This is a genomic window from Streptomyces sp. NPDC021093, from assembly GCF_044333135.1.
In the GTDB taxonomy this organism is placed as follows: domain Bacteria; phylum Actinomycetota; class Actinomycetes; order Streptomycetales; family Streptomycetaceae; genus Streptomyces.
Window position 1 is genome coordinate 284,681 of the sequence record NZ_JBIRQJ010000005.1, and the last position, 57,671, is coordinate 342,351.

Consider the following 57,671-nt stretch of genomic DNA (forward strand, 5'->3'; position numbering starts at 1 on the left):
ACGAGTGCCGTGAAGAGTGCTGCCCGCAGGATGCGAAGCGGAGTCCTGGATATGCCCATCGTCAGTGAGTGTGCCACGGCTCCGGATAAGGGCCCTCTAAGGGTGCGGAAAGGGCTACAGACCTGTGATGCGACCGTTGCGGAACAGGTCCACGAAGATCTGGTGGTCCTGCCGGGCCCGCGCGCCGTAGCTGTGCGCGAAGTCGACGAGCAGGTCGGCGAAGCTCTCCTCGTCGCCCGCGATCGCCGCGTCGATGGCCCGCTCCGTGGAGAACGGCACCAGGGAGTGGCCGCTCTCGTCGTCGGCCGCCGCGTGCATGGTGGCCGTGGCCCGGCCCAGGTCGGCGACGACGCCGGCGATCTCGTCGGGCTCGTCGATGTCCGACCAGTCGATGTCGACCGCGTAGGGCGACACCTCGGCGACGAGCTGCCCCTGGCCGTCCAGCTCGGTCCAGCCGAGCCACGGGTCGGCGTTCACCTGGAGGGCGCGCTGCGAGATGACCGTGCGGTGGCCCTCGTGCTGGAAGTAGTCGCGGACGGCGGCGTCGGTGATGTGCCGGGAGACCGCGGGGGTCTGGCCCTGCTTCATGTAGATGATCACGTCGTTCTCCAGGGCGTCGCTGTTGCCCTCAAGAAGGATGTTGTACGAGGGCAGGCCCGCCGAGCCGATGCCGATGCCGCGGCGCCCGACGACGTCCTTCACGCGGTACGAGTCGGGGCGGGTCAGGGACGACTCGGGCAGTGTCTCCAGGTAGCCGTCGAAGGCCGCGAGGACCTTGTACCGGGTGGCGGCGTCGAGGTCGATGGAGCCGCCGCCGGAGGCGAAGCGCCGCTCGAAGTCGCGGATCTCGGTCATCGAGTCGAGCAGTCCGAACCGGGTCAGGGCGCGGGCGTCGCGCAGCGCGTCGAGGAGGGGGCCCTGCGCGGTGTCCAGCGTGAAGGGCGGCACCTCGTCGTTCTTGGCGCCGGTGGCGAGCTGGTGGATGCGCTCGCGGTAGGCGGCCGCGTACACCCGCACCAGGTCGCCGATCTGCTCGTCGCCGAGCGCCTTCTGGTAGCCGATGAGGGCGATCGAGGCGGCGAAGCGCTTGAGGTCCCAGGTGAAGGGGCCGACGTACGCCTCGTCGAAGTCGTTGACGTTGAAGATCAGGCGGCCTTCGGCGTCCATGTACGTGCCGAAGTTCTCCGCGTGCAGGTCGCCGTGGATCCACACCCGGGAGGTCCGCTCGTCCAGGTACGGGCCGGTGTTCTGCTCGCGCTCCTGGTCGGCGTAGAAGAGGCAGGCGGTGCCCCGGTAGAAGGCGAACGCGGAGGCGGCCATCTTCCGGAACTTGACCCGGAAGGCGGCCGGGTCGGCGGCCAGGAGCTGGCCGAAGGCGCCTTCGAACACGGCGAGAATCTGCTCGCCGCGCTGGGCGGCATCTGTCTGCGGAACCGACATCGCCGGGGCCTCCTGGTGCATGACGTACGTGCGTGTACGGGGGAATGGGGAGATTTGCGGGACAGGTCTGCTGACCGGTCCAACGCACGACCGTACTCCTGAGTGCCCCGGGGTCCCGCCGTCTCGTGGGACCCGGGTTTGTCAGTGCCGAGAAGTAGACTTCCTGCCTGCCCGGCACCCTGCCCGACGCCCTGTCCGGCACCCTGCCCGACGCCCTGTGCGACGCCCTTGTCCCGACCCGCAACCGGAGGCCCCGACCGTGACCAAGCCGCCCTTTACGCACCTCCATGTACACACCCAGTACTCGCTGCTGGACGGTGCCGCGCGGCTGAAGGACATGTTCGACGCGGCCAACCAGATGGGGATGTCGCACATCGCGATGTCCGACCACGGCAATCTGCACGGGGCGTACGACTTCTTCCACTCGGCGCAGAAGGCCGGCGTCACGCCGATCATCGGCATCGAGGCGTACGTCGCCCCGGAGTCCCGGCGCAACAAGCGGAAGATCAAGTGGGGCCAGCCGCACCAGAAGCGCGACGACGTCTCGGGTTCGGGCGGATACACGCACAAGACGATCTGGGCGGCGAACAGCACGGGCCTGCACAACCTCTTCCGGCTGTCCTCGGACGCGTACGCCGAGGGCTGGCTGACGAAGTGGCCGCGGATGGACAAGGAGACCATCGCCAAGTGGTCCGACGGCCTGATCGCCTCCACCGGGTGCCCGTCCGGCGAGGTGCAGACCCGGCTGCGGCTCGGCCAGTTCGACGAGGCCGTGCAGGCGGCCTCCGACTACAAGGACATCTTCGGCGAGGGCAAGTACTTCCTGGAGCTGATGGACCACGGCATCGAGATCGAGCGCCGGGTCCGCGACGGGCTGCTCGAGATCGGCAAGAAGCTGGGCATCCCGCCGCTGGTCACCAACGACTCGCACTACACCTATGCGCACGAGGCCACGGCGCACGACGCCCTGCTCTGCATCCAGACCGGCAAGAACCTCTCCGACCCGGACCGCTTCCGCTTCGACGGCACCGGCTACTACCTCAAGTCGACCGACGAGATGTACGCGATCGACTCCTCGGACGCCTGGCAGGAGGGCTGCGCCAACACCTTCCTGGTCGCGCAGCAGATCGACACCACCGGGATGTTCGAGAAGCGCGACCTGATGCCGAAGTTCGACATCCCGGACGGCTTCACCGAGGTCACCTGGTTCCGGGAGGAGGTCAGGACCGGCATGGAGCGCCGCTACCCGGGCGGCGTCCCCGAGGACCGGCAGAAACAGGCCGAGTACGAGATGGACATCATCATCTCGATGGGCTTCCCGGGGTACTTCCTGGTCGTCGCCGACTTCATCATGTGGGCGAAGAACCAGGGCATCGCGGTGGGCCCGGGGCGTGGTTCGGCGGCCGGTTCGATCGTCGCGTACGCGATGGGCATCACCGACCTCGACCCGATCACGCACGGCCTGATCTTCGAGCGGTTCCTCAACCCCGAGCGCGTCTCGATGCCCGACGTCGACATCGACTTCGACGAGCGCAGGCGCGTCGAGGTGATCCGGTACGTGACGGAGAAGTACGGCGCCGACAAGGTCGCCATGATCGGCACATACGGAAAGATCAAGGCGAAGAACGCCATCAAGGACTCCGCCCGGGTCCTCGGCTACCCGTACGCGATGGGCGACCGCCTCACCAAGGCGATGCCCGCGGACGTCCTCGGCAAGGGCATCGACCTCTCCGGCATCACCGATCCCAAGCACCCGCGCTACAGCGAGGCGGGCGAGATCCGCGGGATGTACGAGAACGAACCGGACGTACGGAAGGTCATCGACACCGCGAAGGGCGTCGAGGGCCTGGTCCGGCAGATGGGTGTGCACGCGGCCGGCGTGATCATGTCCAGCGAGCCGATCGTCGACCACGCGCCGATCTGGGTGCGGCACACCGACGGCGTCACCATCACGCAGTGGGACTACCCGCAGTGCGAGTCGCTCGGCCTGCTGAAGATGGACTTCCTGGGCCTTCGGAACCTGACCATCATGGACGACGCCGTCAAGATGGTGCGGGCCAACAAGGGCATCGACCTGGAGATGCTCTCCCTCGAACTGGACGACCCGAAGACCTTCGAACTGCTCTGCCGCGGTGACACGCTCGGCGTCTTCCAGTTCGACGGCGGCCCGATGCGCTCGCTGCTCCGCCAGATGCAGCCCGACAACTTCGAGGACATTTCCGCCGTCTCGGCCCTGTACCGGCCGGGCCCGATGGGCATGAACTCGCACACCAACTACGCGGAGCGCAAGAACAACCGCCAGGAGATCACGCCGATCCACCCGGAGCTCGAAGAGCCCCTGAAGGAGACGCTCGGCCTGACCTACGGCCTCATCGTGTACCAGGAGCAGGTGCAGAAGGCCGCCCAGATCATCGCCGGGTACTCCCTCGGCGAGGCCGACATCCTGCGCCGCGTGATGGGCAAGAAGAAGCCCGAGGAGCTGGCGAAGAACTTCGTCCTCTTCCAGGAGGGCGCGAAGAAGAACGGCTACAGCGACCAGGCCATCCAGGCGCTGTGGGACGTGCTGGTGCCGTTCGCCGGATACGCCTTCAACAAGGCGCACTCCTCCGCGTACGGCCTGGTCACGTACTGGACGGCCTACCTCAAGGCGAACTACCCCGCCGAGTACATGGCGGCCCTGCTGACCTCGGTGAAGGACGACAAGGACAAGTCGGCCGTCTACCTCAACGAGTGCCGCCGCATGGGCATCAAGGTGCTGCCGCCCAACGTCAACGAGTCGGAGTCGAACTTCGCCGCCCAGGGCGACGACGTGATCCTCTTCGGCCTCACCGCCGTCCGCAACGTCGGGCAGAACGTCGTCGACTCGATCATCCGGATGCGCAAGGCGAAGGGGAAGTACTCCTCCTTCCCCGACTTCCTCGACAAGGTCGAGGCCGTCGTCTGCAACAAGCGGACGGTCGAGTCACTGATCAAGGCGGGTGCGTTCGACGAGCTGGGGCACACCCGCAAGGGCCTCGTCGCGCACCACGAGCCGATGATCGACAACGTGGTGCAGGTCAAGCGCAAGGAGGCCGAGGGACAGTTCGACCTCTTCGGCGGCGGCGAGGAGGACAGCGACGAGCCCGGCTTCGGGCTCGACGTGGAGTTCTCCGACATCGAGTGGGAGAAGTCGTACCTGCTCGCGCAGGAGCGCGAGATGCTCGGGCTGTACGTCTCCGACCACCCGCTCTTCGGCCTGGAGCACGTCCTGTCCGACAAGGCGGACGCGGCCATCGCCCAGCTCACCGGCGGTGAACACTCGGACGGCGCGGTCGTCACGGTCGGCGGCATCATCTCCGGCCTCCAGCGGAAGATGACCAAGCAGGGCAACGCGTGGGCGATCGCGACGGTCGAGGACCTGGCGGGCTCCATCGAGTGCATGTTCTTCCCCGCCACGTACCAGCTGGTGTCGACACAGCTCGTCGAGGACACGGTCGTCTTCGTCAAGGGCCGCCTCGACAAGCGCGAGGACGTGCCGCGGCTGGTCGCCATGGAGCTCCAGGTCCCGGACCTGTCGAACGCGGGGACCAACGCGCCCGTCGTCCTGACCATCCCCACCGTCAAGGTCACCCCGCCGATGATCAGCAAGCTGGGCGACATCCTGTCCCACCACCGGGGCAACACCGAGGTCCGGATCAAGCTCCAGGGGCCGCGCAAGACGACGGTGCTGCGGCTGGACCGGCACCGGGTGACCGCCGATCCGGCGCTCTTCGGCGACCTGAAGGTGCTGCTCGGACCGAGCTGCCTGGCGGGCTGACGCCTCGTACGCGGAAGAAAGAAAGGCGCGCCCCCTGTGCACGGGGGGGCGCGCCTCACTTATGTGGAACCAGTGAAACCAGTGGAACCGGTCGTGCTCAGTTGTGGCCGAAGCGGCGCTGGTGCTTACGGGCCACGTCGGCCGGGCTGCCCTGCGCGGGGGGCTGGGCCGGAGCCTCGAAGGAACTGCTCTTCTCGGATTGCTGCGAAGCCTTGTCCTGCGGAGTGGGCTGCTTGCGGCTGTTCTTGTTCTTGGCCATGGAATGCCTCCTGAAAGGTCTAGGTGCCAGGGCCGCGACCAGACTCACACAGCGGGACAGAACGCGCATTTTGGATCATTGCTGTACGTAACCAGGCGCCGTGCGGAGTAATCGGCCACAACTTCCGCGCTAACTTCACCCTTCGCCACGCCGATGATCGAGTTCCGGCCGTTAAGCCCCGTGAGGTCGGGCAGACTCGATAGAAACCCGTATGCCTCTCGACCCTTGCCCTTTGTTTTCGAGTTCTTCCGCGTTTTCGAAGAACTCAATTTCGAACAATTTCCGAGGTTCCTGAAAGAGGGTGGAACGCGTGGACCGTTGCGTCGTCCTGGTGGACGCCGGCTATCTGCTGGGCGCCGCCGCGAGTCTGCTGGCCGGGGAGCCGGCCCGCTCGCGCATCACCGTCGACCATGCCGCCCTCATCCAGGGCCTGCGGGAACGGGCCGAGGCCGATACGCAGCAGCCGCTGCTGCGCATCTACTGGTTCGACGGCGCCCCCGACCGCGTACCGCAGCCGGAACACCGGCGGCTGCGCGTCATGCCCCGGGTGACCGTACGACTGGGGGCCCTGACCCGCAGCGACGGCCGCTGGGCGCAGAAGGGTGTGGATGCGGCCATGCATGCGGAACTCACCGAGCTGGCCAGAAATCGCGCCTGCTCCGACATTGTTCTGGTCACCGGTGACGGTGATCTGCTACCCGGACTGATGTCCGCCAAGGAGCACGGCGTCGCGGTCCACCTGTGGGCGGTGCAGGCCGCCGACGGCGATTACAACCAGTCCGAGGACCTGGTCGCGGAGGCCGACGAGCGCCGCGTCCTGGACCGGGCGTGGATCACCCGGGCGGTACGGGCCAAGGAGTACGGCGGTGTGTGCGCCCCGCCGCCGGTGCCGCGCCCCGAGATCGCCGCCATCCTGTCCGCGCCGCTGCCCGAGTCCGCGCTCGCCGCCCAGGCGGAGGCGCAGGCCCGGGTCGAGGCACAGGCCCGCGTCGAGGCACAGGCGCGGGTCGAGGCACAGCGCTCGGAAGCCGCCCGCAACGGCACCGGCACCCCCCAGGCCCCCGCCCCGAACGGCGCGGAGGCGCCCGCCGCCGCGGCGGCCAAGGGCGTTCCCACCCCGAAGGACCTGGCCGGGCTGCGCGGCCCCGGCATCCAGCCCGCCCAGCACCCGCAGCACGCCCCGCACCCCCCGGCCGGCAGTGCCACCCTGCGCTGGTCGTCCGACAAGGGCTGGGTGGAGCGGCCGGGCAGCGGAACGCTGGGTGAACCCCCGGAGACCGCGTCGCTGCCCACCCTCGCCCAGCTCACCAGCGCCGAGCAGCGCTGGGCGGACCGCGAGGAGGACATCACCACGGTCGGCGGCGACCCCTTCGAGGTGGGCCAGGTCTTCGCCCGCCGCTGGATGGAACGCCTCCCGGAGCCCGTCCACACCCAGAAGCTGTCCACGATGTACCCGCGCATCCCGCACCGCATCGACGGCGAGCTGCTGCGGTACGCGGCCAGGTTCGGTCTCCTCGCGCACAAGGACGACCAGATCGACGAGCACGACCGGTACGCGATCCGGGCGGGCTTCTGGCGCGAGATCGACGTACGGGCGGCCGCCGAGCACGCGACGGTGGCGGAGTAGGAGCGGTCCTGGCGGGGCGCGCGCAAGGCCCGGCACAGCGTCCGCACAGGGCCTGACGTGGGGCTTGACCCGGGGGCCGACGCGGGGCCCGGCGCGGCGCCGCGGACGTGGACCCCGGCGGCTTTCGACGGGCCGGGGACCACGTAGGCTCGTGGCTCGTGAGTACGGGCACAGCGGACACCACGGACACGGGTCGGGAACCGCACGACAGGGCTGTCGTGTGCGCGGTCGACGGGCTGGTCAAGGTGTACCCCGCGGCCCGCGCCCGGCGCGGTGCGCCCGCCGTGCCGGAGGTCAGGGCCAGCGACGGCATCTCGCTCACCGTGCGGCGCGGCGAGATCTTCGGCCTCCTCGGCCCCAACGGCGCGGGCAAGACCACCCTCGTACGACAGCTGACCGGTCTGATGCGGCCCGACGAGGGCACCGTCGACGTCCTCGGTCACGACCTCGTGCGCCACCCGGAGCGGGCCTCCCGCCTGCTGGCCTACCTCGGGCAGGAGAGCAGTGCTCTCGACGAGCTGACCGTGTCGCTGGCCGTGGAGACGACCGGCCGGCTGCGCGGACTGCCGCTGAAGCAGGCGCGGGCCGAGCGGGACGACGTACTCGAAGAACTCGGACTGACCCCGATCGCAGGGAAGCCCCTGAAGAAGCTGTCCGGCGGGCAGCGGCGGCTGGCCTGCTTCGCGACCGTACTGGCCGGGGAGCGGCCGGTACTGGTCCTCGACGAGCCCACCACCGGCATGGACCCGGTCGCCAGGCGCGCGGTCTGGTCGGCGGTCGACCGGCGGCGGGCCGAACGCGGCGCGACCGTCCTGCTGGTCACCCACAACGTCATCGAGGCGGAGACCGTCCTCGACCGGGTCGCCGTGCTGGAGCGCGGGCGCGTCATCGCCTGCGACACCCCGGCCGGGCTCAAGGCACAGGTCGCCGACGAGGTGCGCCTCGAACTGGTGTGGCGGGAACGGGCGCCGCTCGACGTGCCCGAGGTGGCGGCGCTGCGGGAACTCGGCGGCGCGCCCGGGGGCGGACCCGGGGACCGGGTGCAGGTGTCCGGGCGCCGGTGGGTGCTCAGGCTGGCGCCGGACGAGGCACGGGCCGCGGTCGCCGCGGTCACGGGAGGCGCGGCCTTCGCCGCCCTCGACGACTTCACGCTGGCCACCCCGAGCCTGGAGGACGTGTACCTCGCGCTCGGCGGCGGGCGTACGGAAGGGCTGGTCAAGGCGTGAGTGCTGGGTCGATCGAGGCAGTGGGGGCCGCAGTGCCGACCGCGCCCGCCCGTACGGCGGTGGCGGCGGGTGCGGCGGAGCTCGCGCCCGCCGCGCGGTTCCTTCCCTCGCTCGCCGCCGTGTACCGGGCGCAGCTCTCGCGGGCCAGGGTGGCGCGCATTCCGCTGCTCTTCGTCGCGACCTTCCAGTCCGTCGGGATCATGATCCTGATGCGCGGCGTCGTGGACGGCGGCGGCGAGGCACGGGCCGTGGTCGCCGGGTCGAGCGTGCTGGTCGTGGCGTTCGTCGCGCTGAACCTGCTGGCCCAGTACTTCGGGCAGCTGCGGGCGAGCGGCGGGCTCGACCACTACGCGACGCTGCCGGTGCCGCCCGCGTCGGTGGTGCTGGGCGCCGCCGCCGCGTACGCGTCCTTCACCGTGCCGGGGACGCTCGTCACGGCGGGCATCGGGTGTGTGCTCTTCGGGCTGCCGATGGGGCACCTGTGGGTGCTGGTGGCGGTGATCCCGCTGGCGGGCGCGGCCCTGGCCGGACTCGGGGCGGCGCTCGGGCTGCTCGCCCCGCGTCCCGAACTCGCCACGCTGCTCGGCCAGTTGGGCATGTCGGCGGCGCTGCTGCTCGGGGTGCTGCCGGCCGAGCGGATGCCGGCGGTCATCTCGTACGCGAGGGACCTGCTGCCGTCGACGTACGGGGTGGAGGCCTTCGCCAGGACCTTCGATGCGCATCCGGACTGGGCGGCGGTCGGTCTTGACCTGGGGGTGTGCGCGGGGGTGGGTGTCGTCTCGCTCGCCGTGGCCACGTGGGCGTACCGGCGGGCGGCGGTGCGCTGAGGGCTGGTGAGGCGGGGTTCGGCGGGGCCTGGCACGATGTCGGAGTGACTGCTCCTCTGACACCGCCTCACCAGCCCTCTCCCCACGACCCCTGGCAGACGCCCGTGGCGTACGGCGACGGGTCCGGCTCCTTCGCCCACTCCGCAGGACCGGACGAACCCGATCTCGCGACGGACATCCGGCGGGCCGTGGTCGTGCTGGTGGTGACAGCGGTGGCCGGGCTGCTGCTGGGGCTGCTGTGGGTGTGGCTGGCGCCGAAGGTTCCGCTCGTCTCGACCGACAAGGCGGTCTTCCTCAAGGACACCGAGGGCGAGGAGGCGGCGGGCGCAGACGGAACGTTTGTCCTGCTGTCCGTCGGCTTCGGGTTCGTCAGCGCGGCACTGGCCTTCTGGTTCTACCGGCGCGGCGGGATTCCGCTGGTGATCGGGCTGGCGGTGGGGTCCCTGATGGGGGCGTTGCTGGGCTGGCTGGCCGGTGGCTGGTTCGGGCCGACGGCGGACGTGGTGGCCCACGCGAAGGCGGTGGGGGCGGGTGTGGTCTTCGACGCCCCGCTGAAGCTGGAGGCGAAGGGGGCGCTGCTGGCGTGGCCGTTCGTGGCGGTGCTGGTGCACTTGGGGATCACGGCGGTCTGGGGGGTGCGGGATCCGGAGCCGGAGTTCGAGTGGGGGGCTTATTACGGGGTGCCGGCGGGGTCGGCACCGGCCGGGGGACCGGAGGACGCTCCCGGCCCGGGGCCTGGCCCTGATCCCGGTCCCCGGCAGGGTTAGGCAGGGGCTGCGGGGGTTGCGCCAGGTGCGGGTGGGTGGGCCGCTTCGCGGATTCGGCCCCTCCCCACCCCTTCCCGAAACCGCTCGCCGCGGGGCCGGTGGTCATCGTGCGGGTGCGTCGTGGCTGGTCGCGCAGTTCCCCGCGCCCCTGAAGGGGCGGACCCCGCTCAGGTCGACACGTAGGGCCTCAGGCCGGGCGTTTGCCGTGGTTGGCTTTGTTCTTCTTGACGCGCCACTTCCGTTTGCGGGTCTTCTTGGACATTGCGTCACACCCCTCGCCTCACGGTCGGACCGTGGAAACTAGCGGAGGGGACGGGACCCGTCGAGACCCTACGTGCGCCCGATCGGGGCGAGCGTCGCGGAGGTGAGCGCCGCCAGGTCCGCGGGGGACAGCTCGACCTCCAGGCCCCGGCGCCCCGCCGAGATGCAGATGGTGGGGTGGGACGAGGCGGAGGAGTCCAGGACGGTACGGAGCTTCTTGCGCTGGCCGAGGGGGGAGATGCCGCCCCTGACGTACCCCGTCGTGCGTTCCGCCGCCGCCGGGTCCGCCATGGTGGCGCGCTTGCCGCCGACCGCCGAGGCGAGGGCCTTCAGGTCGAGGGAGCCCGCCACCGGGACCACCGCCACCGTGAGCGTGCCGTCGACGTCGGCGACGAGGGTCTTGAAGACCCGGTCCGGGGTGACGCCGAGCGCCTCCGCCGCCTCCTCGCCGTACGACGGTGCCGCCGGGTCGTGCGCGTACGCGTGCAGCGTGTAGGCCGTGCCCGCCGCTGTCAGCGCCACCGTCGCAGGGGTGCCGCCCGACTGCGCGGACTGCTTCTTCTTCGCCAACGTAACTGTTCCTGTGGTCAGTTGGGGCAGGTGGGTGCGCGGGTGAGGGCTTCCGCCGGGATGGAGGGGAGATGGCGGACGATGGCCGTCTCCGTGCGGAGGATGGTCAGTTCCTCGCGGAGGCGGGCGGCCGTGTCCGGGGCCTGCAGCAGGCGCTGGCGGGTCGGAGTGTCGAGCATCGTCGCCGCCGCCACCAGGTAGGACACGACGGAGGGCTCGTCGGGGAGGTCGGCCGCCGTGGTGAGGGTCGCCTCGCGGGCGCCCGCGAGGCGCTTCTGGTACGTGCGGAAGGCGCGCAGGACACCTTCGGCGAGGGCGCCCGCCTCGTCGCCCGGCTCCTCGTCGAGTTCTTCGAGCTCGGCCACCAGGTAGGGGCCGCTCGCGTCCACGGAGAGGAGCCGCACCCGCTTCGTACCGGTGGCGAGGACCTCGAAGCTGCCGTCCTCGCGCTCTCGGATCGTCGCCGCGTCCGCGACGCAGCCCACCGGGTGGAACGCCTGGAGGGGGTCCGCGCCGAAGCCCGCCGCGGGTCCCTGCTCGGTCACCGCCGTCGGGTCGTCGGGCATGCCCGTCGCGGTACGGGCCACCTCGTGGCCGTCGCGGATCGCGACGACGGCGAACCGGCGCGGATCGTCGTCGTCGGAGTCGTCGTCGGCGCCGCCGTCCCCGGCGGCCGACTTGAGCAGGTCGCGCATCATGGCGCGATATCGCTCCTCGAACACGTTCAACGGCAGCACGAGGCCCGGGAACAGTACCGAGTTCAGCGGAAAGAGCGGCAGGCGAACGGTGGTCACAACGGTCAAGCGTAATGGCCGTCGGACCTGCTCCGGCCTGGAGTCCACCGACGGACCCCCACCGGCTTCGTACGGCCCGCCTCGGGCGCCGCCCCGGAGGCCGCCCGGGACTGGGCCGCGTACCGCAGTTCGAGGAACCGGCCGAGCGGGTCGTCGGTCGGTGCGCCCGAGGCGGGCGACGCCCACGGGAAGGACGTCGCGTACGGGCCGATCAGCCGGAACTGCTCCAGTGCCTCGGTCCACCGCTCCCTGCTGACCAGCACGTACGCGAGGAGGTTGCGCACCTCCGCCGCCCACGGGTCGCCCGCCTCGTACTCGGCGGACAGGGCGATCGCCAGGTCGGCGGCCTTGTCGATCCGGGCGGTCAGCTGCGCGGCCGACGACGAAGGGGAGGAAGGGGAGGGAGGGGCGGAGGAGGGGGAGGAAGGAGAGAGGGCGGAGAGCGGCGTCGTGGCCGGCAGCAGGGCGAAGGCCGCGCGGACCGGCAGCGCCTGAATCAGCGAGCCCGGCAGGGCGTCCTCCGCGGCCTGCTCCGCGAAGTCGAAGCACTCGCGGTGCGTCGAACCCTGCGCGGCCAGGTACTTCAGGGCCGCCACATGGCAGCCGTAGTGGTGCGAGGAGCGCATGACGGCCTGCCCCCACAGCGCCTCGAACGTGTCGTGCGCGGCCAGCGCCCCCCGGGCGTGGTCCAGCGCGATCCGCCACGGCACCGGGTCGCACGGGGAGCCCGCGGCGGCCGCGTCGATCAGCGGCCCGGCCGGGCGCAGCCGGTCGGCGGGGGACGGCGACTCCAGCGCCCTGCGCACCTCCAGCTCCGCCTTGACCAGCAGGGCGTCCGGGTCGCCAGGGGCGGCCAGCAGCCAGTCGGTGAGCCAGTCCTGGCGGTGGTGCGCGAACGCGGCCAGCCGGAGCGTGTACCGGTCGCGGTTCTCCCACTCGGCCCGCTCCCGGGTCGCGGCGAGCAGCGCGGAGGCGGGTGCGTACGTGCCCTGGGCGGCGGCGACGAGCGCCGGAGCGATCCGCTCGTCGGGGGCGTCGAGCAGCAGATCATCGTCCGTCGGCAGTCCGGAACCGGGCTCGGGCGAGCGTCGGGCCGGGCGGGCGGAGCTCAGCAGCGCACGAAGGAATGACATGGTCCAACCATTGAAATCCGCAGGTGAGCGGGGTGCCAGTGGCGGGCTGTGAAGCTTTGGTAGCGGCAGGAAGGTTGTACTGACCCCGGTCAAGGGACGGTAAAGAAAGCGGGTGGAGGAGGGGCGGAGAGGGAGGGGGTGTGGGGTTGGTGGGCGGGGGCGGTGAATGTCCGCAACCCGTCCCACGGCCCCGTCCCGCGGCCCCGCTTCCCGGCCGCCCCGCCCCTCACCCCCGCCGCAGCAGCCGCGAGGCCCCCGCAGCCACCGTCGTGGCGAGGATCCAGCCCAGCAGGATCAGACAGGCGGACGCCCACTGCCAGCCGTCCTCCAGCCGCCAGTAGCCGTCCTGGCCGAGGTTGATCACCGGGACCAGGAGGTCGAGGGCGAACAGCGGGGCGCTCCACTGCGGGTGTTCGTCCGCCTTGATGGGGGCGGGGTCGTAGCGGGAGAAGGCGAGCGTGCCCGCGGCCCACAGCACCGCCATCCACAGGGCCGCCCGCCCCGGCCGGTAGCCGTACGCCACCGTCCAGTCCTGGACGACGCCCCACACCTTCCCGGCCAGCGGCAGCGTCTCCCGCCTGCGCCGCTGCTTGGCGAGCAGCACCTCGCGGGCCTCGGAGTCCTCGCCGCTGTTGCGTTTGACGGCGGCCAGGCGCTCGTACGGCTCAGGGGCGTACTCGGGCGTGGCGGCCGTCACCCACTCCAGCCGTCGGGCGAGCGGGAAGTGGCCGAGCGGGACCAGGTTCTCGTACACGAACCCGCCCATCGAGAGGCCGCCGGGACCGGGCCAGCTCGTCGACTTGTCGACCAGCGTGACGATCTTCGCGCCGGACAGGACCACCTTCCCGCGGTCCGGGCGGTCGCCGAGGAACCGCAGCTCGGGGGTCTGGATGCGGCGCAGCGACAGCTCCTGGTCGTTCTCCATCGTGAACCGCGCGTCCTGGAGGTCGACCGCGTCGCCGAACCGCCCGTCGTCGAGCCGCAGCCCGCCCTGGCACTCGAAGCGCTGCATGCGCACCCCCCGGGCGGGCGTGTTCCCCAGGCCCTGGCCGAGGCCGTACGGGGGTGTGGTGTTGTCGTACGCATGCGAGGACAGCCCCGCCGGGGTCAGGTACAGCGACCGCTCGACGGTCAGCTGCGGGGCGTTCAGCGCGCGGCGCCCGTACGGGTTGCTGAGGCGGCTGCCGCGCAGGCTCAGCGACACGCCGATCTTCGCGCCCCGCAGGCTGATCTCGCCGCGCGTCTCGATCAGCTCGGCCTGCAGGTCCTGCGCCACCGAGAGCCCGTCCGCCGCGATGGACCGGCCGCGCCGGTCCCGGTGCACCACGATCTGGTTGATCAGGAGGTCGGTGCCGATCTGGGCGTCGGTCAGACGCATGCCCTTCGCGATCCGGCAGCGGGGGAGGTGCAGATCGCCCTCGGTGTGCAGCCTGGCCGCTTCGAGCCGGGGGATCGAGCAGCCGACCAGCCGCAGGGTGTTGAACCGGCACTCGGGCAGGAGTATCTCGCTGTCGAAGCGGCAGTTGTTCATTTCGACGTACGGGGCGACCGTCCCGCCGGACAGGTCGAGCGCCCCGGTGATCTGCAGCCCGCTCAGCTTGAGCGCGGCCACCCGGCCGGGCCGCGCGTCGGGTCCGCTGAGCAGCAGCAGCGCCACCACCCTGGCGCGGACGGTGCGCTCGGGCCCCCAGGGGCGGCCGGTCATCGGGTCGTCGCCCAGCGGTTCGTGCACCCGCAGGTCGTAGGTGCTGCCGTTGCGGAAGGCCTGCCACATGCCCAGCTCCGCCGCGCTGAGCCAGTCGGGCGCCTCCGGATCCTGCTGCGCCTCGGTCACTCGCGCCCCCTCCCCATCGATCCTGTGCGTGAGGATCTGAACGCTAGTGGTCACCAGTGACACACGGGACCACCGTGGCCTGTATCAGTCGGTGATACGGGCGACCGGTGGCCGGAAGAGGTCTGAGAGAATTGGTCCTGTGATCTCACGAATCGATCTGCGCGGCGGTGCCCTCCCCGAGGGCGCGGCTCTGCGCGACCTGCTGCCCCGAGCCGACTTCGACGTGACGGCCGCCCTGGACAAGGTGCGGCCGATCTGCGAGGACGTGCATCATCGTGGCGACGCGGCGCTGATCGAGTACGCGAAGAGGTTCGACGGCGTCGAGCTGCGCGAGGTCCGGGTTCCCGCCCAGGCGCTCGCCGACGCGCTGGCGAAGCTCGACCCCGAGGTCAGGGCCGCCCTGGAGGAGTCCATCCGGCGGGCCAGGCTGGTCCACCGCGAGCAGCGCCGTGCCACCCGCACCACCCAGGTCGTGCCCGGCGGCACGGTCACCGAGAAGTGGGTGCCGGTCGACCGCGTCGGCCTCTACGCGCCCGGCGGGCTGTCCGTCTACCCGTCGTCCGTGATCATGAACGTGGTCCCGGCCCAGGAGGCGGGCGTCGAGTCGATCGCGCTGTCCTCCCCGCCGCAGGCCGACTTCGACGGCCTCCCGCACCCCACGATCCTCGCCGCCTGCGCACTCCTCGGCGTCGACGAGGTGTACGCGGCCGGAGGCGCCCAGGCCGTCGCGATGTTCGCGTACGGCACCGAGTCCTGCCCGCCCGCCAACATGGTGACCGGCCCCGGCAACATCTGGGTCGCCGCCGCCAAGCGGTACTTCACCGGCCGCATCGGCATCGACACCGAGGCCGGTCCGACCGAGATCGCCGTCCTCGCCGACGACACCGCCGACCCGGTGCACGTCGCCGCCGACCTGATCAGCCAGGCCGAGCACGACCCGCTCGCCGCCGCCGTCCTGGTGACGGATTCCGCCGCACTGGCCGACGCCGTCGAGCGGGAGCTCGTCCCGCAGGTGGACGCCAGCAAGCACAAGGACGACCGGATCGCCCCGGCGCTGGCCGGGCGGCAGTCCGCGCTCGTCCTGGTGGACTCGCTGGAGGACGGCCTCAAGGTCGTCGACGCGTACGGCGCCGAGCACCTGGAGATCCAGACCGCCGACGCCGCCGCCGTCGCCGACCGGGTCCGCAATGCGGGCGCGATCTTCGTCGGCGCGTACGCCCCGGTGTCGCTCGGCGACTACTGCGCCGGCTCCAACCACGTCCTGCCCACCGGCGGCTGCGCCTGCCACTCCTCGGGCCTCTCCGTCCAGTCCTTCCTGCGCGGCATCCACGTCGTGGACTACTCCCGCGAGGCCCTCGCGGACGTCGCGCACCACGTGGTGACGCTCGCCGAGGCGGAGGACCTCCCGGCGCACGGTGCGGCGATCAAGGCAAGGTTCGGCTGGAAGGTCCCGAAGAAGTGACGAACATCGACGACCTCCCCATCCGCGACGAGCTGCGCGGCAAGTCCCCTTACGGCGCCCCCCAGTTGGACGTCCCCGTCCGGCTGAACACCAACGAGAACCCGTATCCGCTGCCCGAGGCCCTGGTCGACCGGATCGCCGAGCGCGTCCGCGAGGCCGCCCGCAGCCTCAACCGCTACCCCGACCGGGACGCGATCGAGCTGCGTACGGAACTGGCCAAGTACCTGACGAAGACCGCCGGGTACGACGTCACCGTCAAGAACCTCTGGGCCGCCAACGGCTCCAACGAGATCCTCCAGCAGCTCCTGCAGGCCTTCGGCGGCCCCGGACGTACCGCCATCGGCTTCGAGCCGTCGTACTCGATGCACGCGCTCATCTCGCGCGGCACCGGGACCGGGTGGATCTCCGGACCCCGCAACGACGACTTCACCATCGACGTCGAGGCCGCTACGAAGGCCATCGCCGAGCAGCAGCCCGACGTCGTCTTCATCACCTCCCCCAACAACCCCACCGGCACCGCCGTCGAGGCCGAGACGGTTCTCGCGCTGTACGAGGCGGCCCAGGCCGCCAGGCCCTCCCTCGTCGTCGTCGACGAGGCGTACGGCGAGTTCAGCCACCGGGCCTCCCTGCTCCCGCTGATCGAGGGCCGTCCGAACCTGGTGCTCTCCCGCACCATGTCCAAGGCCTTCGGCGCGGCCGGGCTGCGGCTGGGCTACCTCGCCGCCGACCCGGCCGTGGTCGACGCCGTCCAGCTGGTGCGCCTGCCGTACCACCTGTCCTCGGTCACCCAGGCCACCGCTCTCGCCGCGCTGGAGCACACCGATACCCTGCTCGGATACGTCGAACAGCTGAAGGCCGAGCGCGACCGCCTGGTCGCCGAGCTGCGCGCCCTCGGCCACGAGGTCACCGACTCGGACGCCAACTTCGTCCAGTTCGGCCGCTTCGACGACGCGCACGCCGTGTGGCAGCAGATCCTCGACCGGGGCGTCCTGGTCCGGGACAACGGCGTACCGGGCTGGCTGCGGGTCACGGCAGGCACCCCCGACGAGAACGACGCGTTCCTGGAAGCGGTACGCGCCCTCAAGAAGGAGCAGAGCAGATGAGCCGCGTCGGACGCGTGGAACGCACCACCAAGGAGACCTCCGTCGTCGTCGAGATCGACCTCGACGGCACCGGCAAGGTCGACGTCGCGACGGGCGTGGGCTTCTACGACCACATGCTCGACCAGCTCGGCCGGCACGGCCTCTTCGACCTCACGGTCAAGACGGACGGCGACCTGCACATCGACACCCACCACACCATCGAGGACACCGCGCTGGCGCTCGGCGCCGCCTTCAAGCAGGCGCTCGGCGACAAGGTGGGGATCTACCGCTTCGGCAACTGCACCGTCCCGCTGGACGAGTCCCTCGCCCAGGTCACCGTGGACCTCTCGGGCCGTCCGTACCTCGTGCACACCGAGCCGGAGAACATGGCGCCGATGATCGGCGCGTACGACACGACGATGACCCGGCACATCTTCGAGTCCTTCGTCGCGCAGGCGCAGATCGCGCTGCACATCCACGTGCCGTACGGGCGCAACGCGCACCACATCGTGGAGTGCCAGTTCAAGGCCCTGGCGCGGGCACTGCGCTACGCCGCCGAGCGCGACCCGCGCGCCGCCGGAATCCTCCCGTCGACCAAGGGCGCTCTGTAACCCCATGAATGGCCTTTCCACCATCCTCATCGTCGTCGGGCTCTTCCTGCTCGGCGGCATGTACTCCTTCTCCAAGCAGAAGATGCCCAAGGGCGTCATCGTGCTGCTCGGCCTCAGCTCCGCGATGTGCCTCGCCGCGGGCGTCATGCGTATTCAGGGACTCTGGGAATGACGAACACGAAGAAGGTCGTCGTCTTCGACTACGGCTTCGGCAACGTCCGCTCCGCCGAGCGGGCGCTCGCCCGGGTCGGCGCGGACGTCGAGATCACCCGTGACTACGACACCGCGATGAACGCGGACGGGCTGCTCGTGCCCGGCGTCGGCGCGTTCTCGGCCTGCATGAAGGGGCTGCGCGAGGCGCGCGGCGACTGGATCGTGGGCCGCCGGCTCTCCGGCGGGCGCCCGGTGCTCGGCATCTGCGTCGGCATGCAGATCCTCTTCGAGCGCGGCATCGAGCACGGCGTGGAGACCGAGGGGCTCGACGAGTGGCCGGGCGAGGTCGCACCGCTCAAGGCCGACGTCGTCCCGCACATGGGCTGGAACACCGTCGAGGCGGCCCGGGACTCGGAGCTGTTCGCGGGCCTGGACGCCGACGAGCGCTTCTACTTCGTGCACTCGTACGCCGTCCACGACTGGACGCTCGAAGTCACCAACCCCGCCATCCGTGCCCCGCGCGTCAGCTGGGCCACGCACGGCGAGCCCTTCGTGGCGGCCGTCGAGAACCGGGCACTGTGGGCGACCCAGTTCCACCCCGAGAAGTCCGGCGACGCCGGAGCCCAGCTGCTCACCAACTGGATCGGAACCCTCTGATGCACAAGCTTGAACTGCTGCCCGCCGTCGACGTCCGCGACGGCCAGGCCGTCCGCCTCGTGCACGGCGAGTCCGGCTCCGAGACCTCGTACGGCTCCCCGCTGGAGGCGGCCCTCGCCTGGCAGAAGTCGGGCGCCGAGTGGCTGCACCTGGTCGACCTGGACGCCGCGTTCGGCACCGGTGACAACCGGAAGCTGATCGCCGAGGTCGCCGCCGCCATGGACATCAAGGTCGAGCTCTCCGGCGGCATCCGCGACGACGCCTCGCTGGAGGCGGCCCTCGCCACCGGCTGCAGGCGGGTCAACCTCGGCACCGCGGCGCTGGAGACCCCCGAGTGGGTCGCCAAGGTCATCTCCCAGTACGGCGACAAGATCGCGGTCGGCCTGGACGTGCGCGGCACCACGCTGCGCGGCCGTGGCTGGACCCGCGACGGCGGCGACCTGTACGAGACCCTGGCCCGCCTCGACTCCGAGGGCTGTGCCCGGTACGTCGTCACCGACATCGCCAAGGACGGCACCCTCCAGGGCCCCAACCTGGAGCTCCTGAAGAACGTCTGCGCCGCCACCGACAGGCCCGTCGTGGCCTCCGGCGGCGTCTCCTCGCTCGACGACCTGCGGGCGATCGCCGCCCTGGTGCCGGACGGCGTCGAAGGCGCGATCGTCGGCAAGGCGCTGTACGCGAAGGCGTTCACCCTGGAAGAGGCGCTGGAGGCGGTCTCCCGATGAGTGAGTCCGTGCGCAAGGTGCAGACCGGCGCTCCCTGGGAGGAGCAGTTCGGGTACGCCCGCGCCGTCGAACTCCCGGGCGGCCTTGTCCTGGTGGCCGGTTGTACGTCCGTGGTGGACGGCGTCATCGACGCGGGCACCCCGTACGAGCAGACCGTGACCGCCTTCGGCGTCGCGGAGAAGGCGCTGAAGGAACTCGGCCTGAGCCGTGCCGACGTCGTCCGCACCCGGATGTACCTCACGCACGCGCGCGACGTCGACGACGTGGGCCGCGCCCACAAGGAGCTCTTCGACGAGGTCCGCCCGGTCGCCTCCATGCTGATCGTCTCCGGCTTCGTCGACCCCTCGCTGGTCGTCGAGGTAGAGGTCGAGGCGTACCGCGGAGGCGCGAAGTGACGCTCTCCGTACGGGTCATCCCCTGCCTGGACGTCACGGACGGCCGTGTCGTCAAGGGCGTCAACTTCCAGAACCTGCGCGACGCGGGCGACCCCGTCGAGATGGCCAAGCTGTACGACGCCGAGGGCGCCGACGAGCTGACCTTCCTCGACATCACCGCCTCGTCCGGCGACCGCGAGACGACCTACGACGTGGTGCGCCGCACCGCCGAGCAGGTCTTCATCCCGCTCACCGTCGGCGGCGGCGTCCGCACCGCCGAGGACGTCGACAAGCTGCTGCGCGCCGGGGCGGACAAGGTGGGCGTGAACACGGCCGCCATCGCCCGCCCCGACCTCATCCGCGAGATCGCCGAACGCTTCGGCCGACAGGTGCTCGTCCTGTCGGTCGACGCGCGCCGCATCGACTCGGGCTCCTTCGAGGTCACCACGCACGGCGGCCGGCGCTCCGCGGGCATCGACGCCGTCGAGTGGGCGCACCGGGCAGCCGAGCTGGGCGCGGGCGAGATCCTGCTCAACTCGATGGACGCCGACGGCACCAAGGACGGCTACGACACCGAGATGATCGCGGCCGTACGCCAGCACGTCACGGTCCCGGTCATCGCCAGCGGCGGCGCGGGCAGCCTGGAGCACTTCGCCCCGGCCGTCGACGCGGGCGCGGACGCCGTCCTCGCGGCCTCCGTCTTCCACTTCGGCGACCTGCGGATCTCCGAGGTCAAGTCGACGCTCAGGACGGCAGGACACCCGGTGCGCTGATCGTGATGCTTTCGTACGCCTGTCGCGAAACAGGCTGTGGCTGAAGATCGCCGAAGGCTAGCGTTCCCCCTCGGAAATGCCTTGTCCGAGGGGGAACCGTCATGTCATCACCCAAGCCGGCCGTCGAACTCCTGCAACTCAGTCCCGACTTCGTCGCCAACCCCTACCCCGTCTACGCCGCGCTCCGTGAACAGGGCCCCGTGCACCGGGTGCTGACCCCGGAGGGCGAGGACCTGTGGATCGTCGTCGGGCACGAGGAGTGCCGCGCCGCGTACGTCGACCCCCGGTTCAGCCGTGACTGGCGTACGTACGGGCATCTCGCGCCGCAGCTGCCCGCGTACGCCCACGGGCCAGGCAACGCCCACGTCCTGCTGAGCGACCCGCCGGACCACACCCGGCTGCGCCGACTCGTGGCCCGTGAATTCACGCCGCGCCGGATCGAGGCGCTGGCGCCGCGCGTGCAGCAGGTCACCGACGCCCTGATCGACGCGATGGAGGCGGACGGCGCACGCACCGCCGACGTGATCGACGCGCTCGCCTTCCCGCTCCCGATGACCGTCATCTGCGATCTGCTCGGGGTGCCCGACCTGGACCGGGAGTCCTTCCGCGGCTGGTCCAACGAGGTGGTGTCGCCCACGAGTCCGGAGGCCGAGGCGGCCGCGTACGGCGCCGCCATGCCGTATCTGACCGGGCTCATCCAGGCCAAACGCAAGGCCCCGGGCGAGGACCTGCTCAGTGCGATGATCCACACCGCCGACGAGGCGGGCGACCGGCTCAGCGAGGACGAACTCCTCTCCATGGCCTTCCTGCTGATCGTCGCCGGGCACGAGACGACGGTGAACCTGATCGGCAACGGGCTGCGGGCGCTCTTCAACCACCCGGACCAACTCGCCCTGCTGCGCGACGACCCGGACGGACTGATCGACGGCGCGGTGGAGGAGATCCTGCGCTTCGACGGCCCCGTGGAGGGCTCGACGCCGCGCATCGCCCGCGAGGACATCGAGTTCGGCGGCGCGCACATCCCGGCCGGTTCCTCGGTGGTGATCGTCATGGCCGACGCCGACCGCGACGGCACGCGCTTCGACGAGCCCGCCCGGTTCGACATCCGGCGCGACGCCCGCGGCCACATCGCCTTCGGGCACGGGCTGCACTACTGCCTGGGTGCCCCGCTGGCCCGGCTGGAGGGCCGTATCGCGCTGCGTACGCTGCTGGAACGCTTCCCTGACCTCGCGGCCGACGGCTCCCCGGACGCCGGGCCGTGGATCCCGGGGCTGCTGATCAGGGGAGTGCGCGAGCTGCCCGTGCGCTGGTAGCGGACCGGGCGACCGGCCGCCAAGTCCCTTGCCGGAGAAGTGAGTTGCGCGAGGAAAGTTGCGCAAAGAATATTGCGCAACTTTCCTTTCCCTCCTTACTGTGCGGACATGGCACCGGAATCCGAACGTCCGCGCGAGCCCCGGCGCATCACCGACCTCGACGCCCTCAAGGTCTTCACCCACCCCCTGCGCATCGACCTCTACCGCGCCCTGTTCACGGGGGGTGCCGCCACAGCCTCGCACCTTGCCGACGAGGTCGACGAGGCGGTCTCGCTGGTCAGTTACCACCTGCGGAAGATGGCCGCGCACGGCTTCATCGTGGAGGCCCCCGGGGAGAGCACGGACGCCCGGGAACGCTGGTGGCGGGTCGAGCGCGGATTCACATTCCGCAACTCCGACTTCGGCGACGAGCCGGAGAGCGTGGCCGTCGTCGGCGAGGTCACCCGGCAGCTCCTGCGGTCCCGGCAGCAGCGCTACGACACCTACCTCGGGCACAGCGCCAGCTGGGGCAGGGAGTGGGGGGACGCGGCCTTCAACTGGGAGTACATGCCCCGGCTCACCGCGACGGAGTTCCAGCAACTCTCGGACGAGATACGTGAGTTGATCGTCTCCTACCGGGAGCGCGGGCTTGCCGCCGAGGCGGCAGGTGACACGGAGGGACGCGAGCAGGTCTCCGTCCAGATCTTCGGCTTCCCGTTCCGTCCCTGAGAGGTCTTGCAGCGATGACTGAATCACGTGTGGACCCGGCGGACGGGGCGGGCGGGGCCGGTACGGCCGGTGCTTCGGGTGCGGGGGAGGGGCCCGCCGCTGGTGCTCCGGGCCCGGTGACGCCGGGCAGGCCCGCTCACCGGGACGGCAACGTCCTGCGCTGGCTCGGCGCGTACGCCGCCTCGCTGGTCGGCGACAGCATCTACTTCCTGGCGCTCGGCTGGGCGGCGGCCCAGGCGGGCCGCCCGGCCGAGGTCGGCCTGATCCTGGCGGCGGGCGCGGTGCCCCGGGCACTGCTGATGCTGGGCGGCGGAGTGATCGCCGACCGCTTCGGCCCGCGCCGGATCGTCATCGGCTCGGACGCGGTGCGCTGCGCGGTGATCATCGGCATCGCGGCGGCCCTGATGCTGACCGGCCCCGCCGTGTGGCTGCTGGTGGTCGTGGCGCTGGTCTTCGGAGCGGTCGACGCGATGTTCCTGCCCGCGGTGGGCGCGCTGCCGCCGCGCATCACGGACCCCGACCAGCTGGTACGGGTCCAGGGCATGAAGGCCCTGACGAACAGGTTCGGCGGCATCGTAGGAGCGCCGGTCGCCGGACTCGCGATGGGACTCGGTGGACCGGCGGCGGCGTTCGCGGCGGCGGGCGGGCTGTTCGCGGTGTCGCTGGTGCTGCTGGTGGCGGTGCGGATCGCCCCGTTGCCTGAGGAGGAAGCGGCGAAGGGGGAGGCGGAGGGAAAGGGGAGCGGGGGTACGGGTGCGGCCGTGGAGCCGGGGCAACCCCGTTCCGTCTGGCGGGACTTGACGGACGGGTTCGGCTACGTCCGGCGGCACCGGCTCGTCGGGCCGCTCATCCTCTCCAACATCCTCTTCGAACTGGGCGGCGTCCCCCTCATCAACGTCGGCGTCGTCCTGCTCTCCTCCGAGCGGGGCTGGGGCGCCACGGGCATCACCTGGATCGTCGGCGCCTTCAGCGCGGGGGCGGCGGGCAGCGCACTGCTGCTCACGGTCCTGGGACGGGTGCCGCACGCGGGCCGCGTCCGGCTGCTGGCACTGACCGGCGGATCGGTACTGGCCTGCGCGCTAGGAACGGTGCCGGAGCTCGTCTGGGCGGTGCTGGTGGCGGTGCCGATGGGGGCGCTCGTGGCGATGAGCGGGGGGCTGACGGCGGGACTGGTGCAGACGGCCACCGCACCGGCCTACCTGGGCCGGGTCTCCTCCCTGACCTCCCTGGTCAGCCTGGGGATCGCCCCCCTGGCCTACCCGCTGGTGGGCCTGGCGGTCGGGGCGTGGGGCGTCGCCCCGGTGTTCCTCGGCTGCGGGGCGCTGTGCATGCTGGCGGCGCTGGTGGGGGTGACGTACCGCGAGGTCCGGGGCGCGGAACTGCCGACCGCGACCGACACCGGTACCTAGCCCCCTTGGGCAGCGGGGCCGCCCCCCGGGGGCGGAACGGGTGGGCAAGGGGGCGGCCCCCACGCGGAGCGCACCCCTCCACGACCGCACGCGCCCGCCTCCACCCGGTGCCCGGCTTCGCCGCGCGTCCTCAAACGCCGGACGGGCTGGAGATGGCGCCTAGATCCCCAGCTTCGCCTCGTAGAGCCGCGCCACCGTCTCCTTGTCGCCGTCCAGCTCCACCTTCGCCGCCTCCTGGCGCCCGAAGACGAAGAGGGTCAGCTCGCCGGGTTCGCCGGTGACCGTCACCACCGGCGCTCCCCGGTGTGCCACCGCCGTCTGTCCGTCGGGCCGGCGCAGTACCAGCCCGACCGGGGACCTGCGGCCCAGGACGCGGGACATCTTCTCCAGGCGCGTCCACAGCGCGTCCGCGAACACCGGGTCGAGCTCGCGCGGCGTCCACTGGGGCTGTGCGCGGCGCACGTCCTCGGCGTGGACGTAGAACTCCACCGTGTTCGCCGCCTCGTCCACCTGCTTCAGCGCGTACAGCGAGCGCCGCGGCGGGCCGGTGCGGATGAGCTGGACCAGTTCCTCGTACGGCTTCGAGGCGAACTCGGACGTGACCCGCTCCAGCCGGCTCCGCAGAGCGGGCACCACGAGCCCCGCCGCCGCGTCCGAGCGGCGCTCGCGCACCACGACGTGGGCCGCGAGGTCCCGGGCGTTCCAGCCCTCGCACAGGGTCGGGGCGTCGGGGCCCGCGGCCTCCAACAGGTCGGCGAGGAGAAGCCGTTCACGCTTGGCATGGGTCGACATGTCCGCCAGCGTACGGCGACGGCGGGGCGTCCGCACAGTGGACGTCCGGTCACGGACCGCTGCGGAAGCGGCACAATTGCACCATGAGTACGCCCGTACCCCCGGTACCCCAGAGCCCCCTCGGTCCTGCCCTCGCCGCCCGCCTCAAGCGCACCGCGGACGGACTGGTCCCCGCGATCGCCCAGCAGTACGACACCGGCGAGGTGCTCATGCTCGGCTGGATGGACGACGAGGCCCTGCACCGGACGCTGACCACCGGGCGCTGCACCTACTGGTCGCGCAGCCGCGGCGAGTACTGGGTGAAGGGGGACACCTCCGGGCACGTGCAGGCGGTGAAGAGCGTGGCGCTGGACTGCGACGGCGACACGATCCTCGTCAAGGTCGACCAGACCGGGGCCGCCTGCCACACCGGCGAGCGCACCTGCTTCGACGCCGATGTCCTCCCCCTCGGTCTTCCCCGCACCGACGGCAAGTAGGGTCAGCGGCCATGGATCTGGAGACCTTCCGCAAGCTTGCGGCCGACCGCCGCGTCATCCCCGTCAGCCGTCGGCTCCTGGCGGACGGCGACACCCCCGTCGGGCTCTACCGCAAGCTCGCGGCCGAGCGCCCCGGGACCTTCCTCCTGGAGTCCGCCGAGAACGGCCGCTCCTGGTCCCGCTACTCCTTCGTCGGCGTCCGCAGCGCCGCCACCCTCACGGCCCGCGACGGCCGCGCCCACTGGATCGGCACGCCCCCCGTCGGCGTACCGACGGAAGGCGATCCGCTCGACGCGCTGCGGGCCACGGTGGAGGAGCTGCACACCCCGCGCGACCTGGCCGGGGACCTTCCGCCCTTCACCGGCGGCATGGTCGGCTACCTCGGGTACGACATCGTGCGCAGGCTGGAGAAGATCGGCGAGCACGGCAGCGACGATCTCCTGCTGCCCGAGCTGACCATGCTGCTGACCTCGGACCTCGCCGTGCTCGACCACCGGCACGGCACCGTCCTGCTGATCGCCAACGCGATCAACCACAACGACCTCGACACCGGTGTGGACGAGGCGTACGCGGACGCCGTGGCCCGGCTCGACGCGATGGAGGCCGACCTCTCGCGCGCCGTACCGACAGCCCCCGCCGCCCTGCCCCGGTCCGAGGTGCCCGTCTACACCGAGCAGTGGGGCGGGCAGCAGTACCAGGCCGCCGTCGAGGACATCAAGGAGCGCATCAGGGCCGGGGAGGCCTTCCAGGTCGTGCCCTCCCAGCGCTTCGAAACCCCGTGCAGCGCAAGCGCGTTGGACGTCTACCGGGTGCTGCGGGCGACGAATCCGTCCCCGTACATGTACCTCTTCCGCTTCGACGGGTTCGACGTGGTCGGGTCCAGCCCGGAGGCCCTCGTCAAGGTCGAGGACGGGCGCGCCATGGTGCACCCCATCGCCGGGACCAGGCACCGCGGCGCCACCCCGCAGGAGGACCAGCAGCTCGCCGACGAGCTGATGGCCGACCCCAAGGAGCGCGCCGAGCACCTGATGCTCGTCGACCTGGGCCGCAACGACCTCGGACGGGTCTGCGAGCCGGGGTCCGTCGAGGTCGTCGACTTCATGTCGGTCGAGAAGTACTCGCACGTCATGCACATCGTGTCGACGGTGACCGGGCAGGTCGCCAGGGGCCGTACCGCCTTCGACGTCCTGACCGCCTGCTTCCCGGCGGGCACCCTCTCCGGGGCGCCCAAGCCGCGGGCGATGCAGATCATCGAGGAGCTGGAGCCGACCAGGCGCGGGCTCTACGGCGGCTGCGTCGGCTACCTCGACTTCGCCGGGGACTCCGACACCGCCATCGCCATCCGGACCGCGCTGCTGCGGGACGGCACGGCGTACGTACAGGCCGGGGCGGGTGTCGTCGCCGACTCCGACCCCGTCGCCGAGGACACCGAGTGCCGCAACAAGGCGGCCGCGGTACTGCGCGCCGTGCACACCGCCAACCGCCTCGGGGACGCCGAAGGCCGTGAGGGATAGTGGGGGTGTGAGCGCCGCACCCCCCACCCCCCAGACCCCCGACGAGCCCGCCCCGACCGCAGCCGGTGGCGGCGGCAGGCGCAGCCTCGCCGCCGCCCTGCTGCTCGGCGCCGTCGGCGCCACCGTCGTCCTGATCTCCTCCGGGCAGACCTGGACGTCGGGCGTGGCCACGGTCGCCGGCATCGGCACGAAGACCCTCGACGCGGACGGGCAGGCCGTCACCGGCGCGCCCGCCGCCCTCGCGATCGTCGCCCTGGCCGCGCTGGTCGCGGTCTTCGCCGTCCGCAGGGCCGGCCGCGTCCTGGTCTCCGCACTGCTCGCCCTGAGCGGTGCCGGAGCCGTCGCGGCGTCCCTGCTCGGGGCCGGCGACCACGCCGCGCTCGACGCACAGGCCGCGAAACTCTCCGGCGACGTCGCCGCCACGGTCACCGGACTCACTCGAACGGCCTGGCCCTACGTCACCGCTTCGGGCGCCCTCCTGATCCTCGTCGCCGGGCTGCTCGCCCTGCGGTTCGGCGGCAAGTGGCCGGGCATGGGCGGGCGGTACGAGCGCGAGGGCGGGCCGCGCACCCGCGCGCAGGCCCGCAGGGCGGTGGACCCGGAGCGCCCCGAGGAACTGTGGAAGGCCCTGGACCGCGGCGAGGACCCGACGACCGCGGGTCCGGCCACCGCGGAACCGGCCACCGGTCCCGCCACCGGTCCGGAAGCCACCGGCCCGGCCGCCGATTCCGGGCGGCCGCCGACGCGCGAAGGGTGACCCGAAGTCACGCGCGGTGCCACGGTGGGGAACAATGAGCCCGAGCATCTCGGAAGCTGAAGAGCACAAAGTCACCTAGGAGCACCTCATGGCCAGCCGCGGACACCACGGACACACCCCGGCCGCCTGGACCGGCGTCGTGATCGCCTTCATCGGTATCTGCATCTCCAGCGCGTACATGGTGATGGCCAACTCCGTCGGCTTCTGGATCGGCATCGGCATCTCGCTGGTCGGCGGCATCGTCGGTCTGGCCATGCGTCTCGCCGGCATGGGCATGCCGAAGGAGTCCCCGGCCCTCACCGAGGCCCGCGTCGCGGCAGCCCGCGCGCAGCTTCAGTAGCACCGCGGGCGTCCGCACCCCACGGCGCGGGCGCCGGCGACGCGAGGCGCAGCCCGGCACGGGCTGCGCCTTTTCGCGTGCCCGGCGGGCACACCGCGCAGCGGGCCGCGCCCTTTCGCATGCCGGGGCGTGCGCACACACTCCCCAGCGGGGACAATCGGCGGGTGGACGCCTCCTCGCCGGCCCCTTCGCCAGCCCCCTCGCAGCACGTCGTTCCCGCCCCAGGGCCGCAGCAGCGGTCCCTGGTGCGCCGCCTGGCCGCCCCCGTGGGCACCCTCGCCGGGGTCGTGGCCGCCTTCGTGTACGTCGGCTCGGTCGATCCCAACCAGCCCGGCCACTACCCCGTCTGCCCGCTCCTCGCCATGACCGGCATCTTCTGCCCGGGCTGCGGCGGCCTGCGCAGCGCGCACGCGGTCGCGCACGGCGACCTGCCGGCCGCGCTCGGTGCCAACGCGATGGCGGTCGTCGGGTACGCCGCCTTCGCCGTGCTGATGGTGGTGTGGCTCACCCGGGCGGTACGGGCCAGGCCCATGAGGTTCGCGCCGACCACGGCCCAGTGGTGGGTCCTGGGCGGGCTCTTCGCCGTCTTCAGCGTTGTCCGGAACCTCCCGTTCGGTTCCGCGCTCGCTCCGTAAATGCCCAGGTAGTGGGACGGATACCCACCGGATGCGGTGCCTCCGGCCCGGTACGGATACCATCGCTTGTGGCCGAACCTGGCCCTCCACCACCGTCCCGGAAGGGGGCAGCTCGCGTGAGTGTGCTCGACGAGATCATCGAAGGCGTCCGCGCCGACCTCGCGGAGCGGCAGGCACGTGTCAGCCTGGAGGAGCTCAAGGAGCGGGCTGCCAAGGCGCCCGTCGCCAAGGACGGTGTCGCGGCCCTGCGCGGCGACAGCGTCAAGGTCATCTGCGAGGTCAAGCGGTCCAGCCCCTCCAAGGGCGCGCTCGCGGCCATCGCCGATCCCGCGGCCCTCGCCGCCGACTACGAGGCGGGCGGCGCGGCCGTCATCTCCGTGCTCACCGAGGAGCGCCGCTTCGGCGGTTCGCTGGCCGACCTGGAAGCCGTCCGGGCCAAGGTCGACATCCCGGTGCTGCGCAAGGACTTCATCGTCACCGCCTACCAGCTCTGGGAGGCCCGTGCGTACGGTGCCGACCTGGCGCTCCTGATCGTCGCGGCCCTGGAGCAGGACGCGCTGGTCTCCCTCATCGAGCGCGCCGAGTCCATCGGGCTGACCCCGCTGGTCGAGGTGCACGACGAGGACGAGGTGGACCGGGCCGTCGCCGCCGGAGCGAAGATCATCGGGGTGAACGCCCGCAACCTCAAGACCCTCAAGGTCGACCGCGGCACCTTCGAGCGCGTCGCCCCGGAGATCCCGGACCACATCGTCAAGATCGCCGAGTCCGGCGTGCGCGGCCCGCACGACCTGATCGCGTACGCCAACGCGGGCGCCGACGCGGTCCTGGTCGGCGAGTCCCTGGTGACCGGCCGCGACCCGAAGTCCGCCGTCTCGGACCTGGTCGCCGCGGGCGCCCACCCGGCGCTCCGCCACGGACGGGGCTGACGACTCCGCCATGACGCCTCACGCCCGTCTCGCCCGCGGCTGCCGCCCTCGCGGCTGCCGTGCGCCTGCGCGACGGGTGCGGGGCCGGCGGGTGCGGTACCACATCGGTTCCGAGCCCGGCCAGATCAACGGCATGCGATGGCGTCGCTGAACGTCGTACCCCGACGTACCACCAGCGCGGAACGTCATATTCCGACGTTCCGCCAGTGACGCCTTTTCCCCTCGCCACGCGCAGTACGTGGCTCGACGAGGAGTTTCCGCATGCCCAGCGAGTTCTTCTTTCCCGACCCCCAGGGTCAAGTGCCCACCACCGAGGGCTACTTCGGTGAGTTCGGCGGCAAGTTCATCCCCGAGGCGCTGGTCGCCGCGGTGGACGAGGTCGCCGTCGAGTACGAAAAGGCCAAGGCCGACCCCGCCTTCGCCGCCGAGCTCGACGACCTGATGGTCAACTACACGGGCCGTCCCAGCTCCCTCACCGAGGTGCCGCGCTTCGCCGAACACGCGGGCGGCGCCCGGATCTTCCTCAAGCGCGAGGACCTCAACCACACCGGCTCGCACAAGATCAACAACGTGCTCGGGCAGGCCCTGCTCACCAAGCGGATGGGCAAGACCCGGGTCATCGCCGAGACGGGGGCGGGCCAGCACGGCGTCGCCACCGCCACGGCCTGCGCGCTCTTCGGCCTCGACTGCACCATCTACATGGGTGAGATCGACACCGAGCGCCAGGCGCTGAACGTCGCCCGGATGCGCATGCTGGGCGCCGAGGTCGTCGCCGTGAAGTCCGGCAGCCGCACCCTCAAGGACGCCATCAACGAGGCGTTCCGCGACTGGGTCGCCAACGTCGACCGCACCCACTACCTCTTCGGTACGGTCGCGGGCCCGCACCCCTTCCCCGCGATGGTCCGCGACTTCCACCGGGTGATCGGCGTCGAGGCGCGCCGCCAGATCCTGGAGCGCGCCGGCCGCCTGCCGGACGCGGCAGTGGCCTGCGTCGGCGGCGGTTCCAACGCCATCGGCCTCTTCCACGCCTTCATCCCGGACACGGACGTACGCCTCGTCGGCTGCGAGCCCGCCGGACACGGCATCGAGACCGGCGAGCACGCGGCGACGCTGAGCGCGGGAGAGCCGGGCATCCTGCACGGTTCGCGCTCGTACGTCCTCCAGGACGAGGAGGGCCAGATCACCGAGCCGTACTCGATCTCGGCGGGCCTCGACTACCCGGGCATCGGCCCGGAGCACTCGTACCTCAAGGACATCGGCCGCGGCGAGTACCGCGCGGTCACCGACGACGCCGCCATGCAGGCGCTGCGCCTGCTCTCCCGCACCGAGGGCATCATCCCGGCCATCGAGAGCGCGCACGCGCTCGCCGGTGCGCTGGACCTCGGCAAGGAGCTGGGCAAGGACGCGCTGATCCTGGTCAATCTGTCCGGGCGCGGCGACAAGGACATGGACACGGCGGCCCGTTACTTCGGGCTGTACGACACGGACGCCGCGGTAGCGGCAGACGCCGGTGCGGTTGCGGAGATCTCGGGGGACGTCAAGTGAGCGGGAACGTACAGCTGTTGAGCGACACCCTCGCCGCCGCGAAGGCCGAGGACCGGGCCGCGCTGATCGCCTACCTGCCGGCCGGGTTCCCGACCGTGGACGGCGGCATCGAGGCGGTCAAGGCCGTCGTCGCGGGCGGCGCGGACATCGTCGAGGTCGGACTGCCGCACAGCGACCCGGTGTTGGACGGCCCGGTCATCCAGACCGCCGACGACATCGCGCTGCGCGGCGGCGTCAAGATCGCCGACGTGATGCGCACGGTGCGCGAGGCGCACGCCGCCACCGGGGTGCCGGTGCTGGTCATGACGTACTGGAACCCCATCGACCGGTACGGCGTCGAGCGGTTCACCGCCGAGCTGGCGGCGGCGGGCGGCGCGGGCTGCATCCTGCCCGACCTGCCGGTCCAGGAGTCCGCGCTGTGGCGCGAGCACGCCGAGAAGCACGGTCTGGCCACGGTGTTCGTGGTCGCGCCGAGCAGCAAGGACGAGCGTCTGGCGACCATCACGGCCGCCGGTTCGGGCTTCGTCTACGCGGCTTCGCTGATGGGCGTCACGGGGACGCGCGAGTCGGTCGGCGAGCAGGCGCAGGAGCTCGTACGGCGCACCAGGGCGACGACCGAACTGCCGGTGTGCGTCGGGCTCGGTGTCTCGAACGCCGTACAGGCCAAGGAGGTTGCGGTCTTCGCCGACGGGGTCATCGTCGGGTCGGCGTTCGTCAAGCGGATGCTGGACGCCGAGGACGAGGCGTCCGGACTGCGCGCGGTGCGCGAGCTTGCGGCGGACCTGGCGGCGGGCGTGCGGCGGAACTGACATCCGTGTGCGGCGACCGACGTCCGCGTGCGGCGGAACTGACGTCCGTCTGTCGGATGCGTAACTTTAAGGTTCCGTAGTCCATTTGAGTGGATTCAGGGTCGGGGCGGCACATCGGTGCCGCCCCGGTTCGTTGCTGCGGGTGTGAGCGAGAAGAACACTGAAGGCAAGCGAACCGCCCGCGAGCGGCTCATCCAGGAGCGCGAAGCCCAGAAGGCGCGCGACAAACGACGGCGGGTGCTGATCGTCGCATCGGCGGTGGTCGCTGTCCTCGGCCTGGCAGCCGTGGCAGGCGTGGTCGCCGCGAACAGCGGTGGCGACAAGGGCGACAAGGCCTCCGACAGCGGCCCGGTCAAGGCCCCGGCGGGAACGGTCGGGGAGGGGAACGTCGTCGTTCCTGTGGGCATGACGGACGCGCCGTCGGTCCTCACGGTCTACGAGGACCTGCGCTGCCCGGCCTGCGGCATGTTCGAGAACAGCATGCGCGACACGGTCAACAAGCTGGAGCGGGAAGGCAAGATCCGCGCCGAGTACCACCTGGTGTCGTTCATCGACAACGGCATGAAGGGCAACGGCTCGAAGTACGCGGCGAACGCGCTGGGCTGCGCGCAGAACGCCGGGAAGTTCCACGCCTACCACGACGTGCTCTTCCGCAACCAGCCGCAGGAGACGGACGACGCCTTCGGCAAGAAGACCCACCTGCTGGAACTGGCGGGCAAGGTGCCGGGGCTGCGGGGTGCGCCCTTCGACGCGTGCGTGGACAAGGGGACGTTCGCGGGGTGGGTCACCAAGGTGCAGGAGGACTTCGACAAGTCGGAGTACAAGGCGACGCCGACGGTCCTGCTGAACGGTGAGCCGATCTTCCCGCAGAAGGGGAGTGAGCAGATCTCGCCGGCGAACCTGGTGAAGTGGGTGGACGAGGCGAACAAGGGGAAGACGGCGGGGACGAAGGCGCCGGCTGCGCCAGGGGCGCAGAAGTCGGGGGCGGGGGCGGCTGGGCAGCGGTGAGGGGGCGGGGCGAGCGCGTGCGGTCGGGAGGGCGGGGCTCCGCGTGGGGGCCGCCCCCTTGCCCACCCGTTCCGCCCCCGGGGGGCGGCCCCGCTGCCCAAGGGGGCTAGGGGCGGCCCTCACCGGTCCCGCCGTCCCACCGGTTCCCGTTACGGATACGTTGTCGGGTGGGTTGTCGTAGCGCCTGCCCGGCAAGGTAGCGTCGACTCCGCCATGAACCTTGCCTACATTCCCAGCCCGGCGGCCGGTGAGATCCACCTCGGACCCCTCCCGCTGCGCGGCTACGCCCTCTGCATCATCATCGGCGTCTTCGTGGCCGTCTGGTACGGCAACAAGCGCTGGATCGCCCGCGGCGGCAAGCCGGGAACGGTTGCCGACATCGCTGTCTGGGCGGTGCCGTTCGGCCTCGTCGGCGGGCGGCTCTACCACGTCATCACCGATTACCAGCTCTACTTCTCCGAAGGCAAGAACTGGGTCAACGCCTTCAAGATCTGGGAAGGCGGCCTCGGCATCTGGGGCGCCGTCGCCCTCGGCGCGGTCGGCGCCTGGATCGGCTGCCGCCGTCGCGGCATCCCGCTCCCGGCCTGGGCCGACGCCATGGCCCCCGCCCTCGTCATCGCGCAGGCCATCGGCCGCTGGGGCAACTGGTTCAACCAGGAGCTGTACGGCCGGGCCACCGACCTCCCCTGGGCACTCAAGATCACGAAGGGGGACGAGCCGGGTCTCTACCACCCGACCTTCCTCTATGAGTCGCTCTGGTGCCTCGGTGTCGCCGCGCTGATCGTCTGGGCGGACCGCCGCTTCAAGCTCGGCCATGGACGGGTCTTCGCGCTCTACGTCGCCGCGTACTGCGCCGGCCGCGCCTGGATCGAGTACATGCGGGTCGACGACGCCCACCACATCCTGGGCCTGCGCCTCAACGTGTGGACGGCGATCATCGTCTTCGTCCTGGCCGTGGTCTACCTCGTGCTGTCGGCGCGACTGCGTCCCGGCCGCGAGGAGATCGTGGAGCCGGACCGCGAGGCCGAGAGCGAGACCGAGGTCGGGGCCAAGGTCGAGACCAAGGCCGAGGCCGAGGCGAAGCCGGTCAAGGCTGCCGACCTCAAGAAGGACAAGAAGGACGCGAAGGACGCGAAGGACGGGGCCGGTTCGGCCAAGAAGAGCTGACGCGCTGCAAGAAGTAGGCGGAGGGCCGTCGGGGCCGGTACGGTCCCGGCGGCCCTTTCGTGCGTCCCCGGGGTCAGAAGTCCCGCCGGGCGACCTCCAGCGTCCGTCGTGCCGCAGCCGCCACCGCCGCGTCCACGAACCGCCCGTCGGGGAGCAGCTGCGCGCCCTCGTCGCCTGCGGCGGCCTTCAGGATCTGTTCCGCCTCCTCGATCTCCTCCGGGGCGGGGAGGTACATCCGCTCGATGACCGGGAGCTGGCGCGGGTGGAGCGCCGTACGTCCGAAGAAGCCGAGCGCGCGGCCGAGTGCGCAGGACGCGGCGAGGCCTTCGAGGTCGGTGACGTCGGTGTGCACGGACTGGGCGGGCGGCGCGAGGCCCGCCGCCCGTGCCGCGACCACCACCCGGCTGCGCGCCCACGCCAGCCCGGCCTCGTCCCGTACGCCCAGGTCGGCCCGGAGGTCGACCTCGCCGAGCGCGATCCCGGCGAGGCAGGGGTGGGCGGTGGCGATGTGGTGGGCGTGCTCGATGCCGAGGGCGGACTCCAGGAGGGCGTAGAGGGGGGTCTCGGGGGTGTGGTTGGCGATCCGGCGGATCTCGGCCGAGTCGGTGACCTTGGGGAGGCGGAGGCCGGAGAGGCCGGGGCAGGGGGCCAGGGCCTGCAGGTCGGCCTGCGAGAGGGGTGAGTCGAGGGCGTTGAGGCGTACGTGCACGGGGACCGGCGGGAGGTCGGTGAGGAGCTCCGCGGTGGCGGTGCGGGCGTACTCCTTGCGGTCGGGGGCGACCGAGTCCGCCAGGTCGACGATGACGACGTCGGCCCCGGAGGCGAGGGCGCCCGCGACCCGTTCCGGGCGGTCCCCGGGAACGTACAGCCAGGTGAGAGGGGTAACGGGGGCAGACGGGGTGGGCATCAGCGGGTGGCTCCGGTTTCGCGCAGGGTGGTGATCTCGGCGGGGGAGAGGCCGAGTTCGGGGTCGGGGACCTCGGTGAGGGTGTCGAGGGCGGTGTACTGGGGGTCGGTCATCACGTCGCTGATGTCCTGGACGGGAGCCACGGCCGCCGACGCCTCCTCGAAGGCGGCGATCGGCGGGAGTACGGACCGTGCTGTCCGAAGCCGGTGACCCGGGCGAGCACCAACTCGTGGTTGGCATAGGAGAGTTGGCGCCGTGCGGGGCGGATCCGTGCGGGGCCGGGTCACAGGGCGTCGATCTCCTGGCGGTACGGCATCGAGGTCGATGCTCCGTGGCGCTGGACGGACAGGGCCGCGGCCGCCGACGCCCACCGCATCGCCTCCGGCATCGGCTTCCCCTCGCCGAGCGCGACGGCGAGCGCGCCCACGAAGGTGTCCCCCGCGCCGGTCGTGTCGACGACGGGTCTGGAGCGGACGGCCGGCACGAAGACCGGTTCGGGGGCGTCCCGGCTGATGTACGCGCTGCCCGCCGCGCCCAGCGTGACCACCACCTCCGGTACGTCGTCGAGGAGGGCGCGGGCGGCGAGGAGCGGGTCGTGGCGGCCGGTGAGGGCGGCGGCCTCGTGCTCGTTGGGCACCAACAGGTCGGTGGCGGCGAGGAGTTCGGGCGGCATGGGGGCCGCCGGGGCCGGGGTGAGGATCGTGCGTACGCCGTGCAGCCGGGCCGCCCGCGCGCCCGCCGTGACGGCGGACAGGGGGAGTTCGAGCTGGAGGAGGAGGGCGTACGCGCTGGTGATGACGGCCTCGTCGCCGCAGGCGAGACCGGTGACGAGGCCGTTGGCGCCGGGGATGACGACGATGGAGTTGCCGCCGTCGTCGTCCACGACGATGTGCGCGGTGCCGGAGGGGCCTTCGGCGGTGCGCAGGGAGTCGGTGTCGATGCCGGAGTGTGCGAGGGCGCTGCGGAGGCGGGTGCCGAAGTCGTCGTTGCCGACGGCGCCGATCATCGTCACCTCGCCCCCGGCGCGGGCGGCCGCCACGGCCTGGTTGGCGCCCTTGCCGCCGGGCACGGTGCGGAACTCCCGGCCGGTGACGGTCTCGCCGCCGGCCGGGGCCTTGGCGACGTACGCGACGAGATCCATGTTGGTGCTGCCGAGGACGACGATGGCGGGCGGTGCTGGCGCGGGCGTGGGTGCCGGTGTGGGTGCCGGTGTGGGCGTCATCTGTCTCAGGGCCTCTCGGTGGGTGGACGGGCGAGGGTGTCGAAGCCGGTGCCGTCGAGATGGGGGAGGGCTGTGGCGAGCCGGTTGCGCAGGGGCGCCGTCCCGCGGGTGGGGACGCCGGAGGGCGTGGTGGGCGTCGGTGGTTCCGCCCGCCGTTCCGGCGGCTGCCGACGCGATGCGGTGGGTGGCCGTCCGGGCCGGGCGGGGTGCGTGCGGGTGCGTCGTGGCTGGTCGCGCAGTTCCCCGCGCCCCTGAGTGCGGCCCCCTGGACCGGGGAGCGGGGCGGGCGGTCCCCGTCGAGGCGGCTGCCCCGGGCCGGCCGGGGGCCGGAGAGGATCGCGTACTCGGTGTCGTCCGTACCGCCGGGTCGGCGGACACGAATCCCTCGATGCGTCCCCCACGCCGCCGGTCGTGTGGTCGGGTCCATGCGGAAATCTCCGCACACCCGCGCCCGGCAGCGGCTCGGCCACGCCCCACGTGTCACCCGGTCGACTGCCGCGGGCGCGGCAACCGGTCGTGGCGGGCGAGCGGTCACGCCGGGGACGGGTGCGGCGGGGCGATGCAGCCGCAGCGGCCGGAACGGCACCAGGTGAGGAAAGGCTTGCCTTGGATGCTTCGGGTCAACACCCCTCCGTACCAAGTAAGTACGGCCTTCCTTGCTAGCGCCATCTTCGAATCGTGCGTACTTTCGATCTCGTCGGGGCGTTCCCCGGCCGCAGGATGCACAGAGGGGCACGGGGAAAACCGGCATGGCCATCATCGAGACCGAAGCGACACTGCACGAGGCGCACCGCGACAACCACACCCACCGTGATGTGAACGGCGGTTGGCTGCGCCCGGCCGTGTTCGGGGCGATGGACGGGCTGGTGTCCAACCTGGCGCTGATGACCGGTGTGGCGGGCGGGTCGGTCGCGCAGCAGACCATCGTGATCACGGGGCTGGCGGGACTGGCCGCCGGCGCGTTCTCGATGGCGGCGGGGGAGTACACGTCCGTGGCCTCGCAGCGCGAGCTGGTGGAGGCCGAACTCGACGTCGAGCGGCGGGAGTTGAGGAAGCACCCGGAGGACGAGATGGCGGAGCTGGCGGCACTCTACGAGTCGCGCGGGGTGGAGGCGCACCTGGCGCGACAGGTCGCCGAGCAGCTGTCGCGCGATCCCGAGCAGGCGCTCGAAATCCATGCCAGGGAGGAGCTGGGGATCGACCCCGACGACCTTCCCTCGCCGCTCGTCGCCGCCGTGTCGTCCTTCGGGGCGTTCGCGCTCGGGGCGCTGCTGCCCGTGCTGCCGTACCTGCTGGGTGCGACCTCGCTGCTGCCCGCCGTGCTGCTCGCCCTCGCCGGGCTCTTCGCGTGCGGGGCCGTCGTGGCCCGGGTGACCGCGCGGACGTGGTGGTTCAGCGGACTGCGCCAGCTCGCGCTCGGCGGGGCGGCTGCCGCCGTGACGTACGGGCTCGGGGCGCTCTTCGGGGCGGCGGTCTAGCTCCGTCCGTACGGGAGGAACCCCTGGTGGGCCGGGCAGAGGAAGACGGCCCACCAGGGGTTCTCGCGTGTCGGCGGGTACGTGTCCGGGCGGCGACGGGCAGGTGTCGTGAGTGTGACGTACGCCCCGGCGCGGATCCGGGACACTCCCCTTAGGATGTGGCTATATGCAAGGTGTCGCATAAGTAGTCGTTACCCATCGGTTTCGTCCAGTTGACCACCGGGCATGAGCCGTAAGCGCCGCAGGCAATGATGCTTGCTTCGCTACGGTCCTGCAGGTGGCGGTCTGCCCACCTCTGCACCACATCCACCGCGCCGCATCCATCGCTGCGTGCGGTGTCCGCATGGTGGAATGAGCTATCCGCTTCGCGAGAAGCCAGCCATCATGTAACCTGCACGAAATTTCGCGGAGGGCCAGTGTCGTCCCTCGGTATTTGCCTATGCCACGACGACGACGGGAGTGCCGATGCGTACCCACGCCTGGTCGCCCATGGACGGTCGCCCCGCCCAGCAGGGGCTGTACGACCCCCGCAACGAGCACGACGCATGCGGCGTCGGCTTTGTAGCCACCCTCACCGGTGTGGCCTCCCATGAGCTGGTCGAGCAGGCGCTGACCGTGCTGCGGAACCTCGAACACCGCGGTGCCACCGGCTCCGAGCCCGACTCCGGCGACGGCGCCGGCATCCTGCTCCAGGTCCCGGACGCCTTCCTCCGCGAGGTCACGGACTTCGCCCTTCCGGCAGCTGGGGCATATGCCGTAGGCATTGCGTTCCTGCCCGCTGACGACGCGCTCGCCGCCGATGCCGTCTCGCAGATCGAGACGATCGCGGGCGAAGAGGGCCTCACCGTCCTCGGGTGGCGTGAAGTGCCCGTCACCCCCGCCCTGTTGGGCAACGGCGCACGCGCCACCATGCCGACCTTCCGGCAGCTCTTCGTCTCGGACGGTGAGAACGAGGGCATCGCGCTGGACCGCAAGGGCTTCGTCCTGCGCAAGCGCGCCGAGCGCGAGGCCGGTGTCTACTTCCCGTCGCTCTCCGCGCGCACCATCGTCTACAAGGGCATGCTCACCACCGGGCAGCTGGAGCCGTTCTTCCCCGACCTCTCCGACCGGCGCTGCGCCACCGCCGTCGCGCTCGTCCACTCCCGGTTCTCGACCAATACCTTCCCGTCCTGGCCGCTGGCCCACCCGTACCGTTTCGTCGCGCACAACGGCGAGATCAACACGGTCAAGGGCAACCGGAACTGGATGAAGGCGCGCGAGTCGCAGCTCGCGAGCGACCTGTTCGGCTCTGCCGAAAATGGACACAGCGGTGCCGAGAAGCTCGACCGGATCTTCCCCGTCTGCACGCCGGACGCCTCCGACTCGGCGTCCTTCGACGAGGTGCTCGAACTCCTGCACCTGGGCGGCCGTTCGCTGCCGCACTCGGTGCTGATGATGGTCCCCGAGGCGTGGGAGAACCACGACTCCATGGACCCGGCCCGACGGGCCTTCTACCAGTACCACGCGACCCAGATGGAGCCCTGGGACGGCCCGGCCTGCGTCACCTTCACGGACGGCACGCAGGTCGGCGCCGTACTCGACCGCAACGGGCTGCGGCCCGGCCGCTACTGGGTCACCGACGACGGCCTCGTGGTCCTCTCCTCCGAGGTCGGCGTCCTCGACATCGACCCCGCGAAGGTCGTCCGCAAGGGCCGCCTCCAGCCCGGGAAGATGTTCCTGGTCGACACCGCCGAGCGCCGCATCGTCGAGGACGACGAGATCAAGGCGTCCCTCGCCGCCGAGAACCCGTACGAGCAGTGGCTGGAGACCGGCGAGATCGAGCTGGAGGACCTCCCCGAGCGCGAGCACATCGTGCACACGCACGCCTCCGTCACCCGCCGCCAGCAGACCTTCGGCTACACCGAGGAGGAGCTGCGCGTCATCCTCGCGCCGATGGCCCGCACCGGCGGCGAGCCGCTCGGCTCCATGGGCACGGACTCGCCGATCGCGGCCCTGTCCGAGCGGCCCCGGCTGCTCTTCGACTACTTCACCCAGCTGTTCGCGCAGGTCACGAACCCGCCGCTGGACGCGATCAGGGAGGAGCTGGTCACCTCCCTGCGCTCCTCGCTCGGCCCGCAGGGCAACCTCCTTGAGCCGACCGCCGCTTCCTGCCGCTCGGTCACGCTGCCCTTCCCGGTGATCGACAACGACGAGCTGGCGAAGCTCATCCACATCAACGCCGACGGCGACATGCCGGGCATGAAGGCCGCGACGCTGTCCGGTCTGTACCGGGTCGGCGGGGGCGGCGACGCCCTGGCCGCCCGGATCGAGGAGATCTGCACCGAGGTCGACGCCGCCATAGAGGCCGGCGCCCGCCTGATCGTGCTCTCCGACCGGCACTCCGACGCCGAGCACGCACCGATCCCCTCGCTGCTGCTCACCTCCGCCGTGCACCACCACCTCATCCGCACCAAGCAGCGCACCCAGGTGGGCCTGCTGGTCGAGGCCGGTGACGTCCGCGAGGTGCACCACGTCGCGCTGCTGATCGGTTACGGAGCCGCGGCGGTCAACCCGTACCTCGCGATGGAATCGGTCGAGGACCTGGTCCGCGCCGGTACGTTCATGGAGACGGACGACGCCGAGCAGGCCATCCGGAACCTGATCCACGCCCTCGGCAAGGGCGTCCTCAAGGTCATGTCCAAGATGGGCATCTCGACCGTCGCCTCCTACCGGGGCGCCCAGGTCTTCGAGGCGGTCGGCCTGGACGAGGAGTTCGTCGCCACGTACTTCAACGGCACGGCGACCAAGATCGGTGGCGCGGGCCTCGACGTCGTCGCCCAGGAGGTCGCCGCCCGGCACGCCAAGGCCTACCCGGCCTCCGGCATCGCCGCATCGCACCGCCGTCTGGAGATCGGCGGCGAGTACCAGTGGCGCCGCGAGGGCGAGCCGCACCTCTTTGACCCGGAGACGGTCTTCCGCCTCCAGCACGCCACGCGCAACCGTCGCTACGACATCTTCAAGAAGTACACGGACCGCGTGAACGAGCAGTCCGAGCGGCTGATGACGCTGCGCGGACTCTTCGGGTTCAAGAACGAGGACCGCGCCCCGATCTCCCTCGACGAGGTCGAGTCCGCCTCCGAGATCGTCAAGCGCTTCTCCACCGGCGCCATGTCGTACGGCTCCATCTCCCAGGAGGCGCACGAGACCCTCGCCATCGCCATGAACCAGCTGGGCGGCAAGTCCAACACCGGTGAGGGCGGCGAGGACTCGGACCGCCTGTACGACCCGGCGCGCCGCTCCTCCATCAAGCAGGTCGCCTCCGGCCGCTTCGGTGTGACCAGCGAGTACCTGGTCAACGCGGACGACATCCAGATCAAGATGGCGCAGGGCGCGAAGCCGGGCGAGGGCGGCCAGCTGCCCGGTCACAAGGTGTACCCGTGGGTCGCCAAGACGCGTCACTCGACGCCCGGCGTGGGCCTCATCTCGCCGCCGCCGCACCACGACATCTACTCCATCGAAGACCTCGCCCAGCTGATCCACGACCTCAAGAACGCCAACCCGGTGGCACGCATCCACGTGAAGCTGGTCTCCGAGGTCGGCGTCGGGACCGTGGCCGCCGGTGTCTCCAAGGCCCACGCGGACGTCGTCCTGATCTCAGGACACGACGGCGGAACGGGTGCTTCTCCCCTCACGTCCCTGAAGCACGCGGGCGGCCCCTGGGAGCTCGGCCTCGCCGAGACCCAGCAGACGCTGCTGCTCAACGGGCTGCGGGACCGCATCGTCGTCCAGACCGACGGTCAGCTGAAGACCGGCCGCGACGTCGTCATCGCCGCACTCCTCGGCGCCGAGGAGTTCGGTTTCGCGACCGCGCCGCTCGTCGTCTCCGGCTGCGTCATGATGCGCGTCTGCCACCTGGACACCTGCCCGGTCGGCATCGCCACCCAGAACCCGGTGCTGCGCGAGCGGTTCACCGGCAAGGCCGAGTACCTCGTCAACTTCTTCCAGTTCATCGCGGAGGAAGTCCGGGAGATCCTCGCCGAGCTGGGCTTCCGCACCCTCGAAGAGGCCGTAGGACACGCCGAACTCCTCGACACCGAGCGGGCGGTACGCCACTGGAAGGCCCAGGGCCTCGACCTGGCGCCCCTCTTCCACGTGCCCGAGCTGCCCGAAGGCGCGGTCCGCCACCAGATCACGGTCCAGGACCACGCCCTGGAGAAGGCCCTCGACAACCAGCTGATCAAGCTGGCCGCCGACGCCCTGAACGCGGACAGCGCCGAAGCCGCCCAGCCGGTCCGTGCGCAGATCGCCATCCGCAACATCAACCGCACCGTCGGCACGATGCTCGGTCACGAGGTGACGAAGAAGTTCGGCGGGGCCGGTCTGCCCGACGACACCATCGACATCACCTTCACCGGGTCCGCGGGCCAGTCCTTCGGCGCGTTCGTCCCGAGCGGTGTGACCCTGCGCCTCGAAGGCGACGCCAACGACTACGTCGGCAAGGGCCTCTCCGGCGGCCGTGTGATCGTCCGCCCGGACCGCGGCGCCGACCACCTTGCCGAGTACTCCACGATCGCGGGCAACACCATCGGCTACGGCGCCACCGGCGGCGAGCTGTACCTCAGGGGACGCACCGGCGAACGCTTCTGCGTCCGCAACTCCGGCGCCACGGTCGTGTCCGAGGGAGTGGGCGACCACGGCTGCGAGTACATGACCGGCGGCCACGCCGTCGTCCTCGGCGAGACGGGACGCAACTTCGCGGCCGGTATGTCCGGCGGCGTCGCGTACGTCATCGACCTGGACAAGAACAACGTCAACGCGGGCAACCTGGGCGCGATCGAGACCCCCTCCACCTCCGACCAGCAGTGGCTGCACGACGTCGTGCGCCGCCACCAGGAGGAGACCGGATCGACCGTCGCGGCGAAGCTGCTGGCCGACTGGCCCGCCGCTGCCGCCCGCTTCAGCAAGATCATCCCGTCCACGTACAAGGCAGTGCTCGCCGCCAAGGACGCCGCTGAGACAGCCGGGCTCTCCGAGCAGGAGACCACCGAGAAGATGATGGAGGCGGCGACCAATGGCTGACCCCAAGGGCTTTCTGACCACCGGACGCGAAGTCGCGCAGACCCGCCCGGTCGCCGACCGCGTGAAGGACTGGAACGAGGTCTACGTTCCCAAGTCCCTCCTCCCGATCATCAGCAAGCAGGCCGGCCGCTGCATGGACTGTGGCATTCCGTTCTGCCACAACGGCTGCCCGCTCGGGAACCTCATCCCCGAGTGGAACGACTACGCCTACCGCGAGGACTGGAGCGCCGCCTCCGAGCGCCTGCACGCCACGAACAACTTCCCGGAGTTCACCGGCCGCCTCTGCCCGGCGCCCTGCGAGTCGGCGTGCGTGCTCGGCATCAACCAGCCCGCCGTCACCATCAAGAACGTCGAAGTCACCATCATCGACAAGGCCTGGGACAGCGGCGACGTCACCCCGCAGCCGCCCGAGCGGCTGAGCGGCAAGACCGTGGCCGTCATCGGCTCGGGCCCGGCGGGCCTGGCCGCCGCCCAGCAGCTGACCCGGGCGGGCCACACGGTCGCCGTGTACGAGCGCGCCGACCGCATCGGCGGGCTGCTGCGCTACGGCATCCCCGAGTTCAAGATGGAGAAGTCGCACATCAACCGGCGCATCGAGCAGATGCGGGCCGAGGGCACCAAGTTCCGTACGGAGATCGAGATCGGCCGGGACATCGACGCGGCCAAGCTGCGGCGGCGGTACGATGCGGTGGTCGTGGCGGCGGGCGCCACCGTCTCCCGCGACCTCCCGGTCCCCGGCCGGGAGCTGAAGGGCATCCACTTCGCGATGGAGTACCTGCCGCTCGCCAACAAGGTGCAGGAGGGCGACCTGACCGTCGCCCCGATCACCGCCGAGGGCAAGCACGTCGTGGTCATCGGCGGCGGCGACACCGGTGCGGACTGCGTGGGCACCGCCCACCGCCAGGGCGCCGCCTCCGTCACCCAGCTGGAGATCATGCCCAAGCCGGGCGAGGAGCGGAACCCGGGCCAGCCCTGGCCGACCTTCCCCATGCTCTACAAGGTGACCTCCGCGCACGAGGAGGGCGGCGAGCGGGTCTACTCCGTCTCCACCACCCACTTCGAGGGCGACGAGGACGGCAACGTCCAGGAGCTGCACCTCGTCGAGGTGGAGTTCAAGGACGGCAAGCCGGCGCAGAAGGCGGGCACCGAGCGCGTCCTCCCGGCCCAGCTGGTCACCCTCGCGATGGGCTTCACAGGCACGGACCAGGCCAACGGCCTCGTCCAGCAGTTCGGCCTCGACCTGGACGAGCGCGGCAACATCGCCCGCGACGCGGAGTACGCGACCAACGTCGACGGGGTCTTCGTCGCAGGTGACGCGGGGCGCGGCCAGTCGCTGATCGTATGGGCGATCGCCGAGGGCCGCTCGGCGGCCCGGGGCGTCGACCGCTACCTGACGGGCGTCAGCGCGCTGCCGGCGCCGGTGAGGCCGACGGACCGTGCGCTGACGGTCTGACCGGACAAGTTCGGGTGCTCCCGTGCGCCGACGGTCCGACCTGGCGTACCGTGGCTTCTGCGTTGTTCTGAGAACAACCCCCAAGGATGTCCCGTACAGCGTCGTACGGAACTGAACGCGGCGCCTGCCCCACCTCGTCCCCGACCGGACAAGGGGCAGGCGCCGCGGCGCGTTCCCGGGGTGCTACGCGCTGGGGACGATCCAGGTGACGATCACCGCGGTGGCCACGCTCAGCACGCCGGACAGGGCGAGCCAGCGGGCCCACTCGACCAGCCGCCAGATCTGCCGCACCCGGGCCGCCTCCGCCCGCAGGATCTCGTGGGCGACCAGCACCACCTGTTCCCCGGGCCTGCCGTGCGCGGCCAGCACCGTCAGCCAGGACGCGACGATCAGCACCACGAACCCGGCGACGAGCAGCGCGACGACCGTCCAGCGCCAGGTGTCGGGGAGCTTGCTGAGGTTCTCCTGCCCCTTGAGGACGAAGACGGCGGTGAGCAGCCCGGTCAGGGAGGCGAGGAAGTTCCGGTAGCCCTCGGCCTGCCGGCAGGCGATCTGGAGCTGGACCTGCGGATCGGACATCTCCTTGGCGCGCCGCATCGCGCGCTCGATCTGCTCGTCGTCGAAGCCGGGGTCGGGGGCGGAGTCGGGGCCGCTCATCGGGGCAGTCCGTCGGCCGGTACCGCGATCTTCAACCGGGCCCCGCAGCCCGGGGGCATGCCCTCCGAGCGGCCCAGATGCGGCGAGTCGCAGGAGCACGGGTGCGGCCAGGGCAGCCCGGGGTCGGGCGTCTTCCGCCGCCCCCGGAACCCGCCGCCCTTGACGAGCGACACCTGCCCCCACGGCCAGCGCGCGGTGAAGCGGCAGCCGCAGGCCGGGCAGGGGCCGACGGCCTGGTACCCCGCCCGGTCGCCTTCGACGAGTGACCAGACGAAGCCCGCCACCGGCGTGGAGACCGAGCGGCTGGGATCGTACGGAACGAGTGGACTCATGCGGACTGCCCCTCGGGCGGCGGGAGTTGGAAGGAGAAGAGCGCGGCGTACGAGGCCAGCCGCGCCCTGACCCCGTCGACGTCGAGATCGGTCTCCTCGTGACAGAGCCGGATGTGGTCGGGATCGACCGGGCCGGTGAGGGCGGGTGCCCGGCCGGTCAGCCCGGTGGTGAGGAGGACGACGTCCCGCCAGTCCGGGACGAGGGACGCCTCCTGGGAGGTGGGCCTGCGGACGGTGACGTCCAGGCCGAGGCAGCGGAAGGGCGCGTAGCGCGCGTACGTCTCCCCGAGCGTGCGGCCGAACCGCCCCGCCACCAGGACCAGTTCCAGCGGCCCCAGGGTGCCGGGGCCGAGCAGCCCGGTGTCGAAGGCGGCCAGGTCGAAGTCGTCCGGCACGAAGTCGGCGAGCCGGTCGGCGTCGGGTCCCGTGAAGTCGCCGGGGGGCGGCGGGGCGCCGAGGGGGGTGTAGGCGGAGAGGAGGTCGATGCAGGTGGGCAGGGGGCGCTGCATGCGTTCGGCGTAGGCGAGGAGACGCACCACGGGGAGGGAGTCGGCGAAGCCGAAACCCGCCCCGCCGGTCAGGGCCTCCTGCTCGTCCTCGGTCGGGGTCAGCCCTCCGGTGCCTTCCGGCAGTGCGGGGACCCGGAGGAAGAAGGTGTCCGCGGCCCGGTCGAAGAGCGCGGCGGACTCTTCCAGCGTGGCGTGGTGGGACACGCTGAAGGCGACCATCGCGGCGAACGGGATCCTGCCGCCGAGGGCGTCCGTCCAGGACCGCTCCAGGAAGTTCCGTACCGGGAGGAGGGACACCGCCTGGTGCCGGGCCCCTTCCGCGAGCCGGGGCCAGTCCCGAGGGGAGTCGTCGGAGAGGATGCCGCACAGTGCCAGCATCCGCAGGGCGGCGACGCGTTCCGGGACGTCGGTGTCGGACTCCGGGCCCCACGGCGGGTGGAGGGTGATCCAGGTGGGGCTGACAGGGTGCCTGGTGTCGGCGGGTTTCGGGATGAGCGGTTGGACCCAGGAGGGGGCGGTCCAGCCGATCGCTTCGTCCGGCACCGCGGGCACGTCCCACCCGGTGCCCGCCAGCGCGGTCCGCACCTCGTCGGCGATGTCGCCCAGCGGATCCTGGAACTCGGCGGACGCGTACACCAGGTCGTACAGGTCGGGAGCCCGTCTGATCCACGGGGCCATCGCGTCGCGGTCCTCGGACAGGATGCGGCGGACCCGCTCGGAGAGCGGTGCGTGTGCCACCGCCTCGGGGCCCAGGCCCGGGGGGAGAGTGATCCCGAACGCTTCCCACCGCCGCACGTGCCGCACCAGTTCGGCGGGCGCCGGGGTCACGAGGAACTCCGCGACGGTGACCGTGCCGGGCAGCGAAAGGACGCCGGTGGGGGACCCGGTCGGATCCCAGGAGCTGTCGCCCGAGTGGATCGGCGAGTCCGCGACGGACGGGTCCAGCTCGGGCGGAGCGGGCAGGTCCGGATCCACCGGGAGGAGTTGCCGCAGCAGGGAACAGGCCTCCCCCAGGCTGAGGTTGCGGTCGTTCGACAGATGCAGCAGGGGCACGTGGAGGGCCAGGCCGCCCTTGAGCGAATGCTCGTTGAGGGAGGCGGTCTCCACGTAGTTGTCGTACAGCTCCGCCATGAGCGCATGGGGCCGCAGCTCGCGAAGCGCGCGGAGATCGGCGACCGTCGGCACCCGGATCCCCACGACGGCGTACCGGCGCAACGCGCGCAGCGTACGGCCCACGGAGACTCCGGCGTCGTACGCCGCCTGCAGAGCGGTGGAACAACCCGCGGGAGAGGTGCGGAACAGCAGGGCGTCGAGCGCCTCCGGCGCGGGATAGCCGCTCGGCCGGAAGGGTTCGTCCGGCCCGTACGCCCTTCTCATCCAGCCCTGCCGCCATCGCGTCAGGACCCTGTTCTCGTACCTGTGGTCGGACCCGGACAGGGAGATGATCCAGTCGGTGCCGTCCTCGTTGTCCAGCGGCAGACAGCCCAGCGTGGACAGCGGGACCGTCGGGAGGCGTTTGGGCCCTTCCCTGGCCCACCACCCCACGGTCGCGGCGGTGGCCGTCGGCAGCAGGGACCGCACCACCAGGACCGCGAGCCGTGGTTCGCTGTGCACGAGCCGCCACAGCGAGGGCATGAGGACCGTCTCCCACCCGGGCTTCTGACGCGGGACCGCCGCCAGCATCTCCGCCATGACGAGGCTTTCGTCGTACGCGTGCAGCTGTTTGCGGTCCACGCTCGGTTCGGGCCGGTGGCGCTCCCGGAGACTGACCACATAGCCGTACGGGTTCGAGGCATTGGCGACGAGGACTCCGTCGAGCAGCAGCTGCCCCTCGCCCTGGACGAGCCAGATGTCCTCGGTCAGCCGCCACGGCGGGTCGGTCCAGTCCTCCGACGGCTGGAGAACGCCCGGCTCCCACGTCGCCACGGCCGGCAGCCCGTCCCCGTCGGGGCCCCGCGCGACGACCTTGTGGTCACTGACCCGCAGATGTTCCCGCAGCGTCTCGATGAGCGAAGGGGCGGGCGCGTTCCGCTCGGTCAGATACAGCCGCACCCGCGTCCCGCCGCCCGTCGGCAGCAGCCCGGGATCGGGGGAGCGGAACTGGATCAGCCCCGAACCCGCCTGGATCTCGGCCTGGATGCTGTCCCTGGACAGCGGGTCGCCGTACAGGTCGACCGGCGTGCTCCAGACGACGATCTCCTCCGCCAGCATGAAGTAGCTGAACACCCCGATGCCGAAACGGCTGTTGAGGGCGGTGACCTTCACCTTCGCCCGCCGCCAGTTGCGGAGCTCCTGCACGAACCGGGCGTCCTGCTCGTACCGCTTCCCGGCCCGGGCGAACATCGAGACCAGCCGCTCCTCGTTCATGCCGGTGCCGGAGTCGGTGCACTCGATGTACGGCCGCCCCTCCTCGTCCACGTCCTGGACGAAGGCGATCCTCGGCCTCCACCACGGGTGCGGTGCGCCCCGCATGCGGTAGGCGACCCGCATGGAGCGGTAGCGGCACGCGTCGAGCGCGTTCTGGTACAGCTCGCGGACGGCGAGCATCCGGTCGCCGTACAGCTGGGTGCCCATGAGCAGCGGGCGGATCTCGTCCTCGGCCAGCCGCAGCCGCTCCAGCGGCACCCGGTACTTCCGGCCCTCCGGCACGATCCGGTCGGCGGCCACCCGGGTGGGGATCCCCCGCAGCAGCGGGCTGTTGTGCTCCTCCTTGTGCAGGGCCCGTACCGCGTGGTCGGCCTGCTCCGCCAGCTCCTCGACCGCCGAGTGGAGCGCCGGATGGGGGCAGCCGGGGAAGTGGAATCCCAGCCTGCCGTCCGTGGCCGACCTGGCGAAGCCGAGGAGCTGCGACAGGGAGGCGAGCACCTCGCCCGGCCGCAGCGCCGAGCGGGCGGCGAGGTGCTCCACCAGCACACCGGACATCCGGCGCGGATCGGCGGCCAACAGCCCTGCGGTGTGCAGGAGTTGGGACATCGGGCGGCCGCGCCACCTGGTGCCGGGCAGCGGCGGGTAGTCGGTCCAGCCCCTGCGGGTGTCCGCGTCGGCGTTGTTGATGCGCGGGCTGTCGGCGGGGCCGACCGTCAGATGACCGGCCACCTGGCGGATCTGGAGCCCGACCATCCGGCGGACCTCGGCCGCGCCCGTGCCGTACGTGTCGTACGTGCCGTACGTGACGGTGTCCCGAGTGCTGGTGCCTGTGCCTGTGCCTGTGCCTGTGCCGACGCCCGTGCCCGTGCCCGTGCCCCGAGTGTCTCCGATGCAGCAGACGGCGTCGGTGGCCAGGCCGATCAGCAGGTCGACCTCCGGGTAGTCCGGCGACCTGTCCCGCCCACCGGGCCCGCTCCCCGGGTCCCCCGGCTCCCACGGCAGGTCCCAGTCCGCGACGAACCGGTGCCGCAGCCAGTGGTCGGCGGCCCGTGCCGCGTCGTCCAGGCCCCGGGCGCGCAGCGACTCCGCCGCGCGCTTCACCGGGGCGTGGGCCCGCAGTACGTCCACCGCGTCGGCCTGCACCCGGGCCAGCCGGCCGGCCAGGAGCGCGGTGACCGGAGCGCCCAGATCCGGGCCGAACACGGTCCTCAGGTCGTGCAGGACGACCGTGAGGACCCCCTCGTGCAGCACGGGCGCCGCCAGCAGCATCGCGGTCTCGGCGGGCGACAGCAGCTCCGCCTCCCGCAGCCCGGCCCACTCGACGAGACGCCCGAGCCAGGTGGTGACCCGTTCCGCCACCTGCCCGGGGTGCTCCGGGTCGCCCCACGGGTCCTCGCCCCGGGCGGCGGTCCCCGCACCCAGCCCGACGACCGCCTCGACCAGGAGCTCCAGCCGTCCCAGGACCTGCTCGTGGAGCTCGGGGTGGGAGGTGTGCCGCCACAGCTCGCTCTCCCGTACCGCCTCCGTCCAGCGGGACGTCCGCCGCGAACCCTCGCACCACTCCACCAGGTCGGCGGCGGCATCGGGCAGATGGTCGCCGACGCTCTGGACGGTCGGCGGCTCCTCAGGCCGACCCGCGAACAGCCGCCACAGCACCGTCTGCGTGTGCGCGGCGATGGCGTGGAACGTCTGCGGCGGTGTGTCGGGGCTGAGCGACTCCGCCAGCGCACGGGCGAAGAAGCTGCCCGCCGAGGGTTCGCCGTACGAGGGCCGCCCCGCGCCGGAGCTGTACAGCCAGAAGGCGTTCTGGGCCTCCGACAGCACCTTGCGCGGGGGCTCCTCGCTCCAGCCCTCCGTACGGCACATGTCGAGGAGGACGGCGACCGTGACGCCCTCCTTCACCCTTCTGTCCAGCAGGTCCATCGGGTCGGCGCCCAGCAGCGTGTTCCGGTTGGGCGCGGGGGCGCCGACGGGGCTCCCGAGGTCGGGCTTCGCGTCCGCCGGGACCAGGAAGTCCCGGTTCTGCAGGAGGACGCCGTGCCCGGAGAGGTAGACGAGGGCCGTGTCGCCGGGCTCGCAGGACGCGAAGAAGGCGTCCAGCCAGCCGTGCAGGTTGTTGCGGGTCACCTCCCGCCGGTCGGGGTCGGTGTGCCCGGAGTGGTACGCGGTGACCTCGTAGCCCGACCGCTCCAGCACCTCGCGCAGGCGGTCCACGTCCCGGTCCACGAAGGGCAGCGGCGGGAAGTGCTCGGCGAAGGCCGGAGTGCGGGTCAGGCCGGGGGTCCCGGTGATCCCGGCGAGCAGCGCACGGCGGCGGCCCGTCCCCAGCCCGGCCCGTGCCCTACCACTCACTCTGCAACCCCCTTGCCGAGTAAGGACGGTGAACGAATGGTTTCAGAAGAAGCCCCCGGGAGCGACTCCTCCGGACGGGTGAAAAGACGTTCCCCGCAAGGCGGTTGTGCGCCCCGCCCGGCGAGGCCGCTGCGCACCCTGGCGCCCGCACCCCCGCTTGCCTACGATCGAGTACAACGGGGGAGGTGTGTGCACATGTCAGCGCCCGCAGGGCGGCCCGCGGGACGGCTCGAACGGACCGTCACCTGGGTCATGCGGAACGTCGACGTCGTCGTCGCTGCCGCCATCGCGCTCACCATCGGCCTGCTCGACATCTTCGGCGACGTCCTCACCGGCGACGTCGTGTCCGGTGCGACCCTCCTCGTCCTGGGCGCCCTCGCCATCGGCTCCATCGTCGAGCGGGTGCGGCAGCCCGCCAGCATCCAGGAGGCGTTGGCCGGTACCCGGCGCGCCCTGGAGGACCAGGCCATGGTGAGTTCCCTGATCGGCAGCCAGGTCGGCGACGCCCTGCGCGACGCCCGGCTGCACACCCACCTCTGGTACTTCAAGGGCGGCACCGGCACCTATCTGCGCGCCGTCACGCTCCCGCAGTGCGTCGCCGCCGCCAAGGTGCAGCGCTCCCAGCTCACCATCAAGATCGACATCGTCAATCCGGACGACGAGCAGGCCTGCACCGCCTACGCCCGCTTCCGGCAGATGTTCGCCGGACAGCGCGACGCCGCCAACGCCGCGCTGTGGACCAAGGACCGGGTGCGCAAGGAGGCGTACGCGACCGTCCTCGCAGCGTGCTGCTACCGCCAGCAGCTTGCCACCCTGGAGATCGCCGTCCATCTGTCCTCGGTCGTCTCCACCCTGCGCTTCGATCTCTCCGAGACCTGCCTGGTCATCACGCAGGACGACACCTCGCGGACGAACCTGCTGATCAGACGTGGGCAGCCGCTGTACGACTACTACGTCACCGAGCTCCACCAGAGCCGCGAGCAGGCCAGAGAACTCGATCTGCGGCTGGCCCCCTCGCTCGCCCCCGAGCCCACCGTCGACGAAGTGCGCGAGCTCTTCGAGCAGGTGCGGCTGCCGCTGCCGCGCGCGTTCACCGACAGCGACATCGGCGAAGTCATCGTCAAGGCCCTGCACGCGGAGGACCCCTACCGGAGGTGAGGTGCCCCCTCGGGGGCGCGTACCCATGGACCACGTCTTGGACTACGACGAACTCGAAGCGGCGCTGGACCGGGCGCACCCCACACTCCTGCACGACAGGGCGCGGGCCGCGCTCGCCGAAATAGCCTCGGGGGAAAGGGAGTTGGCGGCCGTCCGGCATCCGCTCGGCTTCCTCTGCCTGCCGCTGGTGCGGGACGGCGCCCGCGGTGTCTGCGTCCATCTCTTCGAGCCGGGCGTCGCCCCCGAGCCCGGTACTCCGCAGATGCACGCACACAGCTGGGACCTGCGCAGCCACGTCCTGTACGGGCAGGTCGCCAACCTCCTCGTCCGCACGGAGTACGGCGCGGGCCGCCCCACCCACCGCGTCTTCGAGGTGCACAGCGCACCCGACGGCACCGACGAGATCCGCCCCACCCCGGTGCTCGTACGCAGCGAACCCGGCCCCCGCAGGGTCAGTTCGGGCGGCGAGAGCTACACCCTGCCCGCCGGGGCGTTCCACGCCACCGAGGTGCTGCCCGCCCGCCCGGCGGCCACCCTGGTCCTCGGCCTCGCCCGGCCGGGGTGCACCGACCTGTCGCTCGGCCCGCTGGACGGCCGGGCGGGCCGGACGGCGCGCCGGCTGTGCAGCACGCGGCAGACCGTCCGGAACGTCGGCGCGGCGCTCGGGAGGATGGACCATGCGCGATGAGGCCGTCAGCGAGGAGACCGTGCCCGGTGCGGCCGTGCCCGGTGCGGAGCTTGCCTTCTCGTACGAGCGGAAGGTGGCGGCCGCGGCCGTCGAGGAGGCCGGTGACCTGCTGCGCGAACGGTACGGGCAGGTGCGCACCGTCACCGGGAAGGGCGCGGCGGGGGACGTCGTGACCGACCTCGACCTGGCGTCCGAGGAGATCGTGCTGGGGCGGCTGCGGCAGCACTTCCCGGGCGACCGGATCGTCTCGGAGGAAGCCGGGGAGCGGGCGGGGGAGGGAGCGGGAGCGGGCGACGGCCGGCGGACCTGGCTGGTGGATCCGTTGGACGGCAGCAACAACGTCGCGATCGGGCTCTGCGTGTACGTCGTCGGCGTCGGCCTCTGCCTCGGCGAACGCCCCGTCGTCGGCGTCGTCCACGAGCCGGTCAGCCACCAGACCTGGTACGCCGTCGCCGGTCAGGGCGCCCACGGCCCCGCGGGGCCGCTGCCGGGACCCGCCCCCGTACCGCCCGCCGCGGGACCCGTCGTCGCCTGGACCCAGGGGTACGCGGTGGCCCGCGCCGACCCCGTCGCCGCCGCCCTGCGCACCACCCTGGAGCAGCGCTGCCGCCGGGTACTGCAGCTGTGGGCTCCGCTCGTGGGGTGGAGCCTGCTGGCCAGGGGCGCCATCGACGCGTTCGTCGGCTACCGGGCGGAAGGCATCGACCTGCCCGCAGGCGCGCTGCTCGCCGCCGAGGCGGGCGCCGAGCTGCGGACGCTCGAAGGGGGTCCTTTCCGCCCCGGGTTCAGCGGTCCGGGCAGCGGGCGGAGCTTCGTGGCGGGGCGGGGCGCGACGCTGCGCTACGTACTGGACGAGGTCGCCAGGGCCACTCGCTGAGCCACGGCACCGCTCATCAGGTGGTGGCCGCCAGCGCCAGGGTCGCCGCCAGGGTGCCCGACACCGCGAGCACGAGACCCGTACCGAGGAAGCGGCCGATCGCGATCCGCGTCCCGTGCCAGCGGCAGCGTTCGAACCACAGCAGCGTGGCGAGGGACGCCCACGGGGTGACGACCGGGCCGACGTTGACGCCGACGAGGAGGGCGAGGAGCTGGTGGTGGTTGCCCGCCGGGACGGCCGCCTCGCCCGCCACGTACGCGGGGAGGTTGTTCAGTACGTTCGAGACGCCCGCTCCGACGCCCGCCGAGCGCAGCATGCCGAGCAGCCCGTCGTCGGAGCCGAGCGCGGCGGCGAGCAGTGTGTGCAGGCCGTTGCTGTTGACGGTCTCCACCACCAGGAACATGCCGGGCACCAGCACCAGCAGCCGCCACGGCACCAGTGACCACTTCAGCTCGCCGCGGCGGCGGACCGCGAACACCACCACCACGACGAGCGCGGCGGCCCCCGAAGCCGCCCACAGCGCCACGTCCGCCACCAGGATGGCGAGCAGGAACCCGGCGCACGCCGCCGCGCTCACCCGGAACAGCACCGGGTCCGCCGGGACCGGCGTCGTCGGCGGCGTGTACCGGTCGGCGCCGCGTCTGCCGCGCCGCCAGTAGAAGCCCCACAGACAGGCCATCGTCACGGCGATCGACGCGAGCTGCGCGGCCCACAGGGCGGCCGCCAGACCGGAGGCGGAGAGCGCGATGCGGTCGGCGGCGAGGAGATTGGTGAGGTTGCTGGCGGGGAGCAGGAGGCTGGCGGTGTTCGCGAGCCACACCGTCGTCATCGCCATCGGCAGCGCCGCGATGCCCACCCGGGCCGCCAGTGCCAGCATCACCGGGGTCAGGAGCACCGCCGTGGTGTCGAGGTTCAGGGCGATGGTCGTGACGGAGGCGAAGGCGACGCACAGCCCGAACAGCGCGAGGTAGTTGCCGCGCGCCGTGCGGGCCACCCACGACGCGACGACGTCGAAGACCCCCGCCTTCCCCGTCAGCTCACCGAGCACGATCACCGTCGCGAGGAACGCCAGGAGCGGCCCGATCCGGGCCATCACGTCCCCGGCGGGACCGGTCGGCAGCAGCCCCGTCGCCACGGCGAGCAGCCCGAGCGCGAGCAGCCCGAAGGCCACCCAGTCCAGCGGATGGAGGCGGCCGGGAAGGCCGCGGAGAGGACGGCTGAGAAGGGGCACGCGCGTCACATTAATTCCCCCCTGCGGCGCTTTACCATGAGGCGTATGTCGACCAACGGTGAACTCGGCAACGAGCCAGGCGAGTTGGACTTCTTCATCAGCTACTCCCCGGCCGACGAGCAGTGGGCGTCGTGGATAGCGTGGACGCTGGAGGAAGCCGGGTACCGGACCGTCGTGCAGGCCTGGGACTTCGTCGCGGGCACGAACTTCATCGACTTCATGGACCGGGGCGTCAGCGAGTCCGCCGCCGTCATCGCCGTACTGTCCCGCCACTACGCCCGCTCCACCTACGGCCGCATGGAGTGGCAGGCCGCCCTGCGCGCCTCGCCGCAGGCGCCGGAGCGCAGGCTGCTGACCGTCCGCGTGGAGGACACCCCCATCGAGGGGCTGCTCGCCACGCTCACGTACGTCGACCTGGTGGGCGTCGCCGACCCGCAGACCGCCCGCTCCATGCTCCTCACCCGCATCGAACAGGCCCTGGAGGGCAACGCCAGACCGCTGCGCAGGCCCGGCTTCCCCGGCAGCGCGCGCCAGCCGTCCGCCCTGCCCGACGCCCCCGGGCCCGCCGGACCCAGCAGGCTCGGCGGCCCCGGCTGGGCGGGCCGGCGCCGACCCGTCAGAGCACCCGCCTACCCGCTGTCCGGCGGCGGCAGCGGCGGCCAGGGCGCGGTCAGCGTCCTGCACCTGGCCGGGCCCGACTTCGGGCGGGGCCGCGAACCCGACACCCTCGCCCGGGAGGTCCGCGGCGACCTCATCGAGCTCCGCGACGCGGGCGCCCCCGACCCCGACCTCCTCGTGGTCACCGGCGACCTCACCGCATCGGGCAGCCCCCGCGAGTGCGACCAGGCCCTGAGCTTCCTCACCGCGCTCCGCTCCCAGCTGGAACTGCCGCCGCAGCGCGTCGCGATCGTGCCCGGCGGGCAGGACGTCAGCCAGGCGGCCTGCCTGGGCTACTTCCACACCTGCGAGGCCGACGAGGTCGCCCCGCAGCCCCCGTACTGGCCCAAGTGGCGGCACTACACCCGGCTCTTCCGCAGCTTCTACCAGGGTCTGGACACCGTCTTCGACAGCGACCAGCCGTGGACCCTGTTCCCGGTGCCGGAACTGCACACGGTCGTCGCCGGATTCAACTCGTCGACCGCGTTCAGCCACCGCCCGGAGGAGCAGTACGGACTGATCGGCCGCGACCAGGCCGCCTGGTTCGCCGAATCCCTGCGCCGGTACGAGGCGGAGGGCTGGCTCCGCATCGGCGCCCTGCGGCATCCGCTCACCGCCGCGCACCGGCCCGGCGACGCGGCGGGCGGCCCCGGTGCCCTGCGCGACGCGGACACCTTCGCCCGGCTCGCCGCACCCCGGCTGAACCTGCTGCTGCACGGGCCGACGGGCGGACCGCGCACGGGCACCGGACGGCCGAGCCACACGGAACTGGCGGCGGCGGGACCCGGCTCCGGCAGGCAGGGCCCCGCCGCCGGGTCCGTCAGGCCCGGCCCCGGCTCCTCCGAGTCGGGGCAGGGCCCCGCCCCGGGCTCCCGCAAATCCGGCCAGGGCCCCGGCCCCCTCCAGCTCTTCGGCGCCGCCGCCCCCGCCCGCTTCCAGCTGCTCCGGGTCACCGCCGACGGCGCCGAGCGCTGGAGCGACCGCCCCGCCGCAGAACCGGAGTCCTTCGCCGCCGACTGGCACCGCACCTCCCGCGTCTTCCCCGTCCCCGACCTGCCGGACCTCGCCTTCGCCGACGCACCGCCGCAGCCGGAACCCCCCACCGACCCCGCCGACTCCCTGGTGGAGCGCGTCAAGGAGATCTGCCGGGTCCGCCGCGAGGGCGTCAGCCTGCGCGACGCCGCCCGCCGCTCGTCCGACGACATGGCGCAGATACTGGCCACCTGGCAGGAGGACGGCGTCGTGCGCCAGCAGCGCATCGCCGTCCACCCCGGCACCCCCACCGAGGACGACCTCGACCGGTTCGCCGCGCAGGTCCACGCGAGCGCCACCTCGGGCAGCGACACGGCCGAAGCCGTCCTCGTGTACGCGGGCGACGCCCCGGAGCGCGGCCTGCGCGAGCGCGCCGCCCGGCACGGGGTGCGCGTCAGGGTGCGCAGCTTCCTCCAGTTCCAGGGGCTGCTCGACCTGCGCGCACACGTCGCCGCCCAGAGCGTGGGCCTGCACGCGGGCGGCCAGTACGCCCCCGACCTGTACCTCCCGCAGCGCTACCGCGACACCTCCCGCCGCGACGGCCAGGACGCCGCCGAACGCGACGGCCTCGTGGAGGCGCTCCTCGAACTCCTCGACGACGACCACGGCCGCTTCGTGCTCCTCCTCGGCGACTTCGGCCACGGCAAGACCTTCGCCCTGCGCGAGCTGGCCCGCCGCATACCCGAACAACTCCCGCACCTGATCCCGCTGTTGATCCCCCTCAACACCCTCGACCGGGCCCAGAGCCTGGAAGGCCTGGTCGCCGCCCACCTGGCGAGCCAACACGTCGACACCATCGACCTGCGCGCCCTGCGCTACATGCTCGCGCAGGGCCGCGTCGTCCTCCTCTTCGACGGCTTCGACGAACTCGTCCACCGGGTCAGCTACGACAGCGCCGCCGACCACCTCAAGGTCCTCATCGACGCCTGCGTCGGCAACACCAAGATCGTGGTGAGCAGCCGCACCCAGCACTTCAAGAACCAGCAGCAGGTACTCACCGCACTCGGCGAGCAGGTCGGCCTCCTCCCGCAGCGCAAGGTCCTGTCCGTCGAAGGCTTCACCCCGCAGCAGATCCACGCCTACCTGCGCAACACCTACGCCGACGCGTACGTCGCCGAGCAGCGCTTCCACCTCCTCCAGGGCATCCCCGACCTCCTCGCCCTGTGCCGCAACCCCCGCCTGCTGTCCTTCGTCGCCGACCTCTCCGCCGACCAGCTGCGCACCGTCGCGGGCGCGGGCCGCGCCCTCAGCCCGGCCCGCCTGTACGAGGACGTGTTCACGTCCTGGCTGAGCCACGAGGAAGTACGCGGCCAGGGCGGCCCCGGCGCCCCGCCGGGACTGCACATCGACGCCCTGTGGAAGGCCGTCACCGCACTCGCGCTGCGGCTGTGGGAGTCAGGGCGCTCCGCCCTGCGGCTCGACGAGCTCACCGACCTGTCCGCCCGCACCCTCACCGGGCTCACCGCGTCCCCGATGACCGTCCACGAGTCCGCCCAGGCCGTCGGCGCGGGCACCCTTCTCGTACGGTCCGACGACGGGGTGTTCCAGTTCATCCACGGCTCCGTCGTCGAATGGCTCGTCGCCCGCGAGGCCGCCGCCCAGCTCGACAGCGGGCGGTACGGGCTGCTGTCCGCCGGGCTGCTCAGCCAGCTGTCCGTGGAGTTCCTCTGCGACCTCGCCGACCACGAGAAGTGCGTCGGCTGGGTCCGCAACGTCCTCAACACACCGGGCCACGGCGGCTCGGACGCCGCCCGCGCCAACGCCGTACGCATCAGCAACCGCCTCAAGGTGCCCTCGCACGCCGACCTGCGCGGCGCCCGCCTCGCAGGCGAGGACCTCTCGCACCGCGACTTCTCCGGCGTCGACCTGACCGGCGCCGACCTCACCGACGCCACCCTCGTCGGCGCCAACCTCTCCCGCGCC

At 71.8% G+C, this 57,671-nt stretch carries 48 protein-coding genes and 2 pseudogenes (2 of these 50 running past the window's edge); 34 read left to right on the forward strand and 16 right to left on the reverse strand.

The features are described 5' to 3' along the window. Both ACH4SP_RS17340 and ACH4SP_RS17345 read right to left on the reverse strand, forming a co-directional pair. Positions 1-59: the 5' end (the start) of a hypothetical protein gene (locus ACH4SP_RS17340; RefSeq protein WP_398415625.1), read on the reverse strand. Its footprint begins 634 nt before the window's first position; 59 of the gene's 693 nt are visible here — the first part of the coding sequence; it begins with the start codon at positions 57-59; its stop codon lies beyond the left edge, outside the window. A 55-nt stretch (positions 60-114) separates the two neighbouring features. Beyond that, positions 115-1,440 (reverse strand): DUF2252 domain-containing protein, encoded by a 1,326-nt coding sequence (locus tag ACH4SP_RS17345; RefSeq protein ID WP_398415627.1) that lies wholly within the window; start codon positions 1,438-1,440, stop codon positions 115-117. A gap of 259 nt (positions 1,441-1,699) precedes the next feature. Between ACH4SP_RS17345 and dnaE the strand changes: the two genes are divergently transcribed. Then, the gene (dnaE, locus tag ACH4SP_RS17350; RefSeq protein ID WP_398415629.1) at positions 1,700-5,236 is read left to right on the forward strand and encodes a DNA polymerase III subunit alpha; all 3,537 of its coding nucleotides are present in this window, start codon (positions 1,700-1,702) and stop codon (positions 5,234-5,236) included. A 97-nt stretch (positions 5,237-5,333) separates the two neighbouring features. Here dnaE and ACH4SP_RS17355 read toward each other — a convergent pair whose 3' ends face one another. Next, entirely contained in the window at positions 5,334-5,495 is a 162-nt protein-coding gene (locus ACH4SP_RS17355; RefSeq protein WP_398415630.1) for a hypothetical protein, read from the reverse strand. 301 nt (positions 5,496-5,796) lie between these two features. Here ACH4SP_RS17355 and ACH4SP_RS17360 point away from each other — a divergent pair, with 301 nt between their 5' ends. The 4 genes from ACH4SP_RS17360 (at position 5,797) to ACH4SP_RS17375 (ending at position 9,942) form a co-directional block, all read left to right on the forward strand. Next, a complete protein-coding gene (locus ACH4SP_RS17360; RefSeq protein WP_398415633.1) occupies positions 5,797-7,122 on the forward strand; it encodes an NYN domain-containing protein in 1,326 nt (441 codons plus the stop codon). 158 nt (positions 7,123-7,280) lie between these two features. After that, on the forward strand, positions 7,281-8,348 hold the full coding sequence (locus ACH4SP_RS17365; RefSeq protein ID WP_398415634.1) for an ABC transporter ATP-binding protein: 1,068 nt from the start codon (positions 7,281-7,283) through the stop codon (positions 8,346-8,348). A gap of 11 nt (positions 8,349-8,359) precedes the next feature. After that, positions 8,360-9,175: an ABC transporter permease gene (locus ACH4SP_RS17370; protein WP_398416299.1), complete on the forward strand. Its 816-nt coding sequence runs from the start codon at positions 8,360-8,362 to the stop codon at positions 9,173-9,175. A 44-nt stretch (positions 9,176-9,219) separates the two neighbouring features. Further along, positions 9,220-9,942, forward strand: a complete 723-nt coding sequence (locus ACH4SP_RS17375; RefSeq protein ID WP_398415636.1) for an ABC transporter permease — start codon at positions 9,220-9,222, stop codon at positions 9,940-9,942. Positions 9,943-10,129: 187 nt separating this feature from the next. Here the strand turns inward: ACH4SP_RS17375 and ACH4SP_RS17380 are convergent, their stop codons facing one another. From ACH4SP_RS17380 to ACH4SP_RS17400, 5 genes are all read right to left on the reverse strand, one after another. After that, positions 10,130-10,204, reverse strand: a complete 75-nt coding sequence (locus tag ACH4SP_RS17380) for a 50S ribosomal protein bL37 (protein WP_398416302.1) — start codon at positions 10,202-10,204, stop codon at positions 10,130-10,132. Between the two features lie 68 nt (positions 10,205-10,272). Further along, positions 10,273-10,773, reverse strand: coding sequence for a Cys-tRNA(Pro) deacylase (gene ybaK, locus ACH4SP_RS17385; RefSeq protein WP_398415638.1), 501 nt, complete (start codon positions 10,771-10,773; stop codon positions 10,273-10,275). A gap of 17 nt (positions 10,774-10,790) precedes the next feature. Then, the gene (locus ACH4SP_RS17390; protein ID WP_398415639.1) at positions 10,791-11,567 is read right to left on the reverse strand and encodes an LON peptidase substrate-binding domain-containing protein; all 777 of its coding nucleotides are present in this window, start codon (positions 11,565-11,567) and stop codon (positions 10,791-10,793) included. Between the two features lie 5 nt (positions 11,568-11,572). After that, positions 11,573-12,700, reverse strand: coding sequence for a hypothetical protein (locus tag ACH4SP_RS17395; protein WP_398415641.1), 1,128 nt, complete (start codon positions 12,698-12,700; stop codon positions 11,573-11,575). Positions 12,701-12,926: 226 nt separating this feature from the next. Further along, positions 12,927-14,474: an oxidoreductase gene (locus ACH4SP_RS17400; RefSeq protein WP_398416303.1), complete on the reverse strand. Its 1,548-nt coding sequence runs from the start codon at positions 14,472-14,474 to the stop codon at positions 12,927-12,929. A 199-nt stretch (positions 14,475-14,673) separates the two neighbouring features. Between ACH4SP_RS17400 and hisD the strand changes: the two genes are divergently transcribed. The 11 genes from hisD (at position 14,674) to ACH4SP_RS17455 (ending at position 23,801) form a co-directional block, all read left to right on the forward strand. Then, complete coding sequence (gene hisD / locus ACH4SP_RS17405; protein WP_398415643.1) at positions 14,674-15,996, forward strand: histidinol dehydrogenase; 1,323 nt, start codon at positions 14,674-14,676, stop codon at positions 15,994-15,996. Beyond that, the gene (locus tag ACH4SP_RS17410) at positions 15,993-17,099 is read left to right on the forward strand and encodes a histidinol-phosphate transaminase (protein WP_398415646.1); all 1,107 of its coding nucleotides are present in this window, start codon (positions 15,993-15,995) and stop codon (positions 17,097-17,099) included. Before hisD ends, ACH4SP_RS17410 begins: the two co-directional genes overlap by 4 nt. After that, positions 17,096-17,689, forward strand: coding sequence for an imidazoleglycerol-phosphate dehydratase HisB (gene hisB / locus ACH4SP_RS17415; RefSeq protein WP_362414881.1), 594 nt, complete (start codon positions 17,096-17,098; stop codon positions 17,687-17,689). Before ACH4SP_RS17410 ends, hisB begins: the two co-directional genes overlap by 4 nt. 4 nt (positions 17,690-17,693) lie before the next feature. After that, entirely contained in the window at positions 17,694-17,861 is a 168-nt protein-coding gene (locus ACH4SP_RS17420) for a hypothetical protein (RefSeq protein ID WP_398415648.1), read from the forward strand. Next, positions 17,858-18,499 carry an imidazole glycerol phosphate synthase subunit HisH gene (gene hisH / locus ACH4SP_RS17425; RefSeq protein ID WP_398415654.1) on the forward strand — a complete coding sequence of 214 codons (642 nt, stop codon included), beginning with the start codon at positions 17,858-17,860 and terminating at the stop codon, positions 18,497-18,499. The genes ACH4SP_RS17420 and hisH overlap by 4 nt, the downstream gene beginning before the upstream one ends. Continuing rightward, a complete protein-coding gene (gene priA / locus ACH4SP_RS17430; RefSeq protein WP_398415656.1) occupies positions 18,499-19,224 on the forward strand; it encodes a bifunctional 1-(5-phosphoribosyl)-5-((5-phosphoribosylamino)methylideneamino)imidazole-4-carboxamide isomerase/phosphoribosylanthranilate isomerase PriA in 726 nt (241 codons plus the stop codon). Before hisH ends, priA begins: the two co-directional genes overlap by 1 nt. Beyond that, positions 19,221-19,619: a RidA family protein gene (locus tag ACH4SP_RS17435; RefSeq protein WP_398415659.1), complete on the forward strand. Its 399-nt coding sequence runs from the start codon at positions 19,221-19,223 to the stop codon at positions 19,617-19,619. The genes priA and ACH4SP_RS17435 overlap by 4 nt, the downstream gene beginning before the upstream one ends. Beyond that, positions 19,616-20,371 (forward strand): imidazole glycerol phosphate synthase subunit HisF, encoded by a 756-nt coding sequence (gene hisF / locus ACH4SP_RS17440; RefSeq protein WP_398415660.1) that lies wholly within the window; start codon positions 19,616-19,618, stop codon positions 20,369-20,371. The genes ACH4SP_RS17435 and hisF overlap by 4 nt, the downstream gene beginning before the upstream one ends. 101 nt (positions 20,372-20,472) lie before the next feature. Beyond that, positions 20,473-21,684: a cytochrome P450 gene (locus ACH4SP_RS17445; RefSeq protein WP_398415662.1), complete on the forward strand. Its 1,212-nt coding sequence runs from the start codon at positions 20,473-20,475 to the stop codon at positions 21,682-21,684. 108 nt (positions 21,685-21,792) lie between these two features. Then, positions 21,793-22,392: a winged helix-turn-helix domain-containing protein gene (locus ACH4SP_RS17450; protein WP_398415664.1), complete on the forward strand. Its 600-nt coding sequence runs from the start codon at positions 21,793-21,795 to the stop codon at positions 22,390-22,392. Between the two features lie 14 nt (positions 22,393-22,406). After that, complete coding sequence (locus ACH4SP_RS17455) at positions 22,407-23,801, forward strand: MFS transporter (protein ID WP_398415666.1); 1,395 nt, start codon at positions 22,407-22,409, stop codon at positions 23,799-23,801. Between the two features lie 159 nt (positions 23,802-23,960). Here the strand turns inward: ACH4SP_RS17455 and ACH4SP_RS17460 are convergent, their stop codons facing one another. Next, positions 23,961-24,593: a TIGR03085 family metal-binding protein gene (locus ACH4SP_RS17460; RefSeq protein WP_398415668.1), complete on the reverse strand. Its 633-nt coding sequence runs from the start codon at positions 24,591-24,593 to the stop codon at positions 23,961-23,963. Between the two features lie 83 nt (positions 24,594-24,676). On the opposite strand from ACH4SP_RS17460, the gene hisI reads away from it, so the two are divergent. The 11 genes from hisI to lgt all read left to right on the forward strand — a co-directional run bounded on the left by hisI (position 24,677) and on the right by lgt (position 33,770). Beyond that, positions 24,677-25,069, forward strand: coding sequence for a phosphoribosyl-AMP cyclohydrolase (gene hisI / locus ACH4SP_RS17465; RefSeq protein ID WP_398415671.1), 393 nt, complete (start codon positions 24,677-24,679; stop codon positions 25,067-25,069). Between the two features lie 11 nt (positions 25,070-25,080). Then, positions 25,081-26,583 (forward strand): anthranilate synthase component I, encoded by a 1,503-nt coding sequence (locus ACH4SP_RS17470; protein ID WP_398415673.1) that lies wholly within the window; start codon positions 25,081-25,083, stop codon positions 26,581-26,583. A gap of 7 nt (positions 26,584-26,590) precedes the next feature. Further along, positions 26,591-27,340: a TIGR02234 family membrane protein gene (locus ACH4SP_RS17475; RefSeq protein WP_398415675.1), complete on the forward strand. Its 750-nt coding sequence runs from the start codon at positions 26,591-26,593 to the stop codon at positions 27,338-27,340. Positions 27,341-27,428: 88 nt separating this feature from the next. After that, complete coding sequence (locus tag ACH4SP_RS17480; RefSeq protein WP_398415677.1) at positions 27,429-27,680, forward strand: HGxxPAAW family protein; 252 nt, start codon at positions 27,429-27,431, stop codon at positions 27,678-27,680. 119 nt (positions 27,681-27,799) lie between these two features. Further along, complete coding sequence (locus ACH4SP_RS17485) at positions 27,800-28,315, forward strand: DUF2752 domain-containing protein (RefSeq protein ID WP_398415678.1); 516 nt, start codon at positions 27,800-27,802, stop codon at positions 28,313-28,315. Between the two features lie 116 nt (positions 28,316-28,431). Then, a complete protein-coding gene (gene trpC / locus ACH4SP_RS17490) occupies positions 28,432-29,241 on the forward strand; it encodes an indole-3-glycerol phosphate synthase TrpC (RefSeq protein ID WP_398415680.1) in 810 nt (269 codons plus the stop codon). Between the two features lie 10 nt (positions 29,242-29,251). Then, complete coding sequence (trpM, locus tag ACH4SP_RS17495) at positions 29,252-29,392, forward strand: tryptophan biosynthesis modulator TrpM (protein WP_398415682.1); 141 nt, start codon at positions 29,252-29,254, stop codon at positions 29,390-29,392. Between the two features lie 110 nt (positions 29,393-29,502). Then, the gene (gene trpB, locus ACH4SP_RS17500) at positions 29,503-30,786 is read left to right on the forward strand and encodes a tryptophan synthase subunit beta (RefSeq protein WP_398415683.1); all 1,284 of its coding nucleotides are present in this window, start codon (positions 29,503-29,505) and stop codon (positions 30,784-30,786) included. After that, positions 30,783-31,595 carry a tryptophan synthase subunit alpha gene (gene trpA / locus ACH4SP_RS17505; RefSeq protein ID WP_398415686.1) on the forward strand — a complete coding sequence of 271 codons (813 nt, stop codon included), beginning with the start codon at positions 30,783-30,785 and terminating at the stop codon, positions 31,593-31,595. Before trpB ends, trpA begins: the two co-directional genes overlap by 4 nt. A gap of 144 nt (positions 31,596-31,739) precedes the next feature. Then, positions 31,740-32,603: a DsbA family protein gene (locus ACH4SP_RS17510; protein ID WP_398415688.1), complete on the forward strand. Its 864-nt coding sequence runs from the start codon at positions 31,740-31,742 to the stop codon at positions 32,601-32,603. 213 nt (positions 32,604-32,816) lie between these two features. Continuing rightward, positions 32,817-33,770 carry a prolipoprotein diacylglyceryl transferase gene (gene lgt, locus ACH4SP_RS17515; RefSeq protein ID WP_398415690.1) on the forward strand — a complete coding sequence of 318 codons (954 nt, stop codon included), beginning with the start codon at positions 32,817-32,819 and terminating at the stop codon, positions 33,768-33,770. A 73-nt stretch (positions 33,771-33,843) separates the two neighbouring features. Here lgt and ACH4SP_RS17520 read toward each other — a convergent pair whose 3' ends face one another. From ACH4SP_RS17520 to rbsK, 3 genes and pseudogenes are all read right to left on the reverse strand, one after another. Next, the gene (locus ACH4SP_RS17520) at positions 33,844-34,677 is read right to left on the reverse strand and encodes an HpcH/HpaI aldolase/citrate lyase family protein (protein ID WP_398415691.1); all 834 of its coding nucleotides are present in this window, start codon (positions 34,675-34,677) and stop codon (positions 33,844-33,846) included. Beyond that, positions 34,677-34,850, reverse strand: a pseudogene (locus ACH4SP_RS17525) (CoA transferase); the annotation flags it as partial. The pseudogene ACH4SP_RS17525 and the gene ACH4SP_RS17520, both read right to left, overlap by 1 nt. A 110-nt stretch (positions 34,851-34,960) precedes the next feature. Next, entirely contained in the window at positions 34,961-35,899 is a 939-nt protein-coding gene (rbsK, locus tag ACH4SP_RS17530; protein WP_398415693.1) for a ribokinase, read from the reverse strand. Between the two features lie 749 nt (positions 35,900-36,648). On the opposite strand from rbsK, the gene ACH4SP_RS17535 reads away from it, so the two are divergent. From ACH4SP_RS17535 to ACH4SP_RS17545, 3 genes are all read left to right on the forward strand, one after another. Next, complete coding sequence (locus ACH4SP_RS17535) at positions 36,649-37,377, forward strand: VIT1/CCC1 transporter family protein (protein WP_398415695.1); 729 nt, start codon at positions 36,649-36,651, stop codon at positions 37,375-37,377. 465 nt (positions 37,378-37,842) lie between these two features. Further along, positions 37,843-42,435, forward strand: coding sequence for a glutamate synthase large subunit (gltB, locus tag ACH4SP_RS17540; RefSeq protein WP_398415697.1), 4,593 nt, complete (start codon positions 37,843-37,845; stop codon positions 42,433-42,435). After that, the gene (locus tag ACH4SP_RS17545) at positions 42,428-43,888 is read left to right on the forward strand and encodes a glutamate synthase subunit beta (protein WP_398415699.1); all 1,461 of its coding nucleotides are present in this window, start codon (positions 42,428-42,430) and stop codon (positions 43,886-43,888) included. The genes gltB and ACH4SP_RS17545 overlap by 8 nt, the downstream gene beginning before the upstream one ends. A gap of 183 nt (positions 43,889-44,071) precedes the next feature. Here ACH4SP_RS17545 and ACH4SP_RS17550 read toward each other — a convergent pair whose 3' ends face one another. The 3 genes from ACH4SP_RS17550 to ACH4SP_RS17560 are packed head-to-tail and all read right to left on the reverse strand — an operon-like array spanning position 44,072 to position 50,105. Continuing rightward, positions 44,072-44,545 (reverse strand): hypothetical protein, encoded by a 474-nt coding sequence (locus ACH4SP_RS17550; protein WP_398415701.1) that lies wholly within the window; start codon positions 44,543-44,545, stop codon positions 44,072-44,074. Next, positions 44,542-44,877 (reverse strand): hypothetical protein, encoded by a 336-nt coding sequence (locus tag ACH4SP_RS17555; RefSeq protein ID WP_398415702.1) that lies wholly within the window; start codon positions 44,875-44,877, stop codon positions 44,542-44,544. Before ACH4SP_RS17555 ends, ACH4SP_RS17550 begins: the two co-directional genes overlap by 4 nt. Further along, complete coding sequence (locus ACH4SP_RS17560) at positions 44,874-50,105, reverse strand: caspase family protein (RefSeq protein WP_398415704.1); 5,232 nt, start codon at positions 50,103-50,105, stop codon at positions 44,874-44,876. The genes ACH4SP_RS17555 and ACH4SP_RS17560 overlap by 4 nt, the downstream gene beginning before the upstream one ends. 195 nt (positions 50,106-50,300) lie before the next feature. Between ACH4SP_RS17560 and ACH4SP_RS17565 the strand changes: the two genes are divergently transcribed. Genes ACH4SP_RS17565 through ACH4SP_RS17575 form a run of 3 tightly spaced genes read left to right on the forward strand, consistent with a single transcriptional unit; the run spans position 50,301 to position 52,828 of the window. After that, positions 50,301-51,263: a hypothetical protein gene (locus ACH4SP_RS17565; RefSeq protein ID WP_398415706.1), complete on the forward strand. Its 963-nt coding sequence runs from the start codon at positions 50,301-50,303 to the stop codon at positions 51,261-51,263. Positions 51,264-51,288: 25 nt separating this feature from the next. Beyond that, positions 51,289-51,951, forward strand: coding sequence for a hypothetical protein (locus ACH4SP_RS17570; protein WP_398415708.1), 663 nt, complete (start codon positions 51,289-51,291; stop codon positions 51,949-51,951). Then, positions 51,941-52,828 (forward strand): inositol monophosphatase family protein, encoded by an 888-nt coding sequence (locus ACH4SP_RS17575; RefSeq protein WP_398415710.1) that lies wholly within the window; start codon positions 51,941-51,943, stop codon positions 52,826-52,828. Before ACH4SP_RS17570 ends, ACH4SP_RS17575 begins: the two co-directional genes overlap by 11 nt. 16 nt (positions 52,829-52,844) lie before the next feature. Here the strand turns inward: ACH4SP_RS17575 and ACH4SP_RS17580 are convergent, their stop codons facing one another. Further along, complete coding sequence (locus ACH4SP_RS17580; RefSeq protein ID WP_398416305.1) at positions 52,845-53,987, reverse strand: SLC13 family permease; 1,143 nt, start codon at positions 53,985-53,987, stop codon at positions 52,845-52,847. A 117-nt stretch (positions 53,988-54,104) separates the two neighbouring features. Here ACH4SP_RS17580 and ACH4SP_RS17585 point away from each other — a divergent pair. Then, positions 54,105-57,671, forward strand: a pseudogene (locus ACH4SP_RS17585) (TIR domain-containing protein) (its annotated part continues 84 nt past the right edge of the window); the annotation flags it as partial.

Excerpts from the sequence above, each read along its gene's own strand:
- ACH4SP_RS17345 (WP_398415627.1), bottom strand. The coding sequence starts at position 1,440 with ATGTCGGTTCCGCAGACAGATGCCGCCCAGCGCGGCGAGCAGATTCTC.
- ACH4SP_RS17355 (WP_398415630.1), bottom strand. The coding sequence starts at position 5,495 with ATGGCCAAGAACAAGAACAGCCGCAAGCAGCCCACTCCGCAGGACAAG.
- ACH4SP_RS17395 (WP_398415641.1), bottom strand. The coding sequence starts at position 12,700 with ATGTCATTCCTTCGTGCGCTGCTGAGCTCCGCCCGCCCGGCCCGACGC.
- ACH4SP_RS17400 (WP_398416303.1), bottom strand. The coding sequence starts at position 14,474 with ATGTGGCAGGCCTTCCGCAACGGCAGCACCTACGACCTGCGGGTGCAC.
- hisB (WP_362414881.1), top strand. The coding sequence starts at position 17,096 with ATGAGCCGCGTCGGACGCGTGGAACGCACCACCAAGGAGACCTCCGTC.
- ACH4SP_RS17420 (WP_398415648.1), top strand. The coding sequence starts at position 17,694 with ATGAATGGCCTTTCCACCATCCTCATCGTCGTCGGGCTCTTCCTGCTC.
- hisH (WP_398415654.1), top strand. The coding sequence starts at position 17,858 with ATGACGAACACGAAGAAGGTCGTCGTCTTCGACTACGGCTTCGGCAAC.
- priA (WP_398415656.1), top strand. The coding sequence starts at position 18,499 with ATGCACAAGCTTGAACTGCTGCCCGCCGTCGACGTCCGCGACGGCCAG.
- ACH4SP_RS17435 (WP_398415659.1), top strand. The coding sequence starts at position 19,221 with ATGAGTGAGTCCGTGCGCAAGGTGCAGACCGGCGCTCCCTGGGAGGAG.
- ACH4SP_RS17445 (WP_398415662.1), top strand. The coding sequence starts at position 20,473 with ATGTCATCACCCAAGCCGGCCGTCGAACTCCTGCAACTCAGTCCCGAC.
- ACH4SP_RS17450 (WP_398415664.1), top strand. The coding sequence starts at position 21,793 with ATGGCACCGGAATCCGAACGTCCGCGCGAGCCCCGGCGCATCACCGAC.
- ACH4SP_RS17455 (WP_398415666.1), top strand. The coding sequence starts at position 22,407 with ATGACTGAATCACGTGTGGACCCGGCGGACGGGGCGGGCGGGGCCGGT.
- ACH4SP_RS17460 (WP_398415668.1), bottom strand. The coding sequence starts at position 24,593 with ATGTCGACCCATGCCAAGCGTGAACGGCTTCTCCTCGCCGACCTGTTG.
- hisI (WP_398415671.1), top strand. The coding sequence starts at position 24,677 with ATGAGTACGCCCGTACCCCCGGTACCCCAGAGCCCCCTCGGTCCTGCC.
- ACH4SP_RS17470 (WP_398415673.1), top strand. The coding sequence starts at position 25,081 with ATGGATCTGGAGACCTTCCGCAAGCTTGCGGCCGACCGCCGCGTCATC.
- ACH4SP_RS17480 (WP_398415677.1), top strand. The coding sequence starts at position 27,429 with ATGGCCAGCCGCGGACACCACGGACACACCCCGGCCGCCTGGACCGGC.
- ACH4SP_RS17485 (WP_398415678.1), top strand. The coding sequence starts at position 27,800 with ATGCCGGGGCGTGCGCACACACTCCCCAGCGGGGACAATCGGCGGGTG.
- trpM (WP_398415682.1), top strand. The coding sequence starts at position 29,252 with ATGACGCCTCACGCCCGTCTCGCCCGCGGCTGCCGCCCTCGCGGCTGC.
- trpB (WP_398415683.1), top strand. The coding sequence starts at position 29,503 with ATGCCCAGCGAGTTCTTCTTTCCCGACCCCCAGGGTCAAGTGCCCACC.
- lgt (WP_398415690.1), top strand. The coding sequence starts at position 32,817 with ATGAACCTTGCCTACATTCCCAGCCCGGCGGCCGGTGAGATCCACCTC.
- ACH4SP_RS17520 (WP_398415691.1), bottom strand. The coding sequence starts at position 34,677 with ATGCCCACCCCGTCTGCCCCCGTTACCCCTCTCACCTGGCTGTACGTT.
- rbsK (WP_398415693.1), bottom strand. The coding sequence starts at position 35,899 with ATGACGCCCACACCGGCACCCACACCGGCACCCACGCCCGCGCCAGCA.
- ACH4SP_RS17535 (WP_398415695.1), top strand. The coding sequence starts at position 36,649 with ATGGCCATCATCGAGACCGAAGCGACACTGCACGAGGCGCACCGCGAC.
- gltB (WP_398415697.1), top strand. The coding sequence starts at position 37,843 with ATGCGTACCCACGCCTGGTCGCCCATGGACGGTCGCCCCGCCCAGCAG.
- ACH4SP_RS17545 (WP_398415699.1), top strand. The coding sequence starts at position 42,428 with ATGGCTGACCCCAAGGGCTTTCTGACCACCGGACGCGAAGTCGCGCAG.
- ACH4SP_RS17550 (WP_398415701.1), bottom strand. The coding sequence starts at position 44,545 with ATGAGCGGCCCCGACTCCGCCCCCGACCCCGGCTTCGACGACGAGCAG.
- ACH4SP_RS17555 (WP_398415702.1), bottom strand. The coding sequence starts at position 44,877 with ATGAGTCCACTCGTTCCGTACGATCCCAGCCGCTCGGTCTCCACGCCG.
- ACH4SP_RS17565 (WP_398415706.1), top strand. The coding sequence starts at position 50,301 with ATGTCAGCGCCCGCAGGGCGGCCCGCGGGACGGCTCGAACGGACCGTC.
- ACH4SP_RS17570 (WP_398415708.1), top strand. The coding sequence starts at position 51,289 with ATGGACCACGTCTTGGACTACGACGAACTCGAAGCGGCGCTGGACCGG.
- ACH4SP_RS17575 (WP_398415710.1), top strand. The coding sequence starts at position 51,941 with ATGCGCGATGAGGCCGTCAGCGAGGAGACCGTGCCCGGTGCGGCCGTG.